At 42.8% G+C, this 41877-nt stretch carries 35 protein-coding genes and 1 riboswitch (1 of these 36 cut by a window edge); of the genes, 20 read left to right on the forward strand and 15 right to left on the reverse strand.

The annotated features are described in order from the left end of the window. The 4 genes from R7Q47_RS04870 to metA form a co-directional block, all read right to left on the reverse strand. Nucleotides 1-1573, reverse strand: the 5' portion of a protein-coding gene (locus tag R7Q47_RS04870) for a GGDEF domain-containing phosphodiesterase (RefSeq protein WP_213969546.1). The gene continues 584 nt to the left of window position 1, outside the view; 1573 of the gene's 2157 nt are visible here — the first part of the coding sequence; its start codon is at nt 1571-1573; the stop codon falls past the left edge of the window. Further along, nucleotides 1573-2502 (reverse strand): phosphate/phosphite/phosphonate ABC transporter substrate-binding protein, encoded by a 930-nt coding sequence (locus tag R7Q47_RS04875; RefSeq protein ID WP_213886336.1) that lies wholly within the window; start codon nt 2500-2502, stop codon nt 1573-1575. The genes R7Q47_RS04870 and R7Q47_RS04875 overlap by 1 nt, the downstream gene beginning before the upstream one ends. Nucleotides 2503-2769: 267 nt before the next feature. Beyond that, complete coding sequence (gene pilW / locus R7Q47_RS04880; protein ID WP_017820928.1) at nt 2770-3495, reverse strand: type IV pilus biogenesis/stability protein PilW; 726 nt, start codon at nt 3493-3495, stop codon at nt 2770-2772. 179 nt (nt 3496-3674) lie between these two features. Further along, nucleotides 3675-4616, reverse strand: coding sequence for a homoserine O-acetyltransferase MetA (gene metA, locus R7Q47_RS04885; protein ID WP_005377792.1), 942 nt, complete (start codon nt 4614-4616; stop codon nt 3675-3677). Between the two features lie 340 nt (nt 4617-4956). On the opposite strand from metA, the gene R7Q47_RS04890 reads away from it, so the two are divergent. The 3 genes from R7Q47_RS04890 (at nt 4957) to R7Q47_RS04900 (ending at nt 7173) form a co-directional block, all read left to right on the forward strand. Further along, entirely contained in the window at nt 4957-5343 is a 387-nt protein-coding gene (locus R7Q47_RS04890) for a DUF6559 family protein (RefSeq protein WP_158159641.1), read from the forward strand. A gap of 123 nt (nt 5344-5466) precedes the next feature. After that, complete coding sequence (locus R7Q47_RS04895) at nt 5467-5802, forward strand: DMT family transporter (protein ID WP_069593657.1); 336 nt, start codon at nt 5467-5469, stop codon at nt 5800-5802. A gap of 420 nt (nt 5803-6222) precedes the next feature. Further along, the gene (locus R7Q47_RS04900) at nt 6223-7173 is read left to right on the forward strand and encodes an LpxL/LpxP family Kdo(2)-lipid IV(A) lauroyl/palmitoleoyl acyltransferase (RefSeq protein WP_064369089.1); all 951 of its coding nucleotides are present in this window, start codon (nt 6223-6225) and stop codon (nt 7171-7173) included. 67 nt (nt 7174-7240) lie between these two features. On the opposite strand, the gene R7Q47_RS04905 is transcribed toward R7Q47_RS04900, so the two are convergent. Next, nucleotides 7241-8713: a carboxypeptidase M32 gene (locus R7Q47_RS04905; RefSeq protein WP_005377788.1), complete on the reverse strand. Its 1473-nt coding sequence runs from the start codon at nt 8711-8713 to the stop codon at nt 7241-7243. 216 nt (nt 8714-8929) lie between these two features. Between R7Q47_RS04905 and R7Q47_RS04910 the strand changes: the two genes are divergently transcribed. After that, nucleotides 8930-9565 carry a LysE family translocator gene (locus tag R7Q47_RS04910; RefSeq protein ID WP_318088666.1) on the forward strand — a complete coding sequence of 212 codons (636 nt, stop codon included), beginning with the start codon at nt 8930-8932 and terminating at the stop codon, nt 9563-9565. Continuing rightward, nucleotides 9565-10131: a hypothetical protein gene (locus R7Q47_RS04915; protein ID WP_005385713.1), complete on the forward strand. Its 567-nt coding sequence runs from the start codon at nt 9565-9567 to the stop codon at nt 10129-10131. The genes R7Q47_RS04910 and R7Q47_RS04915 overlap by 1 nt, the downstream gene beginning before the upstream one ends. A gap of 117 nt (nt 10132-10248) precedes the next feature. Here R7Q47_RS04915 and R7Q47_RS04920 read toward each other — a convergent pair whose 3' ends face one another. Further along, nucleotides 10249-11625 (reverse strand): alanine/glycine:cation symporter family protein, encoded by a 1377-nt coding sequence (locus R7Q47_RS04920; RefSeq protein WP_104975278.1) that lies wholly within the window; start codon nt 11623-11625, stop codon nt 10249-10251. A gap of 122 nt (nt 11626-11747) precedes the next feature. Next, nucleotides 11748-11847: riboswitch (glycine riboswitch) on the reverse strand. Nucleotides 11848-12374: 527 nt separating this feature from the next. On the opposite strand from R7Q47_RS04920, the gene R7Q47_RS04925 reads away from it, so the two are divergent. Together R7Q47_RS04925 and R7Q47_RS04930 are read left to right on the forward strand one after the other, a co-directional pair. After that, nucleotides 12375-12533, forward strand: a complete 159-nt coding sequence (locus R7Q47_RS04925; RefSeq protein WP_005377784.1) for a hypothetical protein — start codon at nt 12375-12377, stop codon at nt 12531-12533. A gap of 31 nt (nt 12534-12564) precedes the next feature. Then, nucleotides 12565-13299, forward strand: coding sequence for a chromosome partitioning protein ParA (locus R7Q47_RS04930; protein ID WP_031780983.1), 735 nt, complete (start codon nt 12565-12567; stop codon nt 13297-13299). An 89-nt stretch (nt 13300-13388) separates the two neighbouring features. Here the strand turns inward: R7Q47_RS04930 and R7Q47_RS04935 are convergent, their stop codons facing one another. From R7Q47_RS04935 to proV, 6 genes are all read right to left on the reverse strand, one after another. Beyond that, entirely contained in the window at nt 13389-13772 is a 384-nt protein-coding gene (locus R7Q47_RS04935) for a hypothetical protein (protein ID WP_005377782.1), read from the reverse strand. A gap of 99 nt (nt 13773-13871) precedes the next feature. Beyond that, nucleotides 13872-14237: a VOC family protein gene (locus R7Q47_RS04940; protein ID WP_005385707.1), complete on the reverse strand. Its 366-nt coding sequence runs from the start codon at nt 14235-14237 to the stop codon at nt 13872-13874. Nucleotides 14238-14383: 146 nt separating this feature from the next. After that, a complete protein-coding gene (locus R7Q47_RS04945; protein WP_248487569.1) occupies nt 14384-16333 on the reverse strand; it encodes an LTA synthase family protein in 1950 nt (649 codons plus the stop codon). A gap of 194 nt (nt 16334-16527) precedes the next feature. After that, entirely contained in the window at nt 16528-17535 is a 1008-nt protein-coding gene (proX, locus tag R7Q47_RS04950) for a glycine betaine/L-proline ABC transporter substrate-binding protein ProX (protein ID WP_005385703.1), read from the reverse strand. Beyond that, nucleotides 17528-18613, reverse strand: a complete 1086-nt coding sequence (proW, locus tag R7Q47_RS04955; RefSeq protein WP_005385701.1) for a glycine betaine/L-proline ABC transporter permease ProW — start codon at nt 18611-18613, stop codon at nt 17528-17530. The genes proX and proW overlap by 8 nt, the downstream gene beginning before the upstream one ends. Nucleotides 18614-18617: 4 nt before the next feature. Continuing rightward, nucleotides 18618-19805, reverse strand: a complete 1188-nt coding sequence (gene proV / locus R7Q47_RS04960; RefSeq protein ID WP_318088667.1) for a glycine betaine/L-proline ABC transporter ATP-binding protein ProV — start codon at nt 19803-19805, stop codon at nt 18618-18620. A gap of 438 nt (nt 19806-20243) precedes the next feature. Here proV and R7Q47_RS04965 point away from each other — a divergent pair, with 438 nt between their 5' ends. From R7Q47_RS04965 to R7Q47_RS04995, 7 genes are all read left to right on the forward strand, one after another. After that, entirely contained in the window at nt 20244-22124 is a 1881-nt protein-coding gene (locus R7Q47_RS04965; protein ID WP_005377775.1) for a DUF294 nucleotidyltransferase-like domain-containing protein, read from the forward strand. Further along, nucleotides 22124-22870, forward strand: coding sequence for a 3'-5' exonuclease (locus R7Q47_RS04970; RefSeq protein WP_213964281.1), 747 nt, complete (start codon nt 22124-22126; stop codon nt 22868-22870). The genes R7Q47_RS04965 and R7Q47_RS04970 overlap by 1 nt, the downstream gene beginning before the upstream one ends. Nucleotides 22871-23062: 192 nt before the next feature. Beyond that, the gene (locus R7Q47_RS04975; protein WP_005377772.1) at nt 23063-24721 is read left to right on the forward strand and encodes a BCCT family transporter; all 1659 of its coding nucleotides are present in this window, start codon (nt 23063-23065) and stop codon (nt 24719-24721) included. A gap of 314 nt (nt 24722-25035) precedes the next feature. After that, a complete protein-coding gene (gene ectA / locus R7Q47_RS04980; RefSeq protein WP_005393379.1) occupies nt 25036-25569 on the forward strand; it encodes a diaminobutyrate acetyltransferase in 534 nt (177 codons plus the stop codon). A 34-nt stretch (nt 25570-25603) separates the two neighbouring features. Continuing rightward, nucleotides 25604-26869, forward strand: coding sequence for a diaminobutyrate--2-oxoglutarate transaminase (gene ectB / locus R7Q47_RS04985; protein WP_017820939.1), 1266 nt, complete (start codon nt 25604-25606; stop codon nt 26867-26869). 14 nt (nt 26870-26883) lie between these two features. Beyond that, entirely contained in the window at nt 26884-27270 is a 387-nt protein-coding gene (locus R7Q47_RS04990) for an ectoine synthase (RefSeq protein ID WP_005377769.1), read from the forward strand. Nucleotides 27271-27356: 86 nt separating this feature from the next. Then, nucleotides 27357-28778, forward strand: a complete 1422-nt coding sequence (locus tag R7Q47_RS04995) for an aspartate kinase (protein ID WP_005377768.1) — start codon at nt 27357-27359, stop codon at nt 28776-28778. Nucleotides 28779-28967: 189 nt separating this feature from the next. On the opposite strand, the gene R7Q47_RS05000 is transcribed toward R7Q47_RS04995, so the two are convergent. After that, nucleotides 28968-30533 (reverse strand): arylsulfatase, encoded by a 1566-nt coding sequence (locus R7Q47_RS05000; RefSeq protein ID WP_005377767.1) that lies wholly within the window; start codon nt 30531-30533, stop codon nt 28968-28970. A gap of 388 nt (nt 30534-30921) precedes the next feature. Here R7Q47_RS05000 and R7Q47_RS05005 point away from each other — a divergent pair, with 388 nt between their 5' ends. Continuing rightward, nucleotides 30922-33252, forward strand: coding sequence for a tetratricopeptide repeat protein (locus tag R7Q47_RS05005; protein ID WP_318088668.1), 2331 nt, complete (start codon nt 30922-30924; stop codon nt 33250-33252). Nucleotides 33253-33299: 47 nt separating this feature from the next. Here R7Q47_RS05005 and R7Q47_RS05010 read toward each other — a convergent pair whose 3' ends face one another. Beyond that, on the reverse strand, nt 33300-34028 hold the full coding sequence (locus R7Q47_RS05010; RefSeq protein WP_373921196.1) for a formylglycine-generating enzyme family protein: 729 nt from the start codon (nt 34026-34028) through the stop codon (nt 33300-33302). 238 nt (nt 34029-34266) lie between these two features. Between R7Q47_RS05010 and R7Q47_RS05015 the strand changes: the two genes are divergently transcribed. From R7Q47_RS05015 to R7Q47_RS05025, 3 genes are all read left to right on the forward strand, one after another. Then, nucleotides 34267-35592 (forward strand): anaerobic sulfatase maturase, encoded by a 1326-nt coding sequence (locus R7Q47_RS05015; RefSeq protein ID WP_318088669.1) that lies wholly within the window; start codon nt 34267-34269, stop codon nt 35590-35592. Nucleotides 35593-35645: 53 nt separating this feature from the next. Then, nucleotides 35646-36743: a hypothetical protein gene (locus R7Q47_RS05020; RefSeq protein ID WP_318088670.1), complete on the forward strand. Its 1098-nt coding sequence runs from the start codon at nt 35646-35648 to the stop codon at nt 36741-36743. Between the two features lie 162 nt (nt 36744-36905). After that, complete coding sequence (locus R7Q47_RS05025; protein ID WP_033905219.1) at nt 36906-37904, forward strand: HAD family hydrolase; 999 nt, start codon at nt 36906-36908, stop codon at nt 37902-37904. A 107-nt stretch (nt 37905-38011) separates the two neighbouring features. Here the strand turns inward: R7Q47_RS05025 and R7Q47_RS05030 are convergent, their stop codons facing one another. Next, a complete protein-coding gene (locus R7Q47_RS05030) occupies nt 38012-39529 on the reverse strand; it encodes an arylsulfatase (protein ID WP_262627620.1) in 1518 nt (505 codons plus the stop codon). A gap of 247 nt (nt 39530-39776) precedes the next feature. Here R7Q47_RS05030 and R7Q47_RS05035 point away from each other — a divergent pair, with 247 nt between their 5' ends. Both R7Q47_RS05035 and R7Q47_RS05040 read left to right on the forward strand, forming a co-directional pair. Continuing rightward, nucleotides 39777-41213, forward strand: coding sequence for an arylsulfatase (locus R7Q47_RS05035; RefSeq protein WP_262627621.1), 1437 nt, complete (start codon nt 39777-39779; stop codon nt 41211-41213). A 152-nt stretch (nt 41214-41365) separates the two neighbouring features. Then, nucleotides 41366-41877: hypothetical protein (locus R7Q47_RS05040; RefSeq protein WP_171343225.1), on the forward strand; the 512-nt coding region annotated here is incomplete at its 3' end.

Below are 41877 nucleotides of genomic sequence, written 5' to 3' on the forward strand. Positions count from 1 at the left end.
TGATATGTTCTCCAAGCTCCAATATTAAATCACTTTGCTCTGCGATCGGGATAAACGATTCTGGACTGATATAGCCTTTCTCGGGATGATTCCACCTAACCAATGCTTCGACTCCAATTAGGCGATAGGTTTTTAGATCAAATTGTGGTTGATACCACAGCTCGAACTGAGACAAGTCACGTACTGAACGACGCAGTTCTCGTTCTATGTATAAACGTTGTTTAATCGTTTCATCAAACGTGGAGTCGTATATCGTCATAATGTCTTTACCGCGTCTTTTAGATTCCTGCGCCGCAAGAGAGGAAAGCTGTAAAAGAGACTCAGCGTTTGAACCAAATTCTGGATACACAGCAATTCCGAGGCTTGCCGTAATTTGAATATCGTTCTCTTCCAAACTAAAGGGAGAGAGTAGTTGGCGATGAATAGCGTGCGCTTTTTCTGTAGCTTCATGACTGTCCGAGCACGGAAAGGCCAGTACAAATTCATCCGCACCTACTCGACTTACGATGGTAGAAAGGCGGTAAAGCGGCTTAAAATAACTCGGCAAATGGCTTTGAAGCTCTGAAGCAAGATGGCCGAGCAATTTATCCCCAATGTTATGTCCGTAGTTATCGTTAATGTGCTTAAAGTCATCCAAGTCAATAAACACAACCGCGAGTGAGGGGGATTTGTGGTCAGTTATTTGCGTTTGAATATCAATGAGTAACTTTTCTCGGTTTGGCAGGGAAGTCAGAATATCGTGGTACGCCATGAACTCAACTCGGCTGGTGTATCGGTTCACTTTGTTTGACATTTTGTTGTACGCCGAAATAAGTTCTCCCACTTCATCTTTGCTTTGTATATCGGTGACTGGCAGCGCTTGGGTATTTGACTCTGAAAATTGATCTTTTAGTTGCTTGAGTGGCTTAGTTAACGACCGCCCCAAAGCATAAGCGATGATGCTACCGAATAGAACGGATATCCCACTGATCGTTAGCAGCAAGTTAAACATTTTCTGTTTATCGTTTGAGGTAATCGCTTGGACTTGTTCAATGTTCTGTTCTTTCTCTTCCAGTAGATGTATCAAGTTAAGCTCAAGATACACCGCCCCAAGAGTAATGTTTGATTGCTGAATCGGCGCTGCGATCTCCAACTGATGCTTGGAAAAGGAAACGAGAGTTCTAGATTCTTCTATTGCTTTCAAAATAAAAGGAGAGCGGTAATGAGGTTGGGCAAACATCCTTAGCTGAGTAGTGCCGTCGTGAAAGATTAGCCCTTCATTGTCAACAACATGTATTTTCGAGACATCTGGCTGGCTCAATGTTGCCTTAATTTGCTCATACGCTTGACTGATATTGTCTGTATAGAGTGGATCAAAAAGCTGTTTTGATAATAGCTCTGCATAAACCAACCCTTTTTGCTTAACGTAAGATTCTGTTTTTTCTTGAGAGTTGTTCGTGATTTGTTGAGTTAAGCTATTTGAATACGCATCGTAACCGTGCATGTATAACGCAAGATTTATCACCACAACAAACAAGACAACGAACATTGTCGAGCAAATGTATTTGGTTTCGAGTGAGAGCTTTTGAAACATCAATCCACCTTCGGTAACAAGTGAACTGACTTGCGCACTGTACTTAAGGAGGCTCGCATTTCTGGAGTAAGCGCGCTGAATTTTTTGGTGTTCTGAAACTTTTTAAGTGCGAGAGAGCCTTCGTGAGTTGTATCCATATCAAGCAGTATGGACGTGATTTTACGCTGTTGCTCTAGGCTCATGCTTGGAGAAGCGAGAATTAAATCCCTGGGTATTTCAACAGAACGAGAAAAAATCGCTAGTTTGTCTTTCATGTTCTCTGGCAAATCTTTGGGATTGTTCCAGTTGAAGTTACTGAATGCTCCTGCTGCAACTCTCTGTTTATATACCCATACAGATAGGTTGATTTCATTTGACTGAGCGAGTTGCTCATCAAGGAATAAATAACCAATACTGTCTTTGGCCGGTTTGTCATCAGGAGAGGGAAGGTATTGGAGTTTTTCTCCGTGATTCAGCAATGTAATCGCAGGTAGGTAATAGCTGCTGGTAGACGTGCGCTTTTCGAAAACAAGCGTTTTTCCTCGCAGGTCAGAAAATGACTCAATGCCACTCTCTTTATTAGTAAAGAACACCGTATGATATTTTTGCAGGCCTTTTTTCCATCGTATAGCAAGGACTTGGCTATTAGACTGCTTTTCTAAGGTCATCGCATTAAAGGGGGTCGCCGTTGCAATTTGAACGGTGCCATTTTCAAGCGCAACCGCGAGCTGACGATAATTTTTAAATACCTTTACCGCCCCTTTTGCGTAACCATATTCAGCCATATTTTCAGTTACATACTGAGTAAGGGGCGTCGCTTTTTTGATTTTGCTTTGGGCTTTATTGGACACAATGCCAAATGTGAATGTTTTCTCAATATTTTCTTGTGCACTGACGACAAAAGGTGAACTCAGCAAAGTGAGTAATAACAGAGTGCAGGCAGGTTTCATCCGGCTTCAACTTCCTTCTGGTGCATGTCAGTAATATTTAGTATTTATCAATGTGCCGAAATCAATCTTAAAAACAGTATGATGTACAAATTTCGTTGTGTGCGCACTTTTTATAATGTGACTTGGTCACTTATTCCGTTCAAATAGTACCGAATTTGACGTTTATGTACAGGATGAATGTATCACCGTGAGTCTGAATTCACTGGATTCTTGGTCAAGCGCTGTATTGGCTGTGAGCTAATGCGCCTTATGTATCGCTATTTTGTACTAAGAAAATTTTTCCAATTGTTTTTGATACTTTTTCTCGAGAGCTTCATTGCCTGCTGCACGTTCAAGTTGAATCATGAGTTGCAAAGAGGGCTTCTTCACGCCATACATTTGATTGAATCTCATTAATCGAATTCTAGCTTCAGTATAATCACCGCTATCAATTTCTATTTTAGCGAGTTGCAAAATCGATTTTGGTCTATGAGGGTCATGATCGATAGCTCTAGTAAAGTAGTATCTCGCTTTGTCTTTATCTTGTGATTTTAGCGCACAAAAAGCTGCATTCTCATAGCTTGCTGGAATAAGGTAGTAATAAGGCTGCTCAATGGCTCGATTAAACATCTGATCGGCTTTTTCGAAGTCACCTCGCTTGCAAAGAAAAGTACCGTAGTTATTGAGCACATTTCCGTTTTTAGTGTGTTGGCGTAGAGAGCGTTTATACATCTGTTCGGCTTTAATATCTTCACCAACCGTTTCGTAGTAGTGAGCCATAGATAATTGCGCGCGATAGTATTGAGGTGCGTGGTTTAAGGCTTGTTGTAAGTTATCATGCGCGCGAATCATGTTACCGCCGTCTAAATAACCTAAGCCAAGTGCGATACGTGATTCTGCCATTGCCACAGGATCGGCTTTAACGACAGGGCTTCCATCTTCTTTCACCGTCACGCAACCCACGAGTGCAAACTGAGACAATAATATTAGTGCACCGAGCTTTGCTGTTTTCATTCTTTATCCCTACATCCCTGAATCTTTCTGCATGATATGAATTACTTAGCAAAAACCTATTGAGGAAAAAACACTATGCGATCAGGTTTGCAAACTGTTATGAAAAAGCCGCCATATGGCGGCTTGGTTCACATATTACATTTCGGTAATGATGAGTGCTTTGTTTGCTTATTTTGAAGCTAATCGTCTTTAGTGAAAGCATCTTCACTGAAGTGATCGAGATCGTACGGTGTTTGCTGATAAACACAGTAGTTCAGCCAGTTTAAAAAGAGGAGGTGTCCATGGCTTCTCCAGCTTGCAATTGGCGGGTTATCTGGGTTGTTGTTTGGGTAATAGTTGACAGGAATAGCGGGCTCCATACCTTCGCTTAAATCTCGGATATATTCATTATGTAAAGTGTGGGAATCATACTCAGGGTGTCCTGTGACAAAGACATTTCGTTTGTCTTTTGTGGTGGCCAAGTACACACCTGCGACATCCGATGTCGCTAAAATGTCTAAGTCAGTATGCTCTTCTAGAAAGTGAGGCGAAAAATCTGCGTAACGCGAGTGAGGAGCCAAAAACGTGTCATCAAATCCGCGTAAGATAGGGTGAAACTGATGATGGATTTGATGATGATACACGCCTGAAAGTTTTTCTTTACGCGTTTTTTTAGGTAGATCGTAGAGTAGCTTTAACCCTGCTTGCGCAGCCCAGCAAACATAAAGAGTGGATGTCACATGATCTTTTGCCCACTCCATGATGGTTTTGAGATGATCCCAATAAATGACATCTTCAAATTGCACCAAACCTAATGGAGCCCCAGTAATGATCATGCCATCGAAGTTTTTATCTCGCACCATTTCAAATTGGCGATAAAACGTGTCTAAATGTTCAGTTGGCGTATTTTTACTCGGGCGGTTATCAATGCGCAGTAATTCGACGTTAACCTGTAGTGGGCTGTTTGAGAGTAGACGCAGAAACTGAGTTTCAGTCTCTATTTTTTTTGGCATCAGATTAAGGATCAGCACTCTTAAAGGACGTATTTCCTGACTCGCTGCACGCGTTTCACTCATCACGAAGATGTTTTCTGTCCTTAATACATCGGTAGCTGGTAATTGATCTGGAATTCTAATTGGCACGACTTTCTCTCCCTAAGTATAGTCAATCTAGACGTCTATACTTCTAAAGCTAACTTAATTAAGTTTAGATGTCGATACGAAATCCGACTTTTCAATCTACTCTTTACATTATGGTAAACCGTACTCGGGGTTGTCACACAATTGTGACTAAAGCAGAGTTTCTGATGAGATAGGTTTGAAACGCAGTGTGTACTATTTGCTGGTAATTATGCGATCACGTTAATATGTGAAGGTGACTTCGTAGTAAGGAAGTCTCAAATTAATGAGCCATACTAAAAACAATCAGCTCACCATTTTGCATTAATGTGCATATTTGGAAACATCGTCAGTGGAGGACATTATGTTCGGTATTTTCAAGAGAAAGACAAAGATTCAGAGCATCGCTCAAGAAGTTCCTTGCGTGCTACTGCATTCGTTTGGTGATAAAGACATTTATACGCCGGAAGAGATTGATCAAGTTCTTCAAAAGCTGGGTTATGATAAGAGCAAGGATGTCAGTCATTATCAGTATGCGTATGGAATGTTTGCCGATGAAGCCTCTTACGAGCTCCTAGAACTAACGGATGAGCTAGGTAATTATGGTCATTTCCAACGTGAAGTAGGTAAGATGCTACTCAATACACCTGAGCCGATTGATATGCATATCTACTTTGAAATTTCTCGTCAGCACCAAAACGTCAGCCTTTTACCTGGTCATCAAAAAGTAAGCGAAAGTGATGGTGTGTAAACATCGTTAGTGGTATTCCATCGTGAGATGAGTTGGGTATAATGCGCGGCCTAATTATCCGGACATGTTGTCGGTTACATTTCTGTTGAGCGTTAATGCCTTATGTTCAAAATGCTTGTCTCTATGCCACCAATGTTGGCGCTGTCGATAGCGATTGTATGTGAAGTGATTGCCACTTCTTATATTCCCAAAACAGAGCAATTTACGAAAGTAATGCCGAGCACAGTCGTTTTGATTGGTTACGGCATCGCTTTCTTCTTGCTTTCCGTCACAGTGCAAACAATGCCTGTTGGGGTTGTTTATGCCATATGGAGTGGTGCTGGGATCGTTTTGGTTGCGACGGTTGGTTACTTTGTTTACGGACAGCGTCTAGACTTACCAGCCCTAGTTGGTATTGGGTTTATCATCGCTGGTGTGTTGATCGTAAATTTATTATCCAAAACAGTAGGGCACGAATAACGCCACTCTACTTGTTAAGTGAATAAGAAGCCGCAGCGAGAAATTGCTGCGGCTTTTTAGTGCAAATTCAATCGCTAATGGCGAGTATTGATATGACGTCTTATTGTTGTATTCATAACGGTCGCATTATGTGATTGAAAAATAGACATTATTTAGCGCATTGAAAATACAAAGTTATGTTTCTTCAAACTTTAGGAAAGGGCAGTAGATAAATCACTCCGATAGATGTTAACGTGGCGACTCATCTTTACTGCTTTTTCATTCCCTACATATTTCTGCAAAGTTCTTATTGTGTAGTGTGTCGAAGAACCATAGAATCCGCGCGCTTTAATTTATGTTATTAGCGTTATCAATGATAAAAGTGCAGTCCATTATCATTGTTTTTATCACTTATAGATGGGCACATCTGACAATACTTACATGAACAAATACAAAAAGCCTGCATTCAAGGCCGAATTTCTTTTGCCTCGTTACTGGGGAACGTTAATTATCATTAGCGTGATGTACTTACTTAGCCTCCTTCCTTTTAAAGTTCAACTAGCTTTGGGACGCAACATTGGTCGTTTAGCTATGCGACTCATGAGAAAACGTCAAGTTACGATCAGACGCAATCTTGAGCTTTGCTTCCCTCATATGGAAGAATGCCAACGCGAAGCAATTCTAAAAGACAACATCGACAATACTGGCATCGCACTTTTTGAGACCGCAATGGCATGGTTTTGGTCAGATAAACGGGTAAACAAACACGTCACGATAAAAGGCATGGAGCATCTAGAGGCTTTAGAGAAGTCAGGCAAAGGTGCATTAATGTTGGCCGTACACTCAATGAATCTAGAGTTAGGTGCTCGAGCTTTTGGCATTAAAAAGTCTGGAACTGGTGTTTATCGCCCAAACAATAATCCGTGCTTTGATTATTTTCAGTATAAGGGACGCTCTCGCTCTAATCGTACACTGATTGATCGTAAAAACGTCAAAGCCATGCTTGAAGCACTTAAAACGGGTGAGCGGGTTTGGTATGCACCGGACCACGATTATGGTAACCGACGCTCGACATTTGCACCGTTATTTGCCGTTAAAAATGCTTGTACTACGACAGGTACAAGTTTGTTGGTTGATTCTACAGATTGCGCCATTGTGCCTTTTACGATGGTAAGAGGAAAAGACGGACACTATACCCTAACCATTAGTGCGCCCGTCGAAGGTTTCCCGAAAGAGGATCATCAACGCGCCGCCGCATTCGTGAATCAAATAGTTGAAACATCAATCATGGCAAGTCCGAGCCAGTATATGTGGCTTCATCGTCGGTTTAAAACTAGACCAGAGGGTGAGGACTGTTTGTACAAGCCTAGGCTCATCCCTAGCTTGGCATAGCATGTAGAGACTAAAAAAGCCCAAGGAACATACGAACCTTGGGCTTTTACTTTCTATTCGTTTCGCTTTATAAGTAGCGATCTTTTAGGTGAGCTTGAAAGTGTTTAGCATTCAGTGTTTCACCCGTGGCTTGTTTTACCAACTCATCAGTGGTGAATAAGCTACCTTTACTCCAGATGTTTTCCGAGAGCCAATTGAATATCGGAGCTAAGTCGCCAGAACGAATAACCGCATCTACATCGACGGTTTGTTTCATTGCTGCCATAAATTGTGCAGCGTACATCGCACCGAGCGTGTAGGACGGGAAATAGCCAAAACTTCCGTCTGTCCAATGGATATCTTGCATACAGCCATTTTTGAAGTTTCCTTCGGTTGATAGCCCCAAGTACGCTTTCATCTTTTCGTTCCAGAGTTCTGGTACATCTGTATGTTTGATGACGCCGTTCATGAGATCTCGCTCAATTTCATATCGAAGAATAACGTGAGCAGGATATGTTAGTTCGTCAGCATCTACGCGAATAAAGCCTTTTTCTACGCGAGTGTAAATTTTGGCTAAATTGTCTTTTTCGAATTCACTACCAGAAAAATGGTTAGAAGCCAGTCGAGCGAGGTGATCGATAAACGCGCTGCTTCGTCCTATTTGCATTTCAAAGAAGAGTGATTGTGATTCATGAATACCCATAGAGCGAGCTTCTCCCGCGGGTGTTCCTGATAAATCTTTTGGTAGCCCTTGCTCGTATCGAGCATGGCCAGTTTCGTGGACAATCCCCATCAATGATTGGACAAACTCGTTTTCATTATAACGTGTCGTAATACGCACATCTGTCGGTACACCGCCACAAAATGGGTGGGTACTCTCATCAAGTCGACCGTGTTCAAAATCGAATTGAAGTAGCTTCATGACTTCCAAACCGAGCGCTTTTTGCTTTTCCGCAGGGTAGTGTGCAGTTGGCAATAAGATGTTGTCTGATTGTTGTTTTTCAAGCGCTTCATCGATCAAAGTAGGAAGCCAGGTTTTCACGTCAGCAAAAAGAATGTCTAACGACGCAGACGTTGTGCCAGGTTCATAAACATCGAGCATGGCATCATAAGGAGTCGTGCCATTTGCTTCGGCTCTAATTTGCGCTTCTTCCTGCGATAGCTTTACTACTTCAGCCCAGTTCTTTTCAAAACCAGCCCAGTCATTTTCTCCACGTTGCGTACGCCATGCATGTTCACATTTGGAGCCAGCAAGAGATTGAGCTTGAACTAATGATTCTGGTAGTAAGTTAGCTTGCTGCCACCCACGCTTCATTTCTCTTAGGATAGATTTTTCTTTTGTAGACAGCGTCTCTTCTTCTGCCTGAGCGAAAAGCTCTCCCAAGTGCGGTTGAGTCATTAAAGAATGGATATGTACATCGAGCTCTGCCGTGGCATTCGATCGTGCTTCAGCGCCACCAGGTGGCATGACCGCTGCTTGATCCCAATCTATGATGGCAGATAGATGCTCAAAATTTGCCACTTTTTTGGAATGTTCAACGAGTTTTGTAAATGCGTTCATGTGACTACTCTTATTCTTTTGTTCTTTCCCTAAACACCCGATAACGGGTCCTTCATATGGTGTTGCACTAAGCAACCTACGTTAATTTATTAATAATTAACTCCAACCCATTGTCCATAAACTCACCCAGTTGTATAGCTCTCTTAAAAAAGAAGCTTGCGAATCTTGTGGATTGGCGGTATTGATGAAGGATTGACAATTAATTATCACGATAATATGGATATTTTGAATTTCGAGGCATTTATTATTGCCATTACGATTTTAACGTTAACGCCAGGTTTAGATACTGCACTTGTTATCCGTAACACTAGCCGCTCGGGCCTAAAAGATGGATGTACAACCAGTCTAGGGATTTGCTTTGGCTTATTCGTACATGCTTTTTTTTCTGCGGTTGGTATCTCGGCGATTCTTGCGCAATCAGCAGAGTTGTTCCAAATCGTAAAAATGATTGGCGCGGCTTATCTTATCTGGCTTGGTTTGAGCAGTTTAAAAGCGCTAATGTCGTCGAAAGATGGATTGACCGTGACCGAGCAGATTCACGAAGTGTTTAATGGTAAGCGCTCTTTTAGAGAGGGCTTTCTTTCTAACGTCTTGAACCCGAAAACGGCGGTCTTCTATTTGGCTTTCTTGCCACAGTTTGTGAATCCAGAAGGTTCACCCTTGCTTCAATCAATGATGATGGCATCTGTACACTTTGCTATTGCGATGGTTTGGCATTGTGGTTTAGCTGGCGCGCTTAACTCGGCTAAAAATCTACTAAAGAATGCAAGCTTTATGAAGTGGATGGAAGGCGCGACGGGCGCAGTATTAGTCGCACTTGGTGTGAAGTTATTAATTGAAAAACCCGTTTAATGCGTAATATTTATCGATTGTTGATACTACTCGCTGTATTTATTGTGGGGATAGGTGCCGCTGTAGCTTGGCATACGTGGCCACAAGTACAGTTTGCGCAACGCGGCATGATCTGGTCTTGGCACTGGGGCTACTTCGAGCCTTTTGCTAATGGAATACAACAAACGCGAACTCAAGACACTAAACAGTTATTGCTCAGGCGTGTGTATTTGCATGACGCTATTGTCGTTTTTGTTTCGACAACTATGGACAATAAATTTGAGGTCGACGTTGTAAAAGAGCAAACCTGTGAACCTAAAACGACGACTTGGGCTTCGGTCTCTGTCAATCATCAACGTGTCAGGCATGTACCTATGGTGTGCGATGCGTTTGGGCAAGGCTACTTTTATCGCTACATCGGGAAACATCTGGAATCGATTGAAGTTGGTGTCGGCGACTCGTTTGTAACAGAAGCATTTTTAGACTGGCCGCTATCAGAGTTGAAAGCGGATCAATTCAAGCAAAAAAATGCGAAGTTTTTTGAAGAACGTGGAGAAAACGTTGAGCATCAATGGTTGAGAGATTAACCATTTAACCGAAGATAAATAAAGCCCGCTAAATAATAGCGGGCTTTGTGTTTTACCATTTCTAATGTGTCTTGCTCTCTGTGACTGACAGTTTGTGACCGCAAACCTGCCGTTTCACTAAGCTTTCACTGCTTCAACTTTACCTGATTGCGATGTTGAGCTAAAGAACAGTTTGGTTTCTGCCAGTACGACGTGACGCAGTGCGATCAAACCAATTAGGTTAGGAATTGCCATCAGACCGTTTACGATATCAGCCAGTAGCCAAATCATATCGAGGTGAAGGAATGCACCAGATGCCACCAAGCCGACGAAAATCAGTTTGTATGGAAGCACAGCTTTAGTTCCGAACAGGAACACAACGCAACGCTCACCGTAGTAGTTCCAACCAAGAATGGTGGTAAAAGCGAAGAACATCAAACCGATTGAGACGAGCATAGGACCAAATGTATCTGCATTTAAACCCACCGCAAAAGCATGAGTCGTCATCGCGGCACCTGCAAAGTCACTTTGCCATGCACCAGTCAGGATTAGAGCAAGGCCTGTCATGGTACAAATAATGATGGTATCGAAAAAGGTACCCGTCATTGAAATTAGGCCTTGTTTAACACAAGAGTCTGTCTTCGCTGCTGCTGCTGCCATAGGCGCGCTACCCAAACCAGATTCATTTGAGAACACACCGCGAGCGATACCTGATTGGATTGCCAGCATGATGCTTGCACCTAAAAAACCACCCGTCGCTGCTGTTGATGTAAAGGCTGAAACCAGCACTAATTCAACGGCATTGAACAATTGGTCTGCATTCATGATGATCACGCTTAAACACGCCAACACATAAAATACAGCCATGGTAGGAACCACTTTTCCTGCAACGTTAGCAATGGATTTGATGCCACCCAAAGTTACGAAAGCAACCAAAAGAGTTAGTACAAAGGCAGATAGCTCACGGTTAACACCAAGAGATATCTCACTTGCATCCAGAATCGCGTTTACTTGTGGAAACGTACCGATACCAAAACAAGCAACACCCAAAGCAAACACTGCAAACATGATCGCGAGAGCTTTTGAGCCAACACCGTATTGCAAGTAATACATTGGGCCACCAATCATTTGGCCTTTATCATCGACTCTTCGGTACTTAACCGCCAACAAACATTCGGCGTATTTAGTCGCCATTCCGAAAAGGGCAGCGAGCCACATCCAGAATAGAGCGCCTGGTCCACCGAGTTTGATTGCTGTGGCAACACCAACAATGTTACCAGTACCAATTGTTGCTGAGAGTGCAGTACAAAGAGCTGCAAAGCTAGAAACGTCACCTTGAGTATTAGATGACTTATCTTTACTGAATACCATCGCTAGCGCTGTTGGGAGGTGTTTAAACTGGATCAAGCCAAGGCTAAAAGTGAAGTAAACACCTGTACCCACTAGCAAAATAAGCAGCGGTGGACCCCAGACAAAATTATCGATGGTTTGTAGTAAAGATTGTAGGTTGTTCATGATTTCCCCTTAATAAAACAACTAATAAGGAGAAGAGGGAAAGGACGAGATCAACGATCTCTAAAAGAACTAAGCTATTGGTTGTAGGCGGGAAGGCCAAGCAAAATAGTTAGGTTGTAACTTTCCACTCCTCTGTCCTTTTGCCTGAGAGTTTCACCTTGCGTGAGTGCAAGACTTGCTCCTTCGGCGACCGATTTAACGGTTCTCTCCAGAGGTTCCTCCAACTACAGTCCCCGCTACCTAGGTAGCACCTGAAATAGTTAATTCTTCGGCGAGTTATGCTAATCAAATGTTAAAATTTGATTAATAACCACTCTCCTGCAGTCTTCATCGGAACAATTACTCAATTAAATGAGTAAAGGTTAGTTAATGATGCTGGTCATCATTAACGTGTGAACTCTATCATGTTTTTGGTCTATTTCAACACCCTATGTCAATTTATTTTTAATGAAATAACCTCATCAATTTTCATGAAGGTATGTTTGCCAATCTTTTTGTGCGAGTCACGGCATAAATAAAATTTATTGGGTTAGGGAATGGAACCCCAAAACACTTCAGAACGATAAATGTGTTTCGATTGTTACGACATAAGTTATTCAATTAAGGACACAAAATTGATTAAAATCGGAGCACTTATTTTAAAATCTACGCTAAGTTGACCTTATGGTACGTATAAATGGGTTACAATGAACCTTTGTGAAACAGTCTACGGACCTAGGCAGTTTTTCATGAGTGGACAAGGAGGCGGTATGACCAGATTATTAGCCATTGCGGTGTTGATTGCAGTAGCATTTGTGCTGTTTCGTTATCGAACCAATGAAAAAGTCCAAAAAGCGACCGTTATAACATTAATTGGCGCATTTCTGATTTATACAGCATCAATTATGTTTGCGGAATTGATCCGCTAGCAAAGTAAAAGAGTCCTTGGAGTAGTATACGGTGAGTTCTCAGAACAAAATGGAAGAGCAAGACGACGTAGTTGTCATTGAAGAGCGTGACAAACGTACGCATATCTATATCGCAATCGCTGCGGTGTTAGGCTTGGCATTTGGTGGCCTTGTTGGAGCGGTTGTCACTGCGAACAAGTGGGAATCGACTTACCACGTATTAGAAGAAAAGTATCAAGCACTAACGCAAGATAAAACCCAGTTGGCATCTCAAGTAAAAGTGCGTGAAGAGGCGCTTGACCAAGAGATACAAAACCAAGTTAGTGAGTTACTCGCCGCGAAAGATGAAGCTCATCAGAAAGCACTTAAGAAGTTGCAAAAGCAATTGACTGAGGTCGAGAAGGTTAACTTGTCACTAGAGTCTCAATTGAAGCAGCAGGCAGATAAGATCAACACGACGAAGTCAGAAAATGAGAAGTTGAGTCGTCAAGCGGATATGCAAGCGACTATGTTTGAGCGGTCCCGCGAAGTATTCCAGAAAGAGCTAAAAATTTCGCAAGAATTAGAGTCTCTCGAGAAAGAACGGTCGAAATTATTACCTAAGATTGAGAAACTCAAGAAAGAGTGTGACGTATTTTTAGAAGGCAAATCTTGGGACGTGAAGTCGGACGCGTGTGATAAACATGACGAAGCTAATTCACGACTAAGTCAGGTCGATCAAATGATTGAAGTCTATAAAATGGACCTCAAACAAATCAAAGCAATAACGGAAGATATCGGCCTTTAAGTCTTTTGTATCCGATTTTTGAAAAGCAAAAGGAGCTCTTTAAGAGCTCCTTTTTCGTTGTTAGCTATGACTTTAAGGCTGCTCGTATATTAGATTCGTGAGGCGTCATAGCCTGAGGCGAGCAGGAGCTCTCGTTCGTGTTTAATCAGCTGAGCTCGATCTTCAATTAGTTCATTGAGTGCTTGAGATGGCTTACCTGCTAATGCTTTGAACGAAGCAAAAGATTCCGCGGTGTCGATTTTATCAATCATCTGACTGATGACATTACGAGCCTCACACGGGTTACTCGTCGTTGTAAAGTATTCTACTTGCTTTGCTGCCGATTTCATCTCAGTTAATAGCTCAAGCGGGCTACTTTCTTTGGCTACTGCCATGTAGTTATCCAGCACGCGCTTTGCATAAAGCAGTTCTTTGAGGGGGATATCTCTTCCGCTCTCGATTAGGGATTCGCTAAGGATCATACTTGAGCTCATGGGCATTCCTTCTTATTACTACGCCGCTTTTAATGTTTCCTTGAGTCTAATTTATTGAAGTCACATTGGGAATGGGTAAAAAGCATTTTTAACGCATTTTTATTCATTTATGAAAACACGAATGCGATGCTTATCTGGATCGATAGCCATAAAATTTAACCCATACACTGATGTCGCTGGTGGTTGAACAAACTCAACACCTAGGTCTTTCCAGCGCTTGTAAATGCGCTCTAACGTATGCCTGTTGGGCACTGATAAAGACAGCTCGGTGCCACCACCTCTAATTCCGCTGTGGGGTGAAAGATTATCTCTTTGCTTGAGTGTCAACGTTAAGCCTTCGGTCAGTGGAATAGCGGCGAAGGTTGGAGACAACAGCGTGACTTTGCGTTCGAACAGTTTCGAATAAAAAACTTGGCTTATGTGGATGTCCTCAACGTAGAGAACGAATGAATTGATAGTCAGCATGGTTTGTTCCTTAATCAATTAGAAATAGTAGGGGCAATCTAACGGAAAGGAACGACAGGAGTTGTCAGTAGAACATTCTCGAAGGTAAGTGACAGAATAAGAAAAAGGAGCCGTTTAGCTCCTTTTTATCAGCGGAATCATTGGTATTAATGAGTGTGTTTGGAAGAATACCAGTTGTTTTGATACGCTTTAGATGCAAATAATGCGTTTGCTTTTGCACGCTCGATAATAGACTCGTCCACCTCTAGCGGCTTCATGGTTTGGTCTTTAAAGTCGTACGCCAGGGTCGATATCTTTTCACCAGGGGAAAGCACAACGAGATTGTCGCGCGTTAAATAACCAAAGTTTTTGTCGTATTGCATCATTGCGCGTTCATCTTCGCGAGCCAGTGGCTTCGTTAAATCACGACCAATCATCGGTGTTTTAGCATCTACCCCAATCAGAGATAACAGTGTAGGCGGCATGTCTATGTTGTTTGCTATGCGGTCATCTTTACGTGGTTGAATGCCTTTACCAAGGATCAATGCTGGAATGTGAAAGTGCTTAACCGGAACAAGGTTAGCGCCAGAAACACGCGCATCATGATCTGCAATTACAATGAAAATGGTATCATCCCAATAAGATGACTTTTTCGCCTTTTCAAAGAAAGTGCCCAAAGCGTAATCGGAATATTTTACGGCGTTGTTACGCGTCATATATTCTGAATCGTATGGCTCAATTTTGCCTTTCGGATACTCATAAGGGCTATGATTACTTGACGTAAAAACTAAGCTAAAAAAAGGTTTGTCGCTTTTTGAAAGGCGTTCAAACTCTTCGTTTGCTTTGTTATATAGATCTTCATCACTAACACCCCAAGAGCCAACAAAGCTTGGGTTGTTATAATCGTCTTCTTCTACTATTTGATCAAAACCGTTACCGAAGAAGAAAGTTTTCATGTTGTCAAAGTTGGCTTCACCGCCGTAAATAAATTGCGTGTGATAGCCTTGAGCTTTCAGTAAGTCCGCGATGGTAAAGAAACCCGTTTGGCTTTTACTCAGCTTCACTACCGCGCGAGACGGAGATGGAGGAAAGCCCGTGGTTACGGCTTCAATTCCACGAACAGAACGAGTACCAGTGGCGTACATTTGTGTGAACTGCCAACCTTCCTTCATGAGTTCATCAAGGTTTGGTGTTAGAGGCAAACCACCCAAAGCACCGACAAATTGGGCGCCTAAGCTTTCTTGTAGCAAAATCACTAAGTTTTTATGTTTACCTTGGTAAGTCGCGGGGTTACTGTTCATGGTTGGGAGTAATGAAGGGGTGAAGTCGGACTTTGTTGATGAAGTGCGAACTAATTCCAACATCTTTTGAGTGTTCATTTTTCCGTAGAACTGCTCCGCGCTCTTTTCTGACTTCATGCTATTAACCGCAAACAACAATGAGTAAGATGAGTTCAGTGCTAAGTCGTTAAGCAGTGGATCGTTAGAAAAGGCGACCATAGCAGGATTTAGCGGGCGGTGACCTAAAGATGAGCGAGCACCTGCAACCCCAAAAAGAACAACGAAAAGTGCCAATAGTGGTCGCCATTTCCAGTTGACCTGCTGCGCCTTATCGGTCAGTTTCTTACTCCACTTCCAACCTAAAGTGATGGTTAAAACTGTACCTAACGCACCAATAAACAGTTCTAATTTGTAGCCAGTCCAGAGCATACTCAAGACTTCTTTTGGGTAGATTAAGTATTCCACAAACAGGCGGTTTGGACGTAGGTCGTATTCCTGAATGAATGGCGCTGTTGCGAGCTCCATGTATACAAGCACCCAAAGCCCTAAAACCATCCATATGCGTAATATTCGCTTCCAACACTCTCCCATCTTACCGGTTAATGGCATGAAGGTTGAAAACAGTGCTGGAAGAATAAATAACCAGCAAAGCGTTGCAATATCTACGCGCAAACCTTGACCTAGGATGTAAATTAAGTCGTTTAGAGAGTCAATACGGTCAATCTGCCAAAAAGCTAGCAAAACTCTTGAGATAGACAGAAATAGAAGCGAAAACAAAGAAAAGGCAGCAATTGGCTGCAAAGGCCCCCACACAGAGCTCCTTGATAAGTTTTTCATATTTATTCGAATAGTTTAATTGTTATGTTGTGTTGTTTTTAGCAAAGCAAGCGTGAAATAAACGTGAATTATAATGTGGGTTTATGGTCGAGTAGTGTAAGTGTTGGTATGTCTATGTAAGGGGGAGGGGCGTTTGTGTAAAAAAAGAGCCAGTTGATAACACCAACTGGCTCTAGAGGTTGATAAAGGCATGATTACATTGCGGCTTTCTTCGCTTCTTCGACCCATGCGTCGAACTTTTTCTGGTTCGCTTTGATCCAGCCATTTACATGAGACTCGATGTCCGCTGAGCTGTTCTTACCTTGGCTCATCATCATATTCTGAGCACTAACATCATTGATATTTAGTTTGATGATTTCAAACAGCTTTGCAGCAGCAGGGTTGTTTTCTGTAAACTCTTTATTAGCAACGATGCGCATAGAGTTCATCTCGAAGCCGTAGTTCTTACCGTTCTCTAGTGTTGTATCAATGTCCTTACGCTCACCAGGAAGTGAAGAGAATGGCACTTCTAACCACACAACATCTTTCCCCGGAACTAAAACGCCACTTACCCAGTACGGTGTCCAAGTGTAGTAAAGAATCGGATCGCCTTTTTTGTAACGTGAGATTGTATCAGCGATAATCGCCGCGTAGTTACCTTGGTTGTGTGTTACTGTGTCACGAAGTTTGAAAGCATCCAACTGATGCTCAACAACCATTTCACAACCCCAACCTGGGTTACAACCAGTTAAGTCCGCTTTGCCATCGCCGTTTGCATCGAATAGCTTCGCCAATTTTGGATCTTTTAACTGACCAATGTTAGTGATGTTATATTTTTCCGCGGTTTTCTTATCGATCAAATAACCTTGCGCAGCACCACTTACGTATTGGCCTTTACGGAAGAACTTATCATCACCGCCAGACATCGTGTACTTATCGGCGTGAAGAGGGAACCAACCAACCGCTAAGAAAGTAGCATCACCTTTAGCAATAGAGGTGTAGCCTACGTTGTAGTCCACTTCTTTGGTCGGTTTAACATCGTAACCAAGCTCTTCAAGTGCGCGGTTTACGATCAACGTTTGAAATGTTTCTTCTGCAACGGTTGATTGAACAGGCTGAACAGTGACACCTTCACCCGGTAGTTCACTTGCCACACCATAAGTTGAAAATGCGATAGTACTTAGAGCTCCAACAGAGAGCGCTTTCTTCCATGAATTATTCATTGATGTTTCTCCTAAGTTTTAGATCGTCTTGGTTCGTCTTTGTTTTCAGTTTTAATAGGTATGAAACAGGACCTGTGTGATACCAGCGAAGTTTAGTGTTGCCCGCATTAACCCCTAACACCTGGGTGATACGGTCTAACAAAATCGCAAGAATAACGATGCCTAAGCCACCAACGGCAGCAAGACCCATATCAAGTCGGCCAATACCACGAAGCACCATTTGGCCTAAGCCGCCAACAGCAATCATTGAAGCAATCACTACCATAGAAAGTGACAGCATTAAGGTTTGGTTTACACCTGCCATGATAGTTGGTAACGCCAACGGTAACTGGATGCGATAAAGCATCTGTTTTTTGTTTGCCCCGAAAGAGTGGCCAGCTTCGATAAGCTCTTCAGGTACTTGCTGAATACCCAAAATAGTCAGGCGCACAACGGGAGGCAGGGCGAAAATGATCGTTACTACTACGCCAGGAACGTTACCAATACCAAACAACATAACAATTGGCACAAGGTAAACGAACGCGGGAGTCGTTTGCATTGCATCTAATATTGGCCTAACAAATTTGGCAGCGGTTTGGCTCCTTGCCAACCATATCCCCATTGGTAGCCCTATAAGCAAACAGAAGAAAACGGCGGTTAACACCAGTGCTAGCGTTGTCATCGCTTGTGACCACGCACCAATTAGGCCGATGAAAACAAGGGATACAAGAGTAGAAAAACCAAGTTTTACATTGGAAAACTGCCACGCTAGCAAAAATAAAATGAGTACCATTATAGGCGCAGGTGTAGACACCAAAGCAGTTTCAAACGACGTTAGAATAAAGTCGATTGGAACTCGTATTGCTTGGAAAACAGGTCGACCATGTTCCACCAGCCAGTTCAAACCGGACTCTACCCAGCTATCGAGGGGTAAAACCGCATCTTGGAATGGGTTCATAATATCGAATGGCGCTTGCTCTACAGTTTCTGAGTTGAGCCAATCATTACTTGGCGTGGTCTCTGTACCTTGCGACCAAGGATCATCTTGCGCAGGAGCAGTATTTGACCAGGGATCATTGTTAGTTTGCTCTGAAGACATCGTGTTAATCCTTATCTAGTGTTTGTAGAAGACGTGATTTAGTCACGACACCAAAGTAAGTTCCTTTCTCATCTACGACAGGCATGGCATAAGGAACACCAGCAACCAGACCCAAAATGTCATTAATTGACTGATCAGGCTGAAGAGTAACTTCATCCGGTAATTGAGCACTGGCTAACGAACGGTTTTCTTTATGAGCCAAACGTAGTGAATCAAGAGATACGATGCCGGAATATCGGCTAGATTTATCGACGACAATGCCGTAATCACGGTCGTGATCCATCAGAATCTGCATCGCAGAGCCTGGACCGTCATTTTCCGATTTCTTAAAAACAGCCGCTGGCTTCTTGCGCGCGATATCTTTTGCTGTCAAGACACTTGCGATGTTTACGCCGCGGAAAAACGCTTCGACATAATCATTTGCTGGACTGTGTAATATTTCATCAGGTGTACCAACCTGAACAACCTCACCGTTTTGCATGATGGCGATACGGTCGCCAATGCGCATTGCTTCATCCAAATCATGAGAAATGAAGACAATTGTGCGTTTGTCATCGTTCTGTAGACGAATAAGCTCATCTTGCATCTCAGAACGGATCAATGGGTCTAAAGCGGAAAACGCCTCATCCATTAATAGGATGTCTGGATCACAAGCTAACGCTCTCGCTAAACCAACGCGCTGTTTCATACCTCCGGATAATTCGTCAGGGAAAGATTCTGCATAAGGGTCTAAACCCACTCTTTCTAAGGCGGAAAGGGCACTTTTCTGACGCTCATTAACGTCGATGCCGGCAAGTTCTAAACCAAAGGCGGCATTTTCAATCACCGTCATGTGTGGCATGAGTGCGAAACTTTGAAACACCATTGAGATATTGTTACGACGAACTTCTCGAAGTTCATTTTCGGAGATGTGGGCGATATCTCTTCCTTTGAGATAAACACTACCTTTAGTCGGCTCAATGAGCCGGTTAAGAAGTCGAACAAGGGTGGATTTCCCGGAGCCAGAAAGGCCCATGATTACGAAAATTTCCCCTTCATTTATGGTGAGAGATACATCGTTTACGCCGACTGTTAAACCTGTCTGTTCAAAAATACCGTCTTTATCGACGTCTTTGTCGATAAGCGAGAAGGCTCTCTCTGGGTCTTCTCCAAACACTTTATACAGTCCCTTAACTTCCAGTATGGGATCCATGTTATCTGTCCTTTTTCGTGTGTTTATAACTGTTTAACGATTTGTACTCTAATTAATTTTAGTTCAACTTTCAACGAAAGGGGGTTGGTTAACTAGTTCTGCCGTGCATAGAGAATTCGTTGAGCAAGGTATGTTCAATTCTTGTTTTTTATATTTAAAACAATTGCTTGTGATGTGTTTTTATCCACCATAACGTTGCCCTGACGTAGGGTTGAATTTATTTTGAATTTTTTTGTACATTTCAACTCAACTCGCTTGCATAGATATAAGCTGTGATAGCTTAGAACTCTACATGTAAAAAGGTTAGAGCTCTAATTTTTGGTTAAGGCTTGGTCCTGTGAAATCGGTTAGGTACTGTTATCCTTAGATTTATTTATTGCTTGATTTCACTCAGGGTGATATTTATCGCTGTAGTTTAGGCAACGTATGGAATAAAAAATGGAAGCCGAACAGTTAGAAGTGCTCAATTTCATTAGCCAGTACCCACCTTTTGATGACCTACCTGAAGAGCAGCTTAGAAAAATCGCTCTCAATGCCGAGGTTGCATACTTTCGGCAAGGAACAAAAATCCTTAACTTCGGAGATACGATCCGCGACTTGTATATGGTGAGAAGTGGGGCGGTAGAGATTTATCGGCGTAAAGGTGAACTTTACAACAGGATTGATGCTGGTGGACTGTTTGGTCAGATGGGGTTGTTGATGAACAACCGCGTACGGATGCCAGCCAAAGCGATAGAAGACACTCTCGTTTACTGTATTCCGGAAAACATCTTCAATGAACTTTGTGATGAGTTTGAAAACTTTGCGGACTACATGGAACTGGAAGATAGCGCGCGTTTGCGAAGCGCAATATCTAGCCGATCTGAAAGCAATGACTTTACCACCGCTAAGGCACGTAAAATCTTAGCAAGAGATCCAGTAACTCTGGAGGCAACGGCTTCAATTCAGGAAGCTGCAATACTCATGGCAGAGGAGAATGTCACCTCTCTGCTCATTATTCGCCCGACAGAGGAGCTCACAGAAGAAGATGACGAACAGCTGCTTGGAATATTGACTGATCGCGATCTTTGCATTCGCGTACTAGCTCAAGGTATTGATACCAATATTCCAGTGAGTGAGGTCATGAGTTATGACGTGGTTTCATTGGATTATAACGCCTATGTGTTTGAGGCCATGTTAACTATGTTGCGTTACAACGTGCATCATTTACCAATTTTAAAAGATAAAAAGCCGATAGGAATTATTGGCATGACGGACATCGTTCGTTACGAATCTCAGAACAGCCTATTGCTAGTGAGCTCTATTTTTCAGCAAACCAGTGTCGAGGATCTCAAGCAGGTTTCTGAACAAGTAAAAGACTGTTTCGTAAGAATGGTCAATGAAGATGCCAACGCGCACATGATTGGTCGAGCCATGTCGGTTATAGGCAGTAGTTTCAAACAACGCCTCGCTGAATTAGCTGAGCAAGAGTTCGGCCCAGCGCCCATTCCTTATTGTTTAGTCGCAATGGGTTCAATGGCGAGGGATGAGCAGCTAATTGTAACGGATCAAGATAACGCGCTTATTCTCGATAACAGTTATGACGTTGAGATTCACGGAGAGTACTTTGAAAAGTTTGCTAAATTTGTTTGTGATGGTTTAGCGGCATGCGGCTATGCTTATTGTACTGGAGACATTATGGCTACCAACCCAGAATGGCGAAAAACTCGTGCAGAATGGGAAGAATGCTTTGGAAACTGGATAGACAATCCAACTCCTGAGAGATTGTTAAATAGTAATATCTTTTTTGATCTCCTCGGTGTGCATGGGCGAGTGAAATGGGCGGAGCAATTAAGCAGCTTTATTGTGAGACGAGCGAAAAGAAATAACCGCTTTCTTGCTTGTATGGCGTACAACGCAATACGTAGGACGCCTCCACTGGGCTTTTTCAAAGACTTTGTGATGGAGAAAGATGGTCGTCATCGCAACTCGATTAACTTGAAGCGAAGGGGGACGGCTCCGTTGGCCGATTTAATACGGGTGCATTCTCTGGCAATCGGTTCCCGATCGCAAAACTCTTTCGACCGTTTAGATGACATTAATGATGCTGGCATTTTACCGAAAGGTCGAGGTTTGGATTTAAGGGATGCGATGGAGCTAATCTACATGGTTCGAATTCGTCACCAAGCCCTTGATATAGAAAATGGAGAAGAGCCAGACAACAATATTGAGCCGGAGAACATGTCTGAATTTGAACGTCGAAACTTAAAAGCAGCATTTCAAATTCTAAGTAACGCTCAGAACTTCATTAAGTTTCGATATCAGAGAAGTAGCAAATAATGTGGTTCTCAAAAAAAGTAGAAAAAGAACATCCGTTGTTGGATACATCCCAGACGCCAGAGTGGTCAATGTTGTTCAAGCAACTCGCTAAAGAAGCGAAAGACGAGAGGCTCAAACGCTATTATTCGACACCGATGGTTAATGGGGAAACACCAATTGAACAAGTGCCATTTGTCTCGGTAGACTTTGAGACAACAGGATTGAACTCGGAAGAGGATGTCATTCTCACGATCGGACTTGTCCCGTTTACTATTGATCGTGTTCAATGTAATGGCTCTGCTCATTGGGTCGTTAACCCAAACAGAGAGTTAAACCACGAGTCTGTCATTATTCACGGTATCACTGACTCTGAGGTTAAAAACGCGCCGCAGCTGTCTCAGATCTTGGGTGAAATATTGGATGCGTTGTCAGGCAAAGTGGTACTTGTTCACTACAAGAACATTGAAAGGCAGTTCTTTAATAACGCCTTGCTAAATAGCATCGGAGAGGGGATACAGTTTCCTGTTGTTGATACGTTAGATATTGAGTATGCGATACAACGCCGTGAATGCAGAGGTTTTATCAATAAGTTGAAAGGCAAGAAACCCGGTTCTGTACGATTAGGGCACGCTCGTGAAAGATATGGCCTCCCTGCTTATCAACCTCACCATGCCCTGACGGATGCGTTAGCAACTGCGGAGCTGTTTCAAGCGCAACTGCAGTATCACTTTAATCGAAACATCCCAATATCTTCGGTTTGGCAATAGGCGTTATTTATGGTGAAAACAATAAAATGCAATGAGAGATAGGGGGCTTTAAGATTATGATGGCGGATTGAGTAACCGCTTATAAGAACAATGTTTTATGAACATGTGCTTGGTAGTGATGAAGACGTTTCATTACTCGAACTCCGACGAAAGTAATTTAAACTTGGTCACGTATTTTTAAGGAGATTATCCGTGAGCACCGATAATAACGGTGGCATTCAACGCCCCGATGGAAAAGTAAACGCAATAGATACTGACTATCAAATTGGTCAGGATAACGTTGCGCTAAAGGTAGGCCCATTTGGCCTTGATATTCACAACCGTGTTTTTGCAATTTCTGGCTTAGCAATCGTCATGTTTGTTGTGATAACACTATTATTCCGAGAACAGGTAGAGCCGTTTTTTGCAGACCTACGAGCGGGTTTGTTACACAATTTAGACTGGTTTTTTCTCGCTTCAGGTAATATTTTTGTCATTGTCTGTGTCGGATTGATCTTCACACCATTGGGCCGTGTGCGAATCGGTGGTACTGAAGCAACACCGGATTACTCCTATGCCGGATGGTTGGCAATGCTATTTGCTGCAGGTATGGGCATTGGTCTCGTATTCTTCGGTGTATCAGAACCGATGTCCCATTTTAGTTCTGCGATTGGTGGCGTGAGCGTTGAGAATGGTGTACGTACTGACTGGGCACCGCTAGGTGGTGCAGAGGGCGATGCAACTGCAGCTTCGGCATTAGGGATGGCTGCGACGATTTACCACTGGGCACTTCATCCGTGGTCAATATACGCGCTCTTGGCTCTTGGACTGGCTATCTTTTCATTTAACAAAGGTTTGCCACTCACCATGCGCTCAATTTTTTACCCTTTGTTTGGTGAGCGTGTATGGGGTTGGACTGGTCATATTATCGATATTCTTGCAGTGGTAGCGACGGTTTTTGGTTTAGCAACATCGCTAGGCTACGGTGCATCTCAAGCCGCAACGGGTTTGAACTTCCTGTTTGATGTCCCAATGACCAATACCACGCAGGTTATATTGATTATTGGTATTACTGCGCTCGCTTTAATCTCTGTTGTGGCTGGACTCGATAAGGGCGTGAAAATCTTATCTGAAATCAACATGGGTCTTGCAGCGCTGCTATTGCTATTTGTTATTGTTGTTGGCCCGACGATTGCGATTTTAACTGGTTTCTTCGAGAACATCGTTTCCTATGTGGCTAATATCCCTGCCTTATCTATGCCATTTGGACGAGAGGATGTGAATTACTCTCAAGGCTGGACGGCGTTTTACTGGGCGTGGTGGATTTCTTGGTCACCATTTGTGGGTATGTTCATCGCACGTGTGTCTCGCGGTCGTTCAGTTCGTGAGTTTATTATTTGCGTTATTCTTATCCCATCTTCAGTTTGTGTGTTATGGATGACGGCTTTTGGCGGTAACGCAATTAGCCAATACGTTAATGATGGCTACGAGGCGGTGTTTAACGCAGAACTACCTTTAAAACTTTTTGCCATGTTAGATGTTATGCCATTGGCTGAGATAACATCTTTTGTCGGCATTATCTTAGTCGTGGTGTTCTTCATTACCTCTTCTGACTCAGGATCACTGGTTATTGATACTATTGCTGCGGGCGGTAAGGTCGATGCACCAACGCCACAACGCGTGTTCTGGTGTACGTTTGAAGGTTTGGTTGCGATTGCATTGATGTTGGGTGGTGGTCTAGCTGCTGCTCAAGCAATGGCGGTGACGACTGGTTTACCATTTACTATTGTTTTGCTTGTTGCAACGGTATCTTTGATAAAAGGTTTGATGGATGAACCTCGTCCAAAGGCGGTTTCTAAGAAATCAAAATAACTAGTATCAGCAGTTAAATTATTGATAAAAGCGGTATGCGAAAGCATGCCGCTTTTTTTTGGATTTCTATTTTTCTCTGAGAAATGAACAGCATGGAAAACGGTCTTATTCTGGTTGTTTTTTGTACTTCTCATTTAGGTGACTATTTAATAAATTAGACCTCGAACTATTTTAACTTTTGGTTAATAGGTTTATTTTTGTGATATATATCACAAAAATACCGATAAAAAGGCGGATTATTTGATTTTTAGTCGCGAGGGATGCCCATAATAAAAAGGAAATTTAATTAGACCTCAAAGGATATGTATTTTCACATGATCACATCAGCACCTTGGGTCCTTTATCCAGAGATTGGAGAAGACTCAAGTAAAAAATGGATTTTTCGTGAGCCTAAAATCTCTGATGGTGACGACATTTACAGCTTGATTGCAGACTGTCCTCCATTGGACATGAACTCATCTTATTGCAATTTCCTACAGTCTACGCATTTCAGCAAAACCAGTATTTTGGTTGAGCAAAAAGGCGAAATCGCAGGTTTCATTTCCGGTTATCAGAAACCAGACGAGCAAGACGTTTTATTTGTCTGGCAAGTTGCAGTCTCACCTCGCTTTAGAGGTCATGGTTTAGCATTCCGCATGTTGAAAGAACTTCTCACCCGAGAGGAATTAGGCGGTGTTAAATCGGTAGAAACTACCATCACGGAAGATAATAAAGCCTCTTGGGCACTGTTCAAAAAGTTAGATGCGATGAACGGCAATTCTGGCCAAGTAAGCACATTTTTGGATGAAGAAGCCCACTTTAAAGGCAAACACGATACAGAATATTTGTATCGCATTCCTCTCAAATAATCCTCAAACAATAGGAATTAAAAACGGTCTCATCATGGATATTTTCAAAAAGCAGGAATCCAACGTACGCTCATATTCAAACAATTTCCCGGTCGTTTTTCGTAAAGCGAAAGGCTGCTGGCTAGAAACAGAACAAGGTGAACGATACTTAGACTTCCTTGCTGGAGCGGGATCTCTAAATTACGGCCATAACAATCCAGTACTAAAACAAGCGTTGCTTGAGTACATTGAAATGGACGGTATTACTCACGGTTTGGATATGCACTCAGAAGCGAAAGCATCGTTTCTGGAAGCGTTGGATACTTACATCCTTAAACCAAGAAACTTGGATTACAAGGTTCAGTTTACGGGCCCAACAGGCACTAACGCTGTTGAGGCGGCATTGAAGCTGGCTAAAAAAGTAAAAGGCCGCGACAGCGTCGTTGCGTTTACTAACGGTTTCCATGGTTGTACTGCTGGCGCACTGGCTGCAACGGGTAACCAGCATCACAGACAAGGTAACGGTTCTAGCCTAAGTAACGTCACTCGTATTCCATTTGAAGGTTACGCTGGCGTAGATGGTCTCGCGCTGTTCGAAACCATGCTAAATGATAACTCTGCAGGTATGGATAAACCAGCCGCTGTACTTCTTGAAACTGTGCAGGGTGAAGGTGGTTTAAATGCTGCTTCAAACGAGTGGTTACAACGTTTGAGCAAAATCTGTAAAGCCAATGACATTCTTGTGATTGTCGATGACATTCAAGCAGGTTGCGGACGTACCGGTACTTTCTTTAGTTTCGAGCCGTCTGGTATCCAACCGGATATCGTGACGCTATCGAAGTCGATCGGTGGTTACGGTTTGCCGATGGCTGTCGTATTACTTAAGCCTGAGCTTGACCAGTGGAAGCCAGGTGAGCATAACGGTACGTTCCGTGGCAATAATCACGCCTTTATTACTGCTGCAAAAGCACTAGAAATTTACTGGGCAAACGATGATTTTGAAACACACATCAAGCAGTGTTCAGACAAGGTAAGTGCTGTTATTGACCGTTGTGTTCGTCGCTTTCCACAAATGTTTGTGCAGAAAAAAGGCCGCGGCATGATGGTTGGTATTGAATGTATCAATGGTGACATGGCATCTGAAATCGCGAAAAACTGTTTCGAGAATGGAATGGTGATAGAGACAGCGGGTCCAGACGATGAAGTTGTGAAGTTCTTCTGTCCACTAACCATCAGCGAATCAGAGCTAGATCAAGGACTAAGCATCTTTGAAAATGCAGTAGAGACTATCGCTGCGAAACATTTCAAACAAGCATCTTAATAAGGATTTTAATTATGATCGTCAGAACTCTAGATGAATGCCGCAACAGCGAACGACGTGTTGTTTCAGATAACTGGGAAAGTGTCCGCATGTTGTTGAAAGACGACAACATGGGTTTCTCTTTCCACATCACAACGATTTATGAAGATACAGAAACTCATATTCACTATCAAAACCACCTTGAATCGGTGTTTTGTATGAGTGGTGAAGGTGAGATTGAAGTTGTAGGTGGAGAAACGTACCCAATCAAACCAGGTACATTATACATCCTTGATAAACACGATGAGCACTACTTGAGAGCTTATAAGAATAAAGAAATGGTAATGGCGTGTGTGTTTAACCCACCGATTACTGGCGCTGAAGTGCACGATGAAAACGGTGTTTATCCTCTCGTTGACTAAAAGATGATGGTGGGGTGCTTTGCCACCCCACACTTTACTATCTCTTCTTTTTTCTTTTTAAAGTTACCAATCAAAAAAGGCTTATCATGACATTTACCGTAGAAAAAATCGGCGGTACATCAATGACAGCATTTGATGCTGTTCTCGACAATATTATTCTTCGTCCCAAAACGCCATACAATCGTATTTTTGTCGTATCTGCATACGGTGGTATGACCGATGCGCTGCTCGAGTGTAAAAAAACCAGTAAACCAGGCGTTTATCAGCTTATCGCGAAACGCGACGACAAATGGGAAGAAGCGTTAGCGTACGTTGAAAGCCGTATGTTGCTGACCAATGAAAATATTTTTGCGGACCCAATGAATCGTATCCGTGCGGATAAATTCATTCGCTCCCGCATTGCTGAAGCGAAAAACTGTATCGCGAATATTTTAGAAACCTGTCAGTACGGTCAATTTTCGTTGCGCCAGTACTTGCCTCAAATTCGAGAGTTTCTCTCGTCTATCGGTGAGGCACATAGTGCTTACAACACAGCACTAAAACTAAAAAATATGGGTATTAACGCTAAGTTCGTTGACCTGTCTGGTTGGGATAATCAAGCGCCAAGAAGCCTTGATGAGTCGATCAGTGACGCGTTTGCTGATATCGATGTATCAAAAGAACTGCCAATCGTGACAGGTTATGCTTACTGTAAAGAGGGCCTAATGCACACTTATGACCGAGGTTATAGTGAGATGACATTTAGCCGAATTGCAGCAATAACAAAAGCGGATTTAGCAGTAATTCACAAAGAGTACCACTTGAGCTCAGCAGACCCACGCGTTGTTGGCCCTGAAAAAGTATTACCAATTGGTAGTACAAACTATGACGTAGCAGACCAACTTGCGAACCTTGGCATGGAAGCGATTCACCCAAATGCCGCTGCGGGTTTGCGTGAAAGTGGTATTGAGCTACAGATTAAAAATACATTCGAACCTGAACACGAAGGTACTTTGATCTCTTCAAGCTATCGTCCGGAAGAAGACAAAGTCGAGATCATCGCAGGTAAAGAGAAAGTATTTGCACTGCATTTGTTTGACCAAGCAATGGTGGGAAAAGCCGATAACGTTAGTTACGAATTGATGGAAATCATCTCCGATGCTCGTGTAAGTTTGGTTGGTAAAGAGATGAACGCTAACTCTATTACTTACTATCTAGGTGGCAGTACTGATAGCTTAAACAAAGTATTGTATAAAGCCGAGAAACGTTATCCGAATGCCTCGATTAAAGGTCGTATGGTCGCGCTTATCTCAGCCATCGGTTCTCAAATTGATACCAACAAGACGTTGGCGAAAGGTGTGCTTGCATTGATGAATAATGGCGTTACGCCAGTTGCACTGCACTCATCATTGAGAAATGTAAATGTTCAATTTGTTGTCGGTGATAAGGAATACCAGCACGCGATTTGCGCATTGCATGATGAGTTTTTCCAAAGTAGCAGTTTAGCTAAATCGGTTAATGTGGCTTAGTTTATCCACGGTTAAAATACAAAGGAGAGCAGGTTAGCTCTCCTTTTTTTGTTTTTCAGTTTGTACTCACAATGCCCACTTTGTATAGGCTAAACAGGCGATTTAAGTAAGTTCCTATGTGGCGATACACATAAGCCAGCAGAATGGTCTGCTGGCTTAATGTTACTGATTAACTAACGTTAACTTAGTTTACTTAAACTTGCTGATTTCTTGTTCAACTTTGTCTAGTTGCTGCAGCTTCTCTTGCATTTTTAGAGAGTCGTAGTTTAGTGAAGCAGGGTTCATCGCTGTGCCACGTTGCATTGGGTATTCTGGAAGTGTTTTAAAGAACTCTCCCACAACGTCTTGTACAGGTACAAATAGCCACATGTTGTCAGCCATCCAACGCAAGTACATTTGTGATTCGCTTGGGCCTTTTTCGAATGGGTCAGCGCGTAGGTGGATGATTTTAGGCCAGTTCGGAGCAAAACGAACTGCGTTACTTAGGTTCCCTTCAAGCGTTGCAAAGTGAAGTTTCCAGTCATTCCAGCGGACAGCGTTTAATTCACCATTAGACGTAAAGTAAAGCAGCGACTCACGAGGGCCTTTTTCTTCCTTACCTTCAAAGTATGGCATGAAGTTATAACCATCTAAATGTACACGCCACTCTTTGCCATTTGCTTTGTAGCCTTCTGCCAGTTTTTCTTTTACATCAGGTACGCCAGCAGCTGCCAATAATGTAGGCAACCAGTCTTGGTGTGCCATCATTTCATTGATCTTGGTTCCTGGCTTAATGACGCCTGGCCAACGAACCAGTTGAGGAACACGCATACCGCCTTCCCAAGTTGTACCTTTTTCACCATGGAATGGTGTTGCGCCACCATCTGGCCAAGTCATGGTTTCTGCGCCGTTGTCCGTTGAGTAGATAACGATAGTGTTGTCTGCAACACCTAGCTCATCCAGCTTGTCGAGTAAAACACCTACATGATCATCATGTTCCAGCATACCATCGGCATAAATGCTTACACCTGATTTACCTTGGTATTTTTCCTGCAAGCGAGTCCAAACGTGCATACGAGTGGCGTTATGCCAAATAAAGAAGGGTTTATCCGCCTTAACTGCTTTTTCCATAAATGCCAAAGAGCTCTCTAGGAACTCTTCATCTGCGTGCTCCATACGTTTTCGTGTCATTGGGCCAGTGTCTTCAATCTTACCGTCGGCATAAGACTTAATGACACCACGAGGGCCATAGTTTTTACGAAACTCTGGGTCTTTAGGGTAGTAATAAGTTTCAGGTTCTTCTTCTGCGTTTAGGTGATATAAGTTACCGAAGAATTCGTCAAAGCCGTGTTTTGTCGGTAAGTGCTTATCTTGGTCACCTAAGTGGTTTTTACCAAATTGACCCGTCATGTAACCTTGTTCTTTTAACAGATCTGCAATGGTTGGCGCCCAATCAGGTATGCCGTGGTCAGAGCCTGGCATACCAATTGTTAACAAACCCGTACGAAATGGCTCTTCACCCGTAATAAAGGCCGCGCGACCAGCAGTACAAGACTGTTGTCCGTAGTGATCTGTGAACAACGCACCTTCATTCGCGATACGGTCGATGTTTGGCGTTTTGTAACTCATCATACCTTGGTTGTATGCGCTGATATTCCAGTAGCCGATATCGTCACCAAAAATTGCCAGAATATTCGGTTTGTCGGCTGCCATAGCAGCACTGGACGCCGCTAACAGTCCTGCGCCTACAGCGATTTTGCTCAATTGATTTGCCATAAAAACTCCAGATTGTTGAGAGTAAAGATAAGCACAAGTGAGCCTTATGCTTAGTTGCTGCATAAGTTAATGATGTATATAGAAAAATCCTCTTATACTCGATATAACCATAAGTTATTGCTAGGTAGTAACCATTTGTTAATTAAGAAGAAATAGGATTGTCCTGTTAGTTTGTAGAGATTCGTAAAGTAGATTTAGATCACTGAAGAGCCTTATTTTTATTGCGTAGTAGAAGAGGGGATGGAAATGAAAAACAATAGGATGCTCGCTTGTTTTACGGTCCTAAAGCAATACTAAAGTCGTTATGTATTGCTTGTAATTATTTGTATAACCAGTGATTTAGTGTCTATATTGATTTAGGTTGTACATTATAAATATAAGGATATCTATGAGTCAGTGGGCAGGCCGGTTTCGTATTTTATTGCTGGTCAACGTTGTTGTCAGTTTTATGGCTTTTTCTCAAGAGTTATTAACAGAGAAACCAAATATTCCTTTAGGCTTAAATCCAGAATATGCTGGCACACAAGCTTGTATAGATTGCCACCAAAACGAGGTGGAGGCCTGGAAAGGGTCACATCACGATATGGCCATGAAGCATGCAAGTACAACCTCTGTGCGTGGTAATTTTGATAACCATGTTGTAACACACAAAGGAATGCCTAATCGTTTTTTTAAAAAAGGCGGCGAATATTGGGTCAACATTCAAGGCTCTGACGGGCAATGGCATGACTATAAGATCAGCTATACATTTGGCTGGGAACCATTACAGCAGTACATGGTCGAGTTTGAAGATGGCCGCGTGCAGCTTATTCCTTTTGCTTGGGACACAAGAGCTAAAGTTGAAGGGGGACAGCGTTGGTTTCATCTTTATCCAGAAACGACAACAACGGATGAATTCTATTGGACCAATACCGGGCAAAATTGGAACTTCATGTGTGCTGATTGCCATTCAACGAACCTAAAGAAGAATTACGACGCTGACAAAAACACTTACAACAGCTCATGGTCAGAGATTAATGTGGGATGCGAAGCATGCCATGGTCCCGCTAGTCAGCACATAGAACTGGCCAAGAAATACAAAAATGCTGGCACTTCTTTTGAGCATGACAGCCATTATGGCTTTGATCGAAATTTGTCTAAAGCAGTGTCGGATTGGGTGTTTGAGGAAGGCCATAGTACGTTACAGCCGAAATCAATTGAAGCAACCAATCAAGTGCAAACATGCGCTCAATGCCATAGTCGCCGAACCCAGTTAAATGAAACAGGTGATCATGTTAAAGGTTCTTTTTTTGATAAATATCGCTTAAGTCTTATAACACCTGAACTCTACTATCATGATGGACAGATTTACGACGAAGATTATGTTTATGGTTCGTTTCTTCAATCTGAAATGGCGGAGAAGGGGGTCACGTGCACTAATTGTCATGATCCACACACGGCAGAGTTAACGATCCCAGAAGAAGCAGTATGTTCGCAATGCCATATTGCATCGGAATATACACCTGAAAAGCATACCTTTCATAAGGCTGGATCTGAAGCATCGCAATGTACGACTTGTCACATGCCAGAAACGACTTACATGCAAGTCGATCCTCGTAGAGACCACAGTTGGCATATTCCACGACCGGATTTGAGCAAACATATTGGAACGCCCAATGTTTGCATGTCATGCCATGAAGATAAAAGCAATCAATGGGCCGATGAACAGATAGCAGAATGGTACCCGAATTCGAAGTATCGTAATCAGCAACATTTTGCTGTCGCATTTTATGCGGATTCAATTGGTCATCAAGGAGCAGCAAATGCGTTGGCATACTCTGCTCAGGATTCGTCGTTAAAAGACATTATTCGTGCTTCAGCCCTGGAGAGAATGGGGGGCAATACTGACCAAAATACAACAGTATCTTTGGCTAGGGCCGTTAAGAATGAGAATGAAATGGTTCGATTAGGGGCAATTTCAGGCTCGTCTGGTTATGAATTTCATGATCGGTGGCGGATTCTAGAGCCATTGCTTGGTGACCCGGTGCTTTCAGTGAGAGCGGAAGCTGCCTCGGTGCTGGTAGCGAACTACGCACAAATGACCCCTTTACAAAAAGATATCATTAAATCGCCTTTAGAAGAGTACATGGAAATTCAAGGGTTTAATGCCGATCGTGGCTTCGGAAGAACCAATTTGGCGAATGTGTACCGCAGCTTAGGTGAAATCGACAAAGCGGCCGAGCTGTATAAACAAGCGATCAGCATCGAACCCTATTTCGAAAATAGCTACGTTAACCTAGCAGATTTGTATCGTCACCTAGGTAAAGAAGAAGCGGCGCTCACGGTGCTACAACAAGGGATGAAAGCTCAACCTAAATCCAGCACATTACCATACAGCGCAGGTCTTTCTTTGTTACGTCAAGGCAAAGCCGATGATGCGAAAAAGCTACTTAGACGCGCCGCAAAAGTTGGTGAAACTAATGCGCATTATTGGTACGTGTACGGTCTAGCTTTAGAAAAAAGCGATGTTCTAGAAGCCAGTAAAGCGTTGCATACAGCATTTGAAGTCGGTGGCAATCCACAACACTTGTTTGCTCAATGCGAGGTTCTAGCGAGAAATCATAAAAAAGGTGCTGTCGCTTTTGCTTTCGATAGGTGCATACAAGAGCTTAGTCACTATGCACCTAAACAAGCTATTGATCAGCTTAAAGCCTCTATTGTTGGGGTCAATAGGAGCTAATTACCAAAAGTGGAGCTTTTATCGCTCCACTTTTTTTCTTACTTAGTTTAATCAGCGTCTTTCGCTAATCTCAGCCCCATGTCGGACATGATGACTGACTGGCTAGCAAAATCGCGACGATAGTTTTCGGATTCGTCAGCATCATAGGCAAAGCTACCACCTCGTACAGACTTGTGTGCAAGGCTTTCTTTTTCATCTTTTGCGTTTACCGGATTATCACTTGGTGCCGATTTGTAATAGCCTTCATCAAAGGCATCAATAACAAACTCACCAACATTACCCGTCATATCGTATAAGCCAAGCTCATTCGGTTTTTTCTGACCTACCTTGTGTGCTTTATTGTTTGAGTTACTGGCATACCAGGCAACGTCGTTAATATCATCAGACCCCGCGTAAGTGAATCCTTGACTTAGATTCCCCCCTTTCGCAGCAAACTCCCATTCTGCTTCGGTGGGTAAACGATAGTGCTCTCCCGTTTTTTCATTCAATTTCTTTATAAAATAATTGGCTTGTTGCCAGCTAATGTTATTCACGGGCGTATTTGGGTTTCTAAAATAACTCAGAGAAGAGCCTGTAACCGATTCGAATAACTCTTGGGTTACCTCAAATTTTGCCAAATAGAAATCATCCACGCGAACGGTGCGAGCCGGGCGCTCGGATTTATTTGCTGATGGATTATCCGAGCCCATCGTAAATGGTCCACCTTCAATAAGAACCATATCTTGATCGATTTTTTGAGCAAGAGGGCTAGGTTGTGTTGTTGCACATCCAGTCATAATTAGCGAAATCGAAATAGTGGCACCAAGGTAAAGAGTATTACTTTTGGAATGCTTCATAGGGGAGCTCCATCAACATTTATGATCAAAAAATTTTATCAGGCAAGTCTATGAAAAACAGTTATACACACTATAACAAGCGCCACGAATAATTGAACATTATCATCACACTAGGCGATTAACTTAATGATTAGTCTTAACGCCGTTGGGCGCAGGCTAGCAACTAAGAAGGTGATGAATGCACATAACTCAAGGTCCGCAGTTCAATGGAAAAGCATCCAAGCGATTACATGTCATGGCGAAACCTATCGGTGCAGTGTGCAATATCGATTGCACCTATTGTTACTACCTAAGCAAACAAGATTTACTTGAGTACAAGCCAGGCAGCTCACCAGTCATGGATGAGGAAACGCTCGAGACCTATATCCGTCAATATATAGCGGGACAGAATACACCTGAAATCATTTTCTCTTGGCAGGGTGGTGAGCCGACAATGCTAGGTTTGGATTATTTCAAGACAATTGTTGAGCTACAGAATAAATACCGTCCCGATGGCATTACGATCTCCAATGATCTCCAGACTAATGGCACACTGCTTAACGATGAATGGTGTGAGTTTTTAAAGTCGAACAACTTTCTCGTCGGTTTAAGCATTGATGGCCCAGAAATGATGCACAACGCTTACCGAACAAACCGAGCTGGTAGAGGCACATTCCGGCAAGTCATGAATGCGGTTGAACTATTACATAAGCACGAAGTAAAGTTTGCTACGCTCACTTGTGTTAACAACTTGACCAGCCGTAACCCACTTGAAGTGTACCGATTCTTGCGAGATGAAGTACGCTCCCCTCAAATGCAGTTTATTCCAATAGTTGAGCAGAAAACATTCAGAACAACCGCCCCTCAAACTTGGGAGCCAAACGAGCAACTAAAGCAAGGAGATAAACGGTTGATCCCAGGTCATAAAGATGCCGTTGTTGAGCCTTTTTGCGTTGCGGATGAAGCATGGGGAAATTTTCTGATCGCGATTTTCAATGAATGGGTTTTACACGATATCGGCAACGTGTTTGTTCAGTACTTTGAAGCCAGTATCGAAACCTGGATGGGCAGAAAAAACCCACTGTGTACGTTAGGTGAAATCTGCGGGAAAGGCTTAGCAATGGAGCCTAATGGTGATGTGTTTGCGTGTGATCATTACGTGTACCCAGAATATAAGGTTGGAAACATTCATCACGAAAAGCTCGATACGCTCGCTTATAGCTCTGAGCAGCAGAAATTTGGGTTTGCTAAAAGTCGTACGCTGCCCCAACAGTGCCTTCAATGTGATTATCAATTTGCATGTTTTGGAGAATGTCCCAAAAACCGTTTTATCCGTACTAGGCAAGGTGAGCCTGGTCTTAATTATCTCTGCGCGGGTTGGAAGAAGTTTTTTACCCATGTTGATCAGTCGATGGCGTACATCTTACGAGCGACAGGTAACCCAGTGGTTCACGGTAAATACAGTGACCAGATTCTACGCCAGCAAGCTACTCAAACACAGACTGTGTTTGAAATGAAGTTTTAAGATAGTCACTACGCCTGCTACAGGCCCGGAAATGAAAGAATATAGGTTATTGAATGCAAAAAATTAAGCTGCTCTCTAAATCATTACTCGTGATCTCGATCGGCATTGCTGCGAGTCAAACAACAGTGGCACAAGAAACAACATTGCTAGACCCAGACCAGGTATCGCCGACAACGGTTGTCACTCCACAAGAAGCTCAAATGACACCGGCGCAACGAGTCGAAAAGCTGTCTTATGATGCGCAAAATAAAAAGTTGTCTTCAGAAAAACGTATTGATGCTTTACGTGAGTTAGCCAACTATCCAAGCCAAAATGCGTTGGTTGCAGTTGCGCGTGGGTTGCAGGATGAAGATGCAGGTATTCGCGAAGCTGCGATTGTGGGAGCACAGCCATATATGATTGAGCACCGTTGGCGTTTGATTTCACCATTATTGAGTGATGACGCCGCCATGGTGCGAATTACAGCAGCGATTAACCTCGTTCGAGATTACGCCAATTTGAGTTCAGAGCAACAGCAGTCACTTGAAGGGCCTGTTTCAGAGCTGACAGCACACTTGTCCAGTAAGAACGATAATGTTTCCAAGTTATTACTTGCAGACGTTTACCGTTGGCATCGTGATTGGGATAAAGCGGCGCTGATATACCCAGAGTTAACTAAGCTTGAGCCAAACAACCCTCAAGTTTGGTTAAGCTATGCAGACAACTTCCGAGCGCAACAGCTAGACCAAAAAGCTATCAACGTGCTTGACGAGGGTATCAAGCTAAATTCAGAAGATGCCTCGCTGCATTATTCTAAATCTCTCGCTTTGGTTAGATTAGACAAAAAGAAAGAAGCGGCGTTTGAAATAGACAAAGCTGCGACGATGGCAAAGACGAACAGTTACTTTTGGTATTTAAATGGTGTTCTGCAAGAAGAGTTAGACTTGAAGAAGTCTGTCAACGCTTTTGAGCAAGCGTATTTGATATCCGGTGCTCCAGAACAATTGTATGCCGTGTGTGACATCTATGTCAGATACGGCAACCCTAAAACGGATGACTGTTTAACAGAGCTAACGAAGGTCGCTCCCGACTATGTTATTGAAGAGCTCAATCAGAAAAAGGGACGTAAAAGTGCCTCTACATCAGTTGAAGCCAATGAACTTAAACTCTAATCGGTAAATTCCATGTTCCTATTTCAATAAAATAGTGAACCAATTTAGTGACAGCGTCACTCTTTGGTGGTCGTTGGATATTTCAGTTCAATATGCGCCTGTTTCAATTGAACTATACTTTTGATTGGATTCGCATCTAGCACCTCAATATAAGGAATTAAGATGGCTATAAAGTTAAAGGCGATTGTCTTAGCAACAGGTTTTGCTCTGTCTAGTTACGCTGTTGCTGCTGATATGCAAGATCCACTTCCGTCATGGAACAACACTGACGCTAAGCAAGCTATTATGGCGTTTGTTACGAAAACAACGACCCAAGGTTCGGATTCCTATGTGCCTGAAAGCCAACGAATCGCGACGTTTGATAATGATGGAACACTTTGGGCAGAAAAGCCTGTTTATCTACAGTTGTTTTTTGCGATCGATAGAGTAAAAGAAATGGCCTCTGAGCATCCAGATTGGAAGACAACCGAACCCTTTGCTTCCGCATTAAAAGGTGACATGGAGGGGATTGGTAAACAAGGACTCGAAGGTGTAATGAAGCTTGTTATGGCAACCCATTCTGGAATGTCTACTGAACAGTTTCATCAAGAAGTTAAGGAATGGTTGAAAACGGCTGTCCATCCAACAACGGGTAGACCATACACTGAAATGGTATATCAACCTATGCTCGAACTGCTCGACTATTTAAGAGCGAACGACTATCAGACCTACATCGTTTCTGGAGGCGGAATTGAATTTATGCGCGTTTGGGCGCCGGAAGTATACGGCATTCCAACGCAAAACATCGTGGGAACGACGTTAAAGGCGGAATATCAAAGTGTTGATGGAAAACCTACCATCCAACGCATGCCGGAAATAGACTTTGTCAATGACAAAGCAGTAAAGCCTGTGACGATTCAAAACTTCATTGGCAAACGTCCGGTCATGGCGTTTGGTAATTCTGATGGTGATTTACAGATGTTAGAGTGGACGAAAGCAGGTTCAGGTCCAAGATTTTCTGCGATTATCCATCACACGGATGACAAGCGTGAATGGGCGTATGATAAAGATTCTCATGTTGGTAAGTTAGATAAATCGTTTAAAGTAGGTGAAGAGCAAGGTTGGCTATTTGTCGATATGAAACAAGATTGGAATCAAGTGTTTAAAGAGAGCACTAAATGATAATCTTTGTTTGACCATAACTTGCTGCAACCAAACAATTGCAACGAAATAAAAGGCCTCACAATTGAGGCCTTAGTTAATTCCACAATAGCTTCGATACCTAGGGTCTAGTTTCTAGGTTGCTGTGTCATTGTTTCTACCACTTTTTCAATACTTAACGAGCTACCTTTCGTTGCAGGGAACTCCTTAAATGTCTCTAGGAACTTACGCACGATAGCTTGAGCAGGAACGAACATCCACATTTGATCAGCGTAAAAATGTCTGACGTAAAGTGCTGCATCTGGACCGACCTCAAATGGATCCATACGAAGGTTTACAATCAAAGGCCAACTAGGTGTTTTGCGGTATGCCTCATTAATGGCACCCTCCATAATACTGAAGTGGATCTTCCAGTCTTTATAACGAACGGCGTTTAAATTACCACCAGCATCGAAGTAAAAGATTTCTTTGCGTGCGCCTTCATCAGCTTTACCAGTCAGCAGATCAAGTTGGTTGTAGCCATCTAAATGTGCTTTAAAGGTTTTGCCCGCTGCTTTATGACCCTTCAATAGTTTTTCTTTCACATCTGGTTCGCCCACAGCTGCGAGTAGAGTTGGCATCCAGTCTTCTTGTGAAAAGATATCGTTGATAACCGTTCCTGGTTTAATGTTTCCAGGCCAGCGTACCATCATCGGAACGCGGAATCCGCCTTCCCAAGTCGTACCTTTTTCGCCCTTGAACGGTGTAGTACCACCATCTGGCCAGGTAAATTTCTCAGCGCCATTATCGGTACTAAAAACAACAATGGTGTTATCTGCTACGCCTAGCTCTTCAAGTTTATCAAGCATCACACCTACTTGATCATCTAGGTCCATCATGCCATCGGCGTATAAGCCGTAACCTGACTTCCCTTGATATTCTTCACTCAAATGTGTCCAGACGTGCATACGGGTTGAGTTATGCCAAATAAAGAATGGTTTGTCTTCTTTTACTGCTTTTTCCATAAAGGCCAAGCTAGCATCCATGAACTCTCGGTCTACGTTTTCCATACGCTTACGAGTAAGGGGACCTGTGTCCTCGATTTTGCCATCCGCAGTCGCCTTCAACACGCCTCGAGGTCCGAATTTTTTACGAAACTCTGGATCTTTTGGATAAAACTCAGACTCAGGCTCTTCTTCCGCGTTTAAATGGTATAGGTTACCAAAGAACTCATCAAACCCATGGTTAGTTGGTAGGTGCTCATCTTGATCACCAAGGTGGTTTTTACCAAACTGACCAGACACATAGCCGTGATTTTTAAGTAACTCTGCGATAGTAGGATCTTTCGATTGAATACCCTCTTTTGCGCCGGGCATACCAATAGTCAATAGACCGGTACGAAACGGATGTTGACCCAGAATAAATGAGGCTCGTCCGGCAGTACAACTCTGTTGTGCGTAAGCGTCTGTGAAAATGGCACCTTCATTGGCGATTTTATCAATGTTAGGAGTCTTCCCTCCCATCATACCATTGTGATACGCACTAATGTTGTATACACCTACATCGTCACCCCAGAGCACAAGGATGTTGGGCTTATCGGCAGCAAAGGCTGTGGACGAAGCTAATGTACCGACCAATGCCATTACCTTTTTAATCGAGTTTCGCATGAAAATCCTCCGCGATAAATGAATCCATTATCGTTATATAACGTTACTAATTGTGTTCATCATGGCGAAGTCGAGTGAGATGACACCAAATGAGACAATGTAGTCAGTTGAATATAGTAGAGGTTTTTTGTTGCTTCCAAGTAATCCCTGTTTTTCAAAAATGTTAACTAACATGGACTGGACTTTAGTGTGTTTTAAGTGTGATAAGACGCACTTACAGGATTGAATTTCAATGAAAGGCGACACTATGAAAAATAAACTAGCAACTATCCTGTTTCTATGTATCCCGTTAGAAGTGGTTGCGGAAGAGACACCAAATATCGTGGTAATGTTGGTTGATAACCTTGGGTGGGGGGAACTAAGTTCCTATGGGAGTACCAGAGGTGTTGAAACTAAAAACTTAGATCAACTTGCTAGAGAAGGTGTACGCCTTACTAATTTTAATGTGGAACCGCAATGCACGCCAACTCGCTCCTCATTCATGACGGGGAGGCGAGCGCTTAGATCTGGGACAGATAAGGTTGTTTGGGGAGTGCCTTACGGTATGGTGAACTGGGAGATAACCATTGCAGAGAAGTTTAAGGAACAAGGATATAACACGAGCCTTTACGGGAAATGGCATTTGGGAGACCAAAAAGGGCGCTTTCCAACGGATCAAGGCTTTGATGAATGGTATGGCATTGCAAATACGACGGATGAGTCAGAATATAGCTCTCAACCCGGTTATAAAGCTATATTACCTAAACCTAAAATCCTTTCAGCTAGAGCAGGGCAGGACCCTAAAGGAGTCAAAGAATATAATTTGGACTCACGTAGAACGATTGACAGTGAGCTAGTTGAACATGCCACAGATTTTATAAATCGAAATGTGAAAGAGAATAAGCCATTTTTCTCTGTAATTACTTTTACTCAACCACATTTACCGACGCTACCTCATCCTGATTTTATTGGTAAAACAGGCAAAGGAAATTACTCAGATGTGTTAGCTGAGATAGATTTTCGAGCTGGGCAAGTTATTGGTGCAATAGAAAAAGCAGGAATTAAAGACAATACACTAGTGATTTGGTTTTCTGACAACGGTCCAGAGTGGCATATGCCATACCAAGGCTCTAGCGGGCCATGGCGTGGTGCATACTTTACGGCTCTTGAAGGCTCTCTCCGAACACCATTTATTGCCTCTTGGCCTAACCACATCAAACCGGGCAGAGTGAGTGATGAAATTATCCATGTTGTGGATCTATTTGCCTCACTTTCTCATGTCGGTGGATACAAATTACCAAGCGATAGAACAATAGATAGTATTGATCAGTGGGCCTTTTTAAAGGGAGATAGTGAAAAGTCTAATCGAGATGGTTTCATCGTTAACAATGGATCTGAAACCTACGCTTATAAGTGGGAAAATTACAAGATGCACTTTATTGATCAAGATATCATGCCGGAGAAAGGGCGCCCATTACAGATCCCTGAAATATACAATTTGATTGATGACCCTAAAGAGGAGTTTGATTTAAGAAATAATGCCACATGGTTATTTCCTATCATGATAGGAAAGAGAGTAAAGTTTGAATCTTCCGTTTCAACAAGCTGCGATACGATTCCTTTCCCTGCTCCATTTGGATATGAGCCCGATTGTAGCAAGGGGAATTTCAATCAATTTCCAGTGGATGGGTTACGCCAGAAGTAGTTTACCCCAATGGCTCTTTCTCGCATACATGAGGTATGTTTTTGGTTCAATATCTCATTAGAGCCATTTAGGGCCATGTTTTTTCTAGTTTCATTTGAACAGTCATATTCGTCGACCATACTTAAAGTTCGTTGTTTCATATGGGGCGAATTATGCAGCCAATACTCTACATTCAAATCGGTAATGTTCTTTGGGCGGTTTTAAGTGACGGTTCTTGGATCCAAATGTTGCCCAACGAACAATTAGTTCCAGAAGTAGAGGTGGTTGTTCTTAATACTGACATTCTCGATATTGCATTTAATGAAGATACAACAAGTGAGGATGAATCGAGTTCGAATGATCTTTTAATTGCATCTCAAAACGGTATTGAATCCACTTTTAATCAGAGCGTTCGAGATTTTAGTGAGTCTTCTGGTGGGTTAAGTTTTGTTGCCTATATTCGCGCTGTTTTACCTGAGCAACTCGTTTCTAATGGCTATGTTACTAGGCCAGCAGTGCAAGAAAGAGAGAACCCAACTTCTGAGACTCAGGCTCCTGAGCGGTTGAATCCCGATGCTATATTAACGGTGGATATTCTTGATGGCGGTGATGGATACGAAAACCAGTTTGAAGTTCCTAGTGTCACGATTCAAGGTGACGCACTCAAGATAAGCGATGAGTGGCT

This window comes from Vibrio sp. Vb0349, assembly GCF_033338975.1.

Coding starts and splice junctions, on each gene's coding strand:
- R7Q47_RS04940 (WP_005385707.1), bottom strand. CDS start 14,237: ATGCTGACTATCAATTCATTCGTTCTCTACGTTGAGGACATCCACATA.
- R7Q47_RS05030 (WP_262627620.1), bottom strand. CDS start 39,529: ATGCGAAACTCGATTAAAAAGGTAATGGCATTGGTCGGTACATTAGCT.
- R7Q47_RS05000 (WP_005377767.1), bottom strand. CDS start 30,533: ATGGCAAATCAATTGAGCAAAATCGCTGTAGGCGCAGGACTGTTAGCG.
- R7Q47_RS04900 (WP_064369089.1), top strand. CDS start 6,223: ATGAACAAATACAAAAAGCCTGCATTCAAGGCCGAATTTCTTTTGCCT.
- R7Q47_RS04945 (WP_248487569.1), bottom strand. CDS start 16,333: ATGAAAAACTTATCAAGGAGCTCTGTGTGGGGGCCTTTGCAGCCAATT.
- ectA (WP_005393379.1), top strand. CDS start 25,036: ATGATCACATCAGCACCTTGGGTCCTTTATCCAGAGATTGGAGAAGAC.
- R7Q47_RS04965 (WP_005377775.1), top strand. CDS start 20,244: ATGGAAGCCGAACAGTTAGAAGTGCTCAATTTCATTAGCCAGTACCCA.
- proW (WP_005385701.1), bottom strand. CDS start 18,613: ATGTCTTCAGAGCAAACTAACAATGATCCCTGGTCAAATACTGCTCCT.
- R7Q47_RS05035 (WP_262627621.1), top strand. CDS start 39,777: ATGAAAAATAAACTAGCAACTATCCTGTTTCTATGTATCCCGTTAGAA.
- ectB (WP_017820939.1), top strand. CDS start 25,604: ATGGATATTTTCAAAAAGCAGGAATCCAACGTACGCTCATATTCAAAC.
- R7Q47_RS04935 (WP_005377782.1), bottom strand. CDS start 13,772: ATGAGCTCAAGTATGATCCTTAGCGAATCCCTAATCGAGAGCGGAAGA.
- R7Q47_RS04915 (WP_005385713.1), top strand. CDS start 9,565: ATGCGTAATATTTATCGATTGTTGATACTACTCGCTGTATTTATTGTG.
- R7Q47_RS05005 (WP_318088668.1), top strand. CDS start 30,922: ATGAGTCAGTGGGCAGGCCGGTTTCGTATTTTATTGCTGGTCAACGTT.
- proV (WP_318088667.1), bottom strand. CDS start 19,805: ATGGATCCCATACTGGAAGTTAAGGGACTGTATAAAGTGTTTGGAGAA.
- R7Q47_RS04925 (WP_005377784.1), top strand. CDS start 12,375: ATGACCAGATTATTAGCCATTGCGGTGTTGATTGCAGTAGCATTTGTG.
- R7Q47_RS04910 (WP_318088666.1), top strand. CDS start 8,930: ATGGATATTTTGAATTTCGAGGCATTTATTATTGCCATTACGATTTTA.
- R7Q47_RS04920 (WP_104975278.1), bottom strand. CDS start 11,625: ATGAACAACCTACAATCTTTACTACAAACCATCGATAATTTTGTCTGG.
- proX (WP_005385703.1), bottom strand. CDS start 17,535: ATGAATAATTCATGGAAGAAAGCGCTCTCTGTTGGAGCTCTAAGTACT.
- R7Q47_RS05025 (WP_033905219.1), top strand. CDS start 36,906: ATGGCTATAAAGTTAAAGGCGATTGTCTTAGCAACAGGTTTTGCTCTG.
- R7Q47_RS05020 (WP_318088670.1), top strand. CDS start 35,646: ATGCAAAAAATTAAGCTGCTCTCTAAATCATTACTCGTGATCTCGATC.
- R7Q47_RS04895 (WP_069593657.1), top strand. CDS start 5,467: ATGCCACCAATGTTGGCGCTGTCGATAGCGATTGTATGTGAAGTGATT.
- R7Q47_RS04875 (WP_213886336.1), bottom strand. CDS start 2,502: ATGAAACCTGCCTGCACTCTGTTATTACTCACTTTGCTGAGTTCACCT.
- R7Q47_RS05015 (WP_318088669.1), top strand. CDS start 34,267: ATGCACATAACTCAAGGTCCGCAGTTCAATGGAAAAGCATCCAAGCGA.
- R7Q47_RS04995 (WP_005377768.1), top strand. CDS start 27,357: ATGACATTTACCGTAGAAAAAATCGGCGGTACATCAATGACAGCATTT.
- R7Q47_RS04990 (WP_005377769.1), top strand. CDS start 26,884: ATGATCGTCAGAACTCTAGATGAATGCCGCAACAGCGAACGACGTGTT.
- R7Q47_RS05010 (WP_373921196.1), bottom strand. CDS start 34,028: ATGACTGGATGTGCAACAACACAACCTAGCCCTCTTGCTCAAAAAATC.
- pilW (WP_017820928.1), bottom strand. CDS start 3,495: ATGAAAACAGCAAAGCTCGGTGCACTAATATTATTGTCTCAGTTTGCA.
- R7Q47_RS04970 (WP_213964281.1), top strand. CDS start 22,124: ATGTGGTTCTCAAAAAAAGTAGAAAAAGAACATCCGTTGTTGGATACA.
- R7Q47_RS04890 (WP_158159641.1), top strand. CDS start 4,957: ATGTTCGGTATTTTCAAGAGAAAGACAAAGATTCAGAGCATCGCTCAA.
- R7Q47_RS04905 (WP_005377788.1), bottom strand. CDS start 8,713: ATGAACGCATTTACAAAACTCGTTGAACATTCCAAAAAAGTGGCAAAT.